This is a genomic window from Pseudomonas putida (assembly GCF_001941965.1).
Classification (GTDB): domain Bacteria; phylum Pseudomonadota; class Gammaproteobacteria; order Pseudomonadales; family Pseudomonadaceae; genus Aquipseudomonas; species Aquipseudomonas putida_L.
Genome location: NZ_MKZO01000079.1, coordinates 55,515 through 111,490 on the forward strand (window position 1 = coordinate 55,515; position 55,976 = coordinate 111,490).

The window sequence follows — 55,976 nt, forward strand, 5'->3', positions numbered from 1 at the left end:
TGATCTTCCTGATCGTGGTCGTGACCCTGCAGCCGTTCGCCCACTTTGCTGGTGGCGCGATCCCCACGGTGTTCCTCGTGGCGCTGCTGGTGACCCTGATCCCCACCACCATCGGCGGTCTGCTTTCGGCCATTGGCATCGCCGGCATGGACCGCCTGGTGCGCCTCAATGTGATCGCCCGTTCCGGCCGCGCCGTGGAAGCGGCCGGTGATGTGCACGTGCTGATGCTCGACAAGACCGGCACCATCACCTTCGGCAACCGCCGTTGCAGCGCAGTATTCGCCGCGCCAGGCGTGACCGCCAGGGAGCTGGGGGAGGGCGCCTTGCTGGCGTCGCTGGCCGACGACACGGCCGAAGGCAAGTCCATCGTCGAGTTCCTGCGCCAGTTGCATGACTTCGTCGAACCGGTTGCCGGGCAGTTCGAGCCGGTGGCCTTCAGCGCCGAGACCCGCCTTTCGGGTGTCGACTTCGGCCCCCGTCGCTACCGCAAGGGTGCGGTGGATTCGGTACTGGCCTTCGTCGGCATGCAGCGCCTCGACCTGCCGCCGGCCCTGGCCCGGGAAGTGGACAAGATCGCCCAGAGTGGCGGCACCCCGCTGCTGGTCTGCGTCGACAAGCGCCTGCTTGGCGTGATCCACCTCAAGGACGTGGTCAAGCCCGGGATCCGCGAGCGTTTCGCCGAGCTGCGCAAGCTGGGCATCCGCACCGTGATGGTCACCGGCGACAACCCGCTGACCGCCGCCGCCATCGCCGCCGAAGCGGGCGTGGATGACGTGCTCGCCGAAGCCACCCCGGAGAAGAAGCTGGCGCGCATCCGCCAGGAGCAGGACGAAGGCCGCCTGGTCGCCATGTGCGGCGACGGCGCCAACGACGCCCCGGCCCTGGCCCAGGCCGATGTCGGCATGGCCATGAACGACGGCACCCAGGCGGCCCGCGAGGCGGCCAACATGGTCGATCTCGACAGCGATCCGACCAAGCTGCTGGACGTGGTCCAGGTCGGCAAGGAACTGCTGGTGACCCGTGGCGCCCTGACCACCTTCTCCATTGCCAACGACGTGGCCAAGTACTTCGCCATCCTCCCGGCGCTGTTCGCGGCGATATATCCGCAGCTCGGCGTGCTCAACCTGATGCAACTGGCCAGCCCGCAGAGCGCCATCGTCTCGGCGATCGTGTTCAACGCACTGATCATCGTCGTGCTGATTCCACTGGCGCTGCGCGGGGTGCGGGTCAAGGCGGCCAGCGCTGCCCACCTGCTGCGGCGCAACCTGCTGATCTACGGCCTGGGCGGCCTGCTGGTGCCCTTCGCCGGGATCAAGCTGATCGACCTGCTGCTCAATGCCCTGCAACTGGTGTGAATTCGAGGACATGAACATGACCACCCATTTTCGTCCGGCCCTGAGCCTGCTGTTGCTGATGACCCTGGTGACCGGCGTGGTCTACCCGCTGGCGGTCACCGGCATCGCCCAGGTGGCCTTCCCCGATCAGGCCAATGGCAGCCTGTTGCGCGATGACCAGGGCCAGGTGCGCGGTTCGCGCCTGCTGGCCCAGCCGTTCAGCGGCGAGGCCTGGTTCCAGGCGCGGCCCTCGGCAGCGGACTACGCCACCGTGTCCAGCGGCGCAAGCAATCTGGCACCGAGCAACCCGGCCCTGGCCAAGCGTATCGGCGACAGCGCCGGTACGCTGTTCAGCCCAGCCCAGGGCCCGGTGCCCCAGGCGCTGCTGACCACCTCCGGCAGCGGGCTCGACCCCCATCTGCCGCCAGCGGCCGTGGCCTATCAACTGCCCCGGGTAGCTGCTGCCCGACAAATCCCGCAACAGACATTGCAAGGACTGGTGGAGCAAGCCACCCTGCAACCTCTGGTCGGCCCGCCGGTGGTGAATATCCTCGCCCTCAACGCCGCCCTCGACCGCCTTGCGCCACTGCCGAAATAAGGACCTGACCCGACCATGAGTGATTCCCAGCGCGCCGATGCGTTGTTGGCCGAGCTGCCGCGCCAGGGGCGCGGCCGGCTCAAGGTGTTTCTCGGCGCGGCGCCGGGAGTGGGCAAGACCTACGCCATGCTCCAGGCCGCCCACACCCGCCTGCGCCATGGCGTGCGGGTGCTGGCCGGGGTGGTGGAGACCCACGGCCGCAGCGAGACCGAGGCCTTGCTCGGCGGTATCCCGCAGCAGCCGTTGCTGCGCTCGGGGTACCGTGGGGTGATGCTGGAGGAGATGGACCTCGACGGCCTGCTCAAGGCCGCGCCGGAACTGGTGCTGGTGGACGAGCTGGCCCACAGCAACGCCCCCGGCAGTCGTCACGCCAAGCGCTGGCAGGATGTCCAGGAACTGCTGGCGGCGGGCATCGACGTCTACACCACGGTCAACGTCCAGCACCTGGAAAGCCTCAACGATCATGTGCGTGGCATCACCGGCGTGCAGGTACGCGAGACCCTGCCGGACTGGGTGTTGCAGGAAGCCTTCGAGCTGGTGCTGATCGACCTGCCGCCGCGGGAGCTGCTGGAGCGTCTGCGTGACGGCAAGGTCTATGTGCCGGAGCAGGCGCGGGCGGCCATCGATGCCTTCTTCACCCAGACCAATCTCACTGCCTTGCGCGAGCTGGCGATGCAGACGGCGGCGGCCCAGGTGGATGCCGATCTGGCCCACGGTTACCGCCGTCTCGGCCAGGACGCCCCGGCCTTGCGCGGGCGCTTGCTGGTCGGGGTGGATGGCGATGCCCAGGCCGAACGGCTGGTGCGGCATGCCAGCCGGGTCGCGCAGCGTCGTCATCTGCCGTGGAGCCTGGTGCATGTGGACAACGGCAAGCTGCGCGACGAAACCGCCCGCCAGCGCCTGCAGGCAGCCCAGCAACTGGCCGAGCGGCTCGGTGGCGAAGTGGTGGTGCTGCGGGCCGGGGAAGTGGCGCGCACGCTGATCCAGCATGCTGCCGAGCGCCGGGCGAGCCTGGTGCTGGTCGGGCAGTCGCGGGATCGCTGGCGCCGGCGTGTGTTCGGCGCGGGGGTGGCGACGCGCTTGCTGCGTGAAGCCCACGGGCTGGAAATCAACGTCCTCGACCGCGACGGGCAGCCGGAGCCGGCCCGTGCCGTGCGCAGCGGCGAGTGGGTCTGGCGGCATTACGCCCTGGCCCTGGCCGCCACCTTGCTGGCCACCGGGCTGGCCTCGGCGGTGGCGAAGGTCATGGACCTGCCGAATATCTCCCTGGTGTTCCTCGCCGCCGTGTTGCTGGTGGCGGTACGCAGCAGCATCGGGCCGGCGCTGGCCTGCGCGGTGCTGTCGTTCCTGGCCTATGACTTTTTGTTCATCCCGCCGAACTTCTCCCTCGCCATCCAGCGCGAGGAAGACGTACTGACCTCGCTGTTCTTCCTGCTGATGGCGGTGCTCACCGGCAATCTCGCCGCGCGCCAGCGTCGGCAACTCAAGGCCCTGCGCGAAACCCAGGAACAGACCGGGCAACTGCTCGAACTGACCCGCCGGCTCACTGCCGCCACCGACCGCCAGGCGGTGTTCAGCGCTGCCGGCCAGCATCTGGAAAACTGGCCGGACGTGCAGGCGTGCCTGCTGGAACGTGATAGCGAAGGGCGCCTGCAGGTGGCCTTCGGCGGCGAGCTGCAATTCAGTGACAACGAACGCGCCGCCGCCGAGTGGGCCTGGCAGCACGAGCAGGAAGCGGGGCAGGGCAGCGATACCCTGCCGAACGGACGCTGGTGGTGGTGGCCGTTGTCGGTGGATGAGGGGCCGCTGGCGCTACTGGGGGTACGTGCCCGCGACGATGAGCGACTGCCTGCCCAGCGCCGACGTTTGCTCAAGTCCCTAAGCCAGCCGCTGGCCCAGGCCCTGGCCCGGGCGAAGCTGGCCGAGCAACTGGAAGCGGCGCGCCTGCATGGCGAGACCGAACAACTGCGCAGTGCCTTGCTCGCCTCGGTCTCCCATGACCTGCGCACACCGCTGACCGCCATGCGCGGCAGCATCGACAGCCTGCTGGCCCTGGGCGATGCGATCCCCGCCGAGGACCGTCGCGAACTGCTCGAAGGCACCCGCGACGAAGCCGAGCGCCTCGACCGCTATATCCAGAACCTGCTGGACATGACCCGTCTCGGCCACGGCGGCCTCAAGCTGGCGCGGGACTGGGTGGCGCCGGCGGATATCGTCGGCAGCGCCCTGAACCGCCTGCGGGTGGTGCTGGCGCCCCTGCAACTGCACACCGAAGTACCGGCCGAACTGCCGCTGTTGTACGTGCATGCGGCGCTGATCGAGCAGGCGCTGATCAATGTGCTGGAGAACGCGGCGCGTTTCTCGCCGGTCCAGGGGCATCTGGAACTGCGCGTGACGGTCGAGGACGAGTTGCTGTGCTTCGCCGTGGCGGACGAGGGGCCGGGCATCGCCGAGGCGGACCGCGAGCGGATCTTCGACATGTTCTACACCGCTGCCCGGGGTGACCGGGGCGGGCAGGGCACCGGGCTCGGCCTGGCGATCTGTCGCGGCATGATCGGCGCCCATGGCGGGCATATCCGCGTCGAGGACGGCCTGGCTGGCCGCGGTACCTGCATCACACTATGCTTGCCGCTTCCGGCCCAACCCCCACTGGACAGCGAGACCCCATGAGCCAGACCGCGACCCTGCTGGTCATCGACGACGAACCGCAGATCCGCAAGTTCCTGCGTATCAGCCTGGTGTCCCAGGGCTACAAGGTGCTGGAGGCGGGGACCGGCGCCGAGGGCTTGCGCCATGCCGCCTTGTCGCGGCCGGACCTCGTTGTACTCGACCTCGGCCTGCCGGATATGGACGGGCAGCAGGTGTTGCGCGAAATGCGTGAATGGAGTGCGGTGCCGGTGATGGTGTTGTCGGTACGCGCCAGCGAGGCGCAGAAGGTCCAGGCGCTGGATGGCGGGGCCAATGACTATGTGACCAAGCCGTTCGGCATCCAGGAGTTTCTCGCCCGGGTGCGTGCGTTGCTGCGCCAGGTGCCGCAGGCCAGTGCGCCGGAAGCGGCCTTGAGCTTCGGGCCGTTGACCGTGGACCTGGCGTACCGGCGGGTGACCCTGGACGGCGAAGAGGTGGCGCTGACCCGCAAGGAGTATGCGCTGCTGGCACAGTTGGCCCGGCATCCGGGGCGGGTGATCACCCAGCAGCAGTTGCTCAAGGACATCTGGGGGCCGACCCATGTGGAGGACAGCCACTACCTGCGGATCGTGGTGGCGCATGTGCGGCAGAAGCTGGGGGATGATCCGACGGCGCCGCGGTTTATCGTGACCGAGCCGGGAGTGGGGTATCGGTTGATCGGGCAGGATTCGATGTGACCTTCAGGGCCCTATCGCTGGCAAGCCAGCTCCCACAGGGTCCGCGGTGTACGCGATACCTGTGGGAGCTGGCTTGCCAGCGATAGGGCCAGTACTGACAGCGGAAAATCCGGATCAGTCAGCGCTTTTCCGCCTCATAGTTATCCAGCGTATCCCGCGCAATCTCCCGCCCCAGCGCGATCAGCTCCGGCGCCTTGTAGAACTCGAAGAACCGGCACACCCGCTTCGGCACGTTGACCAGCACATCCGGCGGATAGCCGGCGATCTTGTACTGCGCCAACGACGTCTGCATCACCTCGAAACTCTGGTTGATCAAATCCAGCAACGACGCCGGCCCAACGTTATCGACGATGAACGACCCGGTCGCCGACTTCGGTGCCCCATCACTTTCCGGCGCCGCCGACGGCTGCTGAGCCTTGGGGCTGGCCGCGTCGGCCAGCCACGGGTTGGGCATCTGCGCCGCCTCCGCCGCCATTTCCTGCTCCAGCTCCTTTTCCAGCCCCAGCAACGCCTCCGCCTGCTTGCGCCGGAACGGCAGATGCGAGCCCAGCGAACTGATCAAACTGTCGAAACGCAACTTGAACGCCGCCGGCCGTTCGATCACCGGCAACACATACTGCTTCTGGTTGGTGGAGTTGAGGTTGACCGCGATGATCAGGTCGCAGTGGCTGGACACCACCGGGATGATCGGCAGCGGATTGAGAATCCCGCCGTCCACCAGCGTGCGATTGCCCTGGACCACCGGGGTGAACAGGCTGGGAATCGCCGCCGACGCGCGCATGGCCTGGTGCAGGCAGCCTTCCTGGAACCAGATTTCCTGCTGGTTGGTCAGGTCGGTAGCCACCGCTGTGTAGGGAATGCGCAACTGCTCGATATTCATCTCGCCAACGATCTTGCGGATCTGCCCGAAGACCTTGTCGCCGCGAATGGCACCCAGGCGAAAACTCACGTCGACCAGACGCAGCACATCCAGGTAGTCGAGGCTTTCGATCCAGTTACGATATTCCTCCAGCTTGCCGGCGGCATAGATCCCCCCGACCACCGCGCCCATGGAGCAGCCGGCGATACAGGCAATCTCGTAGCCGCGGCGCTCGATTTCCTCGATCACGCCGATATGCGCATACCCCCGGGCACCACCCGAGCCCAACACCAGTGCCACGCGCTTTTTCATGGTCCGATCCCCTGTCATATGACGTAACAATGCGCCTGTTCAGCGCTGCGCTTCAATCACCGGCAACGCTGGGCTACGCTGGTGATGGCACTTTTTGCCGGCGCTGCCGTCGAACAGGCCAACCTGATTGATTATTTCCCTCGAGGTAACACCCCATGAAAGCCTGGATAACCCTGCCCCTGATCGTTCTGGCCCTGGCTGGCTGCGCGGGCAAGACGGCCTATCGTGACAGTTGCGGCTCCCAGCTCGACGCCGCCTGGAAAGAGCTCGACCTGGCCAAGGCCGAAGGTTTCGCCGGCACCGTCAGCTATTCCAAGGCCCTGTCGCTGCTGACCGGCGCCAAGACCCAGCAGCAATTCGAAGCCTTCGAGGGGTGCTCGAAAAAAGCCGAGAAAGCCCGTTTCTACATTCGCGAGTCCCGCGCCGGACGCTAACCAGTCGTGAGGTTTTGGCATGTCGAAGATGTTCGATCACGTTGTCGCAGAGATCCTGGGACTGCAGGTGCGTCTGATGGCTTGCCAGGCGCGCCTGGCCGAGAACACCGACAGCGAGGCGCTGCATGACCTGCGCACCACGGTGCGCCGGTTGCGCAGCCTGTTGCGGCCCCTGCGCGGCTTGCCCGGGGTGGATCACCTGGAAGCCGCGGCCAAGGCCATCGGTGACCTGACCACGCCGCTGCGTGACCGCGAGGTGCTGGCCGAACAGCTCTTCGAACGTGACATGGGCGCGGCGGCGCAACGCCGCCTCGCCGGGGAGGGCGTGATCTTCGCCTCGGTGGCGTCCAGCACGCAGATGCACCGGCTGCTGACGGTGATCGACGCCTTCCCCAACTTCCTCCGCGCCATCGAACAGCAGGAACTGGTCCCGGACCTGGGCAAGCGCATCGAAAAGCGCCTGGACAAACAGTGGAAGAAGATCGTCGAGGCCATGCATGACCCGGCCCACGATCGACACCGCCTGCGCTTGTTGATCAAGCGCTCGCGCTACGGCGCCGAGGCCTATCCGAAGCTCAGCCGCATCGGCAAGTCGATGCGCGCCGAATTGAAGAACGCCCAGGATGATCTCGGCCATTGGCACGACCTTCTGCAATGGCTGACCCAGGCCGAAAAACAGGCCGACCTGGCGACCCTGGTCCCGCAATGGCGCGAGGAGCTGGTGGCGGCCGAGCGCAAGGCGGACAAGACCCTGGCCCGTCTGCTCAAGCATATCGACGAGCGATAGGCCGCTTATTTGGCAGTTATGCGGCCTGCCTGCTGTCCGGTTCTGCTCTTAAGATCGTAGGACTTTTCCGCAGGACGAGGTCCGCATGAATTTTTCCCAACTGCTCACCGCCGTTCGCCAGCGCCCGCAAGAAGTGGTGATCCCCGCTGAATGGGCCCAGGGCCGTGCCTGTTTTGGCGGCCTGATGGCGGCGCTGGTGTACGAGGCTATGCATGCCCGGGTCTCGCCGGAGCGTCCGGTGCGCTCGCTGGCGATCACCTTTGTCGGGCCCGCCGAACCCAATGTGCCGATCAGCTTCGAGGTCGAGGTGCTGCGCGAGGGCAAGGCGGTCAGTTCGCTGCTGGGTAGGGCGATCCAGAACGGCCAGACCGTGACCCTGGTGCAGGGCAGCTTCGGCGCCGGGCGCAGTTCGGTGATCGATATCCCGGCAGTGCCGGCGGTGGAGATGAAGAGCCTGGCCGATTCCAGTCCGGAGATGCCTTACATCCCCGGCGTGACCCCGGAATACATCCGCTTCCTGGCCATGCGCTGGGGCATCGGCAATCTGCCGTTCAGCAACAAGCCGTGTCGCCAGATGGGCGGCTGGGTGCGTTTGCGCGATGCGGTGGAAGAGCCGGTGACCGAGGCCCATCTGCTGGCCCTGTGCGATGCCTGGCCGCCGGCGACCTTGCCGTACCTGAGCAAGCCGGCGGCGGGCAGCACCCTGACCTGGACCATCGAATTCGTCCAGCCGGTGGCCAGCCTGAGTACCCTGGACTGGTGCCAGTACTGCGCTGATATCGAGCATTCCCGGGATGGCTACGGGCACACCTCGGCGGCGATGTGGAATGCGGCGGGGGAGTTGCTGGCGATCAGCCGGCAGACGGTGACGGTGTTCGCCTGATGTTCAGTGATGGCGGTGGCTGAACGGTTTCGACTGTCCGGCCTCCAGGCGATGGCCCTGGCGATACAGGGCCAGGCCTGCCAGCAACATGATCACACCGACGGCGATCTGGCCCAGATCCAGACTGAACACCCCGGACAACACCAGCAGCGCGCCGATGATGAACAGCGGCGCGGCGATGAGGTAATGCGGCAGGTGGGTGTTCATGGGGGACTCCTCTGACTTTTCGGTGGGGCTTGTCAGAAGAGTAGTTGTGGGTGGTGGGTGAGGCCAATTGAGGGGATTGATCGGAGGGATAGCTGTGCTCTTGAGGGCCTCATCGCTGGCAAGCCAGCTCCCACAGGTCCAGCGGTGCACGCGATCCCTGTGGGAGCTGGCTTGCCAGCGATGGGGCCCTTGAATTCCCTACAACTTCAACTGCCCGATCACCTTGTTCAGCTCCCCGGCCAAGGTCGCCAACTCACTGCTGGTCGTCGCCGAAGACACCGTCTGCTGCACCGTATCCTCGGTCACATCACGAATGCTCACCACCGCCCGGTTCATCTCTTCCGCCACCTGGCTCTGCTGCTCCGCGGCCACGGCGATCTGCGTGTTGCTCTCGCGCATCTGCGCCACCGCAGCAGTGATTTCCGCCAGCGCTTCGCCCGCTTCCTGAGCCTGTTTCACGCAGTCGTCGGCCTTGAACGAACTCTCGGTCATGAACTCCACCGCATCCTTGGTCCCGGCCTGCAAAGCAGAGACCATCTCGGTGATTTCGTCGGTGGAGGTCTGCACCCGCTTGGCCAGGTTGCGCACTTCATCGGCAACCACGGCGAAACCACGTCCCAGGTCACCGGCCCGGGCCGCTTCGATGGCGGCGTTCAGGGCGAGGAGGTTGGTCTGCTCGGCAATGCTGTGGATCACATTGACCACGCCGTTGATCTTCTGGCTGTCCTCGGCCAGTTGGCGAATCATCTCGGCAGTCTGCTGCACGCCGCTGGACAGCCCGGCGATGGAAGTCTGTACCCGGTTGACCACGTCCTTGCCGCTGCCGGCGAGGGTGTCGGCGGTCTGCGACAGGTCGCGGGTGGCGCCGGCGTGCTGGGCGATGTGGTAGACGGTGGCGGTCATTTCGTTGATCGCCGTCGCCGCCTGATCGGTCTCGCTCTGCTGGCCGAGCATGCCGTGGCGCACGTCGCTCATGCTCGAGGCCAGGCGCGCGGCGCCGGAGTCCAGTTGCGCGGCCGTCACGGCCACGGTGTTGACCACCCGGTGATAGGTGGTCTGCATGGCGTTGAAGGCACTGGCCATCTGCCCGACCTCGTCACCGCAGGACAGCGGTACCCGGGCCGACAGGTCGCCGGTCTTCTCGACATGCAGGATCACGTCCTTGAGGGTGTTGAGCTGGGCCAGCAGGAAGCGGATCAGCAACTGCGAGGCACAGAGCATCGCCAGCATCAGGATCAGCACGCACACCGCGTAATTGCCGAAGCGATCGCTGTAGACCTGCATCAGGCTCGGCGACGGCGCCAGCACGGCGACCCGCTGGCCGTCACGGCTGATCACCTGGGCGCCGGCCAGCGGCGCTTCGCCGAACAGCGCGTAAGGCTCGAGGCTGACCCAGCCGCTGGCATTGGCCAGGGCGGCGACGGGCTGGCCCTGGTAGCTGGGCGTCTGCCCGGGGGCGAAGGCGAGGATATGCGGCGCCTGGGGCAGGGCCTGCCCGGCCGGCCAGGCGGCGAGCAACCGGGCTTCGGCCACGGCGCGCTCATGGGCTTCGTCGACCCGGGCCTGCTGTTCGAGGAACACCGCGTACAGCACCAGGAACAGGGTGGTGACGAAGGCGACCGCGTTGACAGCCCAGAACTTGTACTTCAGGGAGATGTTGCTAAGCCAGGCACCCATGGTAGGTCTTCTCTGAGTTAAGCGTTTGAGCGGAAAGTTTTTTGGCAAGGTGCCAGCATTCTGGTCGAGTAATCAGCAATAAATCTTGATATGTGTCAAGCCAGCTCCGGGAGGCTGAAGAAGCGTCGGGCACACAGGGTTGTATGTGCCGCCAGATGGGCCTCGGACTCGCCGCGATGCCGGGCCACTTCGCGCAATACCTCCGGCAAGTATGCCGGCTCATTGCGACCGTTCTTCGGTTTTGGCCGCAGGCTGCGTGGCAGCAGGTAGGGGGCGTCGCTTTCCAGCATCAGCCGGCCTTCGGGAATGTTGCCGACCAGGCCGTGCAGGTGGGTGCCGCGGCGCTCGTCGCAGATCCAGCCGGTGATGCCGATATGCAGGTCCAGGTCGAGGTAGGCGAACAGCGCCTCGCGCTCGCCGGTGAAGCAGTGCACCACGGCGGCGCTGAGGTGGTCGCGGTAGTCCTTGAGGATATGCAGCAGGCGCTCGCTGGCGTCGCGCTCGTGGAGGAACACCGGCATCTGCAGTTCCACGGCCAGGGCCAGTTGGTCTTCCAGGGCCTTTTCCTGCTGCGGGCGCGGGGAGAAGTCGCGGTTGAAGTCCAGGCCGCATTCGCCGACCGCCTGCACCCGTGGCTGCTCCAGCAGGTGGCGCAACTGGCGCGGGCTTTCGGCGGTCCAGTGGCTGGCGTCATGCGGGTGTACACCCGCAGTAGAGAACAGGCGCTGGCCGCGTTCGTCGAGGCGCTGGCACAGCTCCAGGGCCTCTTCGCTGCCCGCCAGGCTGGTGCCGGTCAGGAGCATCTGCCGCACCCCGGCGGCCTCGGCGCGGTCCAGTACTTCCTGATGGATGCCGGCAAAACTGGCGTTGGTCAGATTGACGCCGATGTCGATGAGTTGCATGGTGCTACCTCGAATTTCGCGGCTGATACCCGCGCAAAAGCTCGAAAAATAACAATAAACACAAGAACTTCAATGAGTTGTCGTGGTCTTTTGCGGTCAATTGTCATAAGGCCGCTGCATAGTATGCCGCCACGCACGCCATCACGGCCTGTTCCTGGAGTCCGGATGTCCCGAGCTTTGCTGATGATCCTGCTGTTCGCCGGGCTGCTGTTGGCAGGGCCGGCGCACGCGCGGGTGGCCGGTCCGCCCCAGGTGGCCAGCAGCGGCAACAAGGACCGCGACCTGGCGCAGATCCGCGCCAGCCGCGAGCTGCGGGTATTGGTCAACCAGAGCCGCAACAGTTCCGGGGAAGTGAAGGGCCAGCCGTACGGCGTCGAGTATTACCGCTTGCGCGCCTTCGAGCACTACCTCAATGCCCGCGCCCGGGACGGCCAGGAAATCCGCTTGAAGCTGATCCCCAAGGCCAAGGAGCAGCTGGTCCCGGCCCTGCAGCGCGGCGAGGGCGACCTGGTGGCGCCCGGCGAGCTGCTCGACCCGGTCTCCACCCGCGGCGTCAGCGCCAGCGATCCGGTGCTGGCCCATGTGCCGCTGGTGCTGGTGGGGCGCCGGGGCGAGCGCAGCTACAGCCGCATCGAGCAGTTGTCCGGGCGCACCCTGGTACTGCCGGCCGGCAGCGCGGCCGGCGATACCCTCCACGAAATCAACCAGCGCCTGGCCCTGCGCAAGCATGCGCCGATCAGGATCGAGTGGGTCGACCCGAGCCTGGCGACCGAAGACGTGCTGGAGATGGTCCAGGGCGGGATCCTGCCGCTGACCGTGGTCGAGCAGCCGATCGCCGAGCGCTGGAGCAAGGTCATGCCCAAGCTGAATATCCAGCGCAAGGTCAGCCTGACCGCGCCGGAGTCGACCCACTGGTTCATGCGCCGCGACGCGGTGATGCTGCATGCCAGTGTCGATCGCTTCCTCAAGGACTATCGCCCGCCCGCCGACCAGGATGCGAACTTCGAGCGCATCTACCGGCGCCTGTACAAGGTGCATTACCCGCTGGCCAAGGCCAATCGCCAGCGCCTGAACAACTTGCGCCCGGTCCTGCAGAAGCACGCCGAGGCGCAGAACCTCGACTGGCTCAACCTGGCCGCCGTGGCTTTCAAGGAGTCTTCGCTCAACCCCGGGGCCCGCGGTGCCGGCGGTGCCCACGGGTTGATGCAGATCACCCCGAGCGCGGCGCAGCGGGTCGGCGTCAGCGATATCAGCAGCGTCGAGGGCAATGTCCAGGCCAGTGCCCGCTACATGTCGCTGATCCGCCGCAAGTTCTTCTCCAGCAACCAGCTCAACGAGCGCGAGCGCATGGCCTTCGTCCTGGCGGCCTACAACCTCGGGCCGGAGCGGGTCCAGGCGATGCGCGCCGAGGCCCGGCGCCGCGGGCTGAACCAGAACCAATGGTTCTTCCAGGTCGAGCGCGTGGCCCTGGAGCAGGTGGGAATGGGGCCGGTCAGCTATGTTAATAGCGTCAACAAGTATTTCCTGGCCTTCGACCGGGAGCGGGAGACCCTGGAGTCCTCCCGGAATGACAAGGTGAAGGGTCGCAAATAATCTATTTGTTCGATCTTTATCATGGATTAATTGCGATTTTCATATTGAAGAATATGATTATTATGGCGGCATCCAAACACAAACACCTTGCTAAGGAACACCGCAATGAACGCCATCCACTCCGTAATGACTACCCGCGCTGGCTGGGGCATGACCGTCCTGCGCATCATCGTCGGCATCATCTTCATGGCCCACGGTTCGCAGAAGCTCTTCGGCCTGTTCGGCGGCGGCGGCCTGGCGGGGACTGCGCAATTCATGGAAAGTCTTGGCCTGACCCCAGCCATGCCGATGGCGCTGCTCTCCGGCGGTGCGGAATTCTTCGGCGGCCTGGCCCTGGTCATCGGCCTGCTGGCGCGGCCGGCGGCGGTGGCGTTGATCGGCCTGCTGGTGGTGGCGATCCTCTCGGTGCACATCAACAACGGCCTGTTCATGTCCAACAACGGCTATGAGTTCGCCCTGGCCCTGCTGGGCGGTGCAGTGGCGGTGTTGTTCGAGGGCGCTGGCCGGGCCTCGCTGGACGCGGCGATTTCGAAAAGTTGAAGACGGCAAAAGGGCCTGCGATGCAGGCCCTTTGTCATTGCTCGTGTTGACAGTCCGTTGGCAGCCCCTCTAGGATGCCCACCTGCGCCGATTTAAACAGCTACTTGCGGGGCGCGGGAGAGCCCTTCAGGTGATCCGAATACCGCTAAAGCGCTGGTTCGGTGATGCCTCCCACCGCAGCCCAGCGGGATCTGCGAGGCGGAGAATATGACTCCATGAGTTGCCCACGTTCCAGTGTCTGTCTGACCCCCCTTTCTTCCAGCCAGTCGGCGCGTACCCCGCGGGTATTGCTGAGTGGTCCGCACCAACCGACCCTGGTTCGCTTCCTCGATGGCTGGCCGCGCCGCAAGGGCCGCGCTACAGCCCTGTTGATTCAATTCGTCGATCTTGAAATGTCGCTGGCCGAGTTTGCCGATGACCGCTTTGACCTGGCTGTCGTACAGGCGCCGAGCAAGGAGCGGGCGGCTGAGGTGATCGGGCAACTGACCCGGATTGCGCGGCAGGGTTTGATCACTCGGGGCTGAAATCTTCTTTGCTCTTCAGGGCCTCATCGCTGGCAAGCCAGCTCCCACAGGTATCGAGTGCACCGCCACACCTGTGGGAGCTGGCTTGCCAGCGATAGGGCCCGAAAGATCACCGCGGATAACTGATGCTGTTCACATACCAGACCGCCTCACCCCCAGGCGTCTGCACTGTCACCTCGTCATCCTTCTCCTTCTTCAGCAGCGCCCGGGCCATGGGCGAGTCCACCGAGATGTAGTCGTTGCGCCCGTAGATCTCGTCATAGCCGACGATGCGAAACTTCATGATCTCGCCATCCTCGTTCTCGATCTCCACCCAGGCGCCGAAGAACACCCGGCCTTCCTGCTCGGCACCGTAGTCCACCACCTTCACGTCTTCCAGACGCTTGCGCAGGTAGCGCACGCGGCGGTCGATCTCGCGCAGGAGCTTCTTGTTGTACTGGTAGTCGGCGTTTTCGCTGCGGTCGCCGAGGGAGGCGGCCCAGGCGACTTTCTGGGTGATTTCCGGGCGGTACACGCGCCACAGGTGATCCAGCTCGGCCTTGAGGGCTTCGTGACCTTCGCGGGTGATGATGTTGGTAGCCAATGCCGTCTCCTGGGCGGGCGTTACGTCAGGGGCGAAGAGTAACCGGCGAGCCGGCGACGGTACAGGTCGCCGGCTCGCGGTTGTTCAGCCTTCGCGCAGCACGGTCAGCGGGCTGGCATTCAGCGCGCGTCGGGTGCCGACCACGCCGGCGCCCCCCACCAGCACCGCGCCCACCAGCGGCAACAGCAGCAGCGACGGATGCGGGCTCCAGTGCAGGTCGAAGGCGTAGCGGTAGAGCACCCAGGTGATCATCTCGCAGCCGATGGCGGCGAGCAGCCCGCTGGCGGCGCCAAGCAGGCCGAACTCGATGCGCCGCGCCTTGACCAGCAGCGCCCGTCCGGCGCCGAGGGCACGGAGCAGGGCGCCCTGGCGGATGCGTTCGTCGAGGGTCGCCTGCAGCCCGGCGAACAGCACCGCCAGGCCCGCCGCGAGGACGAACAGCAACACGTACTGCACCGCCAGGGTGACCTGGGCGAGGATGCTGCGCAGCTGTTCCAGCAGGGCATCGACCTGCAGGATGGTCGCCGCCGGGAAGGCCCGGGACAGGGCGACGATCTGCTGGTCGTTGCCCGGCGCCAGGTAGAAGCTGGTCAGGTAGGTGGCCGGCAGGCCCTGCAGGGTGCCGGGCTGGAAGATCATGTAGAAGTTCGGCTGGAAGGTGTCCCAGTTGACTTCACGCAGGCTGCTGACCACGGCTTCGCGGGTTTCCCCGCCAATGACGAAGGTCAGGTGGTCGCCCAGCTTGAGCTTGAGGCTTTCCGCCAGCTTGGCTTCCACCGAGACGCCGGGAACGGCATCCGCTTGCGGTTGACCCTGCCACCACTGGCCGGCGCTCAGGGTGTTGTCGTCCGGCAGCTCGGCGGCCCAGGTCAGGCTCAGGTCGCGCTGCACGGCACGGTCGCCGGCGGAGTCCTTGCTGACGATCTGCTGCACCGCCTCGCCATTGATCTGGGTAAGACGCCCCGGGACCACCGGATACAACGGCGCGGCATGGCTGGAGAACCCGGCCAGTTCCTTGCTGAAGGCCGCCTTGTCGTCTTCGAGGATGTTCAGCGCGAAATAGTTGGGCGCATCGGCCGGCAACTGGTTATGCCAGGTATCCAGCAATTCCACGCGCAGCAGGGTGATCAGCCCCATGGCCAGGAGGATCAGGCCGAAGGCCAGGGATTGTCCGGCGGCGGCCAGCGGATGACGCAACAGCTGACCCAGGCCCAGACGCCACGGCAGTGGCGCACCGGCCAGCATCCGGCGCAGGCTGCGCAGCCCGAGCAGCAGCAGGCCGCCGAGCAGCAAGGCGGCGATCAGGCCGCCGCCGAGCAGGGCGAAGGTCAGCAGCAGGTCGAGGCTCAGGCGCCACATGATCAGGCCGAGGGCAAGGATCGCCGCGCCGTACACCAGCCAGCTGCTCGGTGGCACCGGCAGCAGGTCGCGGCGCAGTACCCGCAATGGCGGTACCCGGCCCAGCGCGGCCAGTGGCGGCAGGGCGAAGCCGGCCAGGGCCACCAGCCCGGTGGCGATCCCGGCCAGCGCCGGGGCCACGCCGCCATCGGGAATTTCCGCCGGCAGCAGGCCGTCAAGCAGGGCGAACAGGCCGAGCTGCGCCAGCCAGCCGAGCAGGGCGCCGGCCAGGGCGGCGAGGCTGCCAAGAATCGCCAGTTGCAGGCAGAACAGGCTCAGCGCCTGGCGCCGTGACAGCCCCAGGCAACGCAGCAGGGCGCTGGCATCGAAGCGGCGCACGGCAAAGCGGCTGGCCGAGAGTGCCACCGCCACGCCGGCCAGCAGCACCGCCACCAGGCTGGCCATGTTCAGGTAGCGCTCGGCCTTGCCCAGGGCGCCGCCGATCTGCTGGTTGCCGTCGCGGGCATCGCGGATACGCTGGTTCGGTGCGAGGCTGGCGTCGAGGAACTGGCGGTAGTCGGCGAGGACCAGGGTGTCGCCGCGCCATAGTTCGCGGTAGGTCACCCGGCTGCCGGGCTGGACCACGCCGGTGGCGTCGAGGTCGGCGAGGTTGATCATGACCCGCGGGGTGAGGCTGTAGAAGTTGCCGGCGCGGTCTGGCTCGTAGGTCAGTACCCGGCTCAGGCGCAGGGTCTTCATGCCGACGTCGACGCTGTCGCCGATCTTCAGGTTGAGCGCGGCCAGCAGGCGCGGTTCGACCCAGGCTTCACCAGGCGCCGGGCCGCCGCCGCTGGCTTCCGCACCATAGGGCTCCGGCGCGCTGCGCAGTTCGCCGCGCAGCGGATAGGCCTCGTTGGCGGCCTTGACGCTGGAGAGCTGGATGCCATTGTCGGTGGCGATCACGCTGGAGAACTCGACCACCCTGGCGTGGGCCAGGCCAAGGCCGGTACCGCGCTCGATCTGCTCGGCACTGGCCGGCGAACTGCCCTGCAGGACCAGGTCGGCACCGAGGAACTCAGTGGCGCGCAAAAGCATGGCGCCGTTAAGGCGGGCACCGAAATAGCCGATGGCGGTACTCGCCGCCACGGCGATCAGCAGGCCGAAGAACAGCACCCGCAACTCACCGGCACGGGCATCGCGAAGCAACTGGCGCACGGCCAGGGCGAACAGGCGAAACAGGGACAGGTGTGCCATCTAGGGCTCCATCGGGCTGACCATATGGCCGGCATCCAGGCGGATCTGCCGGTGGCAGCGGCGAGCCAGGCGTTCGTCGTGGGTGACCAGGACCAGGGTGGTGCCGCGCTCGTTGTTCAGCTCGAACAGCAGGTCGCTGATGCGCTCGCCGGTGTGGCTGTCGAGGTTGCCGGTGGGTTCGTCGGCGAACAGCACATCCGGCTCGGCGGCAAAGGCGCGGGCGATGGCGACGCGTTGCTGCTCGCCACCGGACAACTGGCGTGGCGAATGGCTCAGGCGCTGGCCCAGGCCGACCCGCTCGAGCAGGGTGCGTGCGTGCTCACGGGCGTCGCGGCGGCCATCCAGCTCCAGCGGCAGCATGACGTTCTCAAGGGCGTTGAGGCTGTCGAGCAACTGGAACGACTGGAACACGAAACCGACATGCTCGGCGCGCACCTTGGCGCGCTGGTCTTCATCCAGCGGGCCGAGGTCGTGGCCGGCCAGGGTCACCGAGCCGGCGCTGGGCTGGTCGAGCCCGGCGAGCAGGCCGAGGAGGGTGGATTTGCCGGAACCCGAGGCGCCGATAATGGCCAAACTATCGCCTTCCGTCAGTTCCAGGGACAGTTCGTGGAGGATGGTGAGGTTGCCTTCCGCGCTGGGAACCACTTTGCTAAGGTTCCGCGCAATGAGAATGCTGGGGCCCATGGAGAATCCGATGCGAGTGTGGTTATTGAGTGCTGGTCTGGCCTTGCTGTGCATGGCGCAGAACGCAGCGGCAGGTACGGTGTTGATCGTTGGCGATAGTATCAGCGCCGCTTTTGGCCTGGATACCCGTCAGGGCTGGGTCGCCTTGCTGGAACAGCGGCTCAAGACCGAGGGTTTCGACGACAAGGTGGTCAACGCCTCGGTCAGTGGCGACACCAGTGCAGGCGGCCAGGCGCGGCTGCCGGCGCTGCTTTCCGAGCACAAGCCGAGCCTGGTGGTGCTGGAGCTGGGCGGCAATGACGGGCTGCGTGGGCAGCTTCCTACGCAATTGCAACAAAATCTTGCCTCGATGATCGACAAGTCGCGGGCGGCCGGGGCCAAGGTGCTGTTGCTCGGCATGCAACTGCCGCCGAACTACGGCGCGCGCTATACCAAAGCCTTCGCTCAGGTCTATTCCGATCTCGCCACGCAGAAGAACGTTCCCCTGGTGCCGTTCTTTCTCGAAGGCATCGGTGGTCATCCGGAGCTGATGCAGGCCGATGGCATCCATCCGGCCCAGGGCGCCCAGGGCCAGTTGCTGGAAAATGCCTGGCCGGCAATAAAACCGCTGCTTTGACGCTTTTATAGTGACCGGCTTTCGGCTAATGTTGCGCCCCCGATTTGGAGCCCCCGATGCCGCGTCCCGCCTGGTCCCTGTATGCCTATCAATTGATCGAGCCTGACGAACAGCTTGACCTGTTCGCCTGCCAGGAGATCCGCGTGCACCTGGTGGCCCGTCAACTGGAGCTGGGCGGCTCGGCCGACCGCACGCTGTGCGGCAACTTGCTGCCGGCGCAGCCGCGCTGGTCCGGGGTGCCCAGCACGGTGTACCGCGACCGCCGCCTGTGCCCGTTGTGCCGGGCCATCCTCGACGCCCAGCGTAAAGGCACAAGGCCAGTCTGGCCGGAGCTCTGACGGCGCTTTTCCATCCAGCGGGCCTGGATGCCGAAAATTCCTACAGCGGTGTACAATCGCTTCCTTGACTCCCGAATTTTTCGAAGGATTTCCCGGATGTTGCCGCGCTTTCCCGCCGTCACCCGTTGCCTGTCCCTGGCCGCCTTGCTGGCGGCCGGTCCCGTTTCCGCGCTGGAGTTTCCCCTGCCACCGCCAGGCGAAGACATCATCGGTCAGGTCCAGGTGATCAAGGCCAAGTACGAAGACACCTTCGCCGACATCGGCACCGCCGGTGACCTCGGCTATCTGGAAATGGTCGCGGCCAATCCGGGCGTCGACCCCTGGCTGCCGGGCGCCGGCACCGAGATTATCCTGCCGACCCGCTTCATCCTGCCGCCGGGGCCGCGCGAGGGCATCGTCATCAACCTCGCCGAGTACCGCATGTACTACTTCCCGAAAGGCGAGAACGTGGTGCACACCTACCCGCTGGGTATTGGTCGTGAAGGTTGGGGTTCGCCGATTGCCCAGACCAAGGTTACCGCCAAGACGCCGAACCCGACCTGGACCCCGCCGGCCTCGATCAAGGCCGAGCACGCCGCCGATGGCGATCCGCTGCCGAACGTGGTGCCGGCCGGTCCCGACAACCCGCTGGGCCCGTTCAAGTTCACCCTGGGCGTGCCGGGCTACCTGATCCACGGCTCCAACAAGAAGTTCGGGATCGGCATGCGCACCAGCCATGGCTGCTTCCGCATGTTCAACAACAACGTGCTGGAGCTGGCGAAGATGGCGCCGGTCGGCACGCCGGTACGGATCATCAACGAGCCGTACAAGTTCGGCATGAGTGGCGGCAAGGTCTACCTCGAGGCGCACACCCCGCTGGACGACAAGGGCGATCCGTCGGTAGTGGACAAGCACACCGCAGTGATCAACGCGCTGCTCAAGCGTGAAGACCTGGCGAAGAACGTGCAGATGAACTGGGACATGGTCCGCGATGTGGTCGCGGCCGAAGATGGCATGCCGGTGGAGATCGCCGTACCGACCGCGCCGGATGGCAATGTGCCAATCATCTCGAGCAATCCGTATCAGCAGCAATAAGCTTCAAGCTTTAAGCTTCAAGCTGTAAGAAAGAGCAGTCCGGGTAGGGCTGCTCTTTTTGTTTGAGTTGGCGAAAAAGCGTCCGGGGCGACCGGGCCGCTTTTTCTTATGGCTTGCAGCTTGCGGCTTGTAGCTGAGAAAGCGGGCAATAAAAAAGCCGACCCACAAGTGGGTCGGCTTCGAATAACAATCCCGAGGGATTATTACTTGCGGCTGGCTTTTTCCAGCATACGCAGAGCGCGCTCGTTAGCTTCGTCAGCGGTTTGCTGAGCTTTCTGAGCGGCTGCCAGAGCGTCGTCGGCTTTGCGATACGCTTCGTCAGCACGAGCTTGTGCACGAGCTGCTGCGTCTTCGGTAGCAGTCAGACGAGCTTCGGTTTCTTTGGATACGCTGCTGCAACCGGTAGCCAGAACTGCGGCCAGAGCCAGAGCAGAGAATTTCAGAACGTTGTTCATCGTGTTCCCCTTCAAGGACTTTCTATTAAATAGCCATCTCTCAACAAAGAGAAACTGGCCGGCGTACATAGTACCCATTACTTGTAGTAAGTAAACTGACTGAGCGCAAGAATTGGAAAAAAATTGTCTCGCCAGGGGGCTTGACGCCGGGAGTGTACGAAAACCGTGCATTTCCCGGCTCTGCTAGTGTAAGGCGTTCTTGTAAAAGTACTTTTTCTTGAACTAATGGTGACTTTTAGTGTCATCTTGCGTCATAACATGCGGATCATCCGGTTTGCAGTTGAGGACGTTACCGGGCGCGGGATTCCCGCGTTGCGCGACGTGGAATTTTTTCCGACCAGTACCTTGAGCATCCGGTCAGGGGCCGCCTACTATTCAAAGGGTGCCCGTGGCCTGGAGAACGAGCAGGCCGCTCCCGCTGTCGAACGGGCACGGGGTGGCGTAGAGGTTCCTTCGCCGGACAAACATCGGTTAAGGTTGGGTTTTATTACAAGACCCGCGAGGAGTAGTGATGAGCGAGGCGTTGACCATCCACCATGACCAGGCCGGTCATCAATTCGAGACCAATGTGGACGGTCATCGTGCCTACCTGACCTACATGGACCTGGGCAAGCAGACGCTGGACATCTACCGCACCTTCGTGCCCAACGCCCTGCGCGGTCGCGGCATTGCTGCGGCACTGACCGAACGGGCCCTGGCCTTCGCCGAAGAGCGTGGCTACACGGTGATCCCGTCCTGCTCCTATGTCGAGCGCTACATGGAGCGGCACCAGAAGCATTCGTCCAAGGTCTGACGGCTTCTTCTTCATATTCCACACACGAAAACGCCGGGCATTGCCCGGCGTTTTCGTTCATGCCGTTCAGGCGCGGCGTTTCGGCAGCACGTCCTTGAGCTTGGTGCGCATATTGCGCAGGGTAGTGGCGGTGGCGTCCCAGTCGATGCAGGCATCGGTGATCGACACGCCGTACTGCAGCTGGTCGAGGTCCTTGGGAATCGCCTGGGCGCCCCAGTTCAGATGGCTTTCGACCATCAGGCCGATGATCGACTGGTTGCCTTCGAGGATCTGGTTGGCGACGTTCTCCATGACCAGCGGCTGCAGGGCCGGGTCCTTGTTGGAGTTGGCGTGGCTGCAGTCGACCATGATGTTCGGCTTGATCTTGGCCTTGTTCAGGGCCTGCTCGCACAGGGCAACGCTGACCGAGTCATAGTTCGGCTTGCCGTTGCCGCCGCGCAGGACCACGTGACCGTAGGCGTTGCCCTTGGTGGTGACGATGGACACGCCACCTTCCTGGTTGATGCCGAGGAAGCGGTGCGGGCTGGAGACCGATTGCAGGGCGTTGATCGCCACGGTCAGGCCGCCGTCGGTGCCGTTCTTGAAGCCGACCGCCGAGGACAGGCCGGACGCCATTTCGCGGTGGGTCTGGGATTCGGTGGTACGGGCGCCGATGGCCGACCAGCTGATCAGGTCCTGCAGGTATTGCGGGGAGATCGGGTCGAGGGCTTCGGTGGCGGTGGGCAGGCCCATTTCCGCGAGGTCCAGCAGCAGCTTGCGGCCGATGTGCAGGCCGTCCTGGATCTTGAACGAGTCATCCAGGTACGGGTCGTTGATCAGGCCTTTCCAGCCGACGGTGGTACGCGGTTTCTCGAAGTAGACGCGCATCACCAGATAAAGGGTGTCGGAGACTTCCGCAGCCAGCACCTTCAGGCGCTCGGCGTATTCATGGGCGGCCTTGACGTCATGGATGGAGCAGGGGCCGACCACGACGAACAGGCGGTGATCCTTGCCGTCGAGGATATTGCGCACCACTTCACGGCCGGCGGTGACGGTCTGAAGCGCGGAGGCGCTGAGTGGGAGCTCCTTCTTGAGCTGATCGGGGGTGATCAGGGTCTCGTTGGAGGCAACGTTAAGGTCGTCGATCGGTAAATCAGCCATCGTGTTACTCGTCAGGTCACGGATGCCGGCCGCCAGCCCCGTGCGGCGGAGCAGCATGATTGAGCTCAGCGGGGAGCGGAACCTTAGCGCGTAATCCCTTGCCACGACAATGGGCAAGTGCCTGATAACGGTGCGGTTCGGGGCCCGGATACCGGGTTTTTGCAACTAAAGTAGCTGGGGGGACCTGGCCGGGATAGATTTGATGCTTTTGAGGGCCTCATCGCTGGCAAGCCAGCTCCCACAATGTCCGAGGCGACACAGGGCCCTGTGGGAGCTGGCTTGCCAGCGATGGGAGCGACATGGAAATGGAGTGAACAATGAGCAAAGGCCTGAACGACAAACTGGTAGTGGCGATCTCTTCCCGGGCCCTGTTCGACCTGGGCGAGAGCCACCGGCTGTTCCTCGCCGAAGGCGTCGAGGCCTATCGCCAGTACCAGATCGAGCATGAAGATGAACCCCTGCAACCCGGCGACGCCTTCCTTCTGGTGCAGAAACTGCTGGGCCTCAACAGCCTGCTCGGCCAGCAGCGGGTCGAGGTGGTGCTGGTCTCGCGCAACAGTGCCGACACTGGCCTGCGCGCGTTCAATTCCATCGAGCACTATGGCTTGAACATCTCCCGCGCCGCCTTCGTCGGTGGCCGCAGCCCCTATCCTTATCTGGCCGCGTTTGGCTGCCACCTGTTCCTTTCCACCGACGCCGATGACGTGCGCAGCGCCCTGGATGCCGGTTTCGCTGCCGCGACCATTCTCTCCGGCGGCATCCACCGCGAGGCCACCGAGGAGCTGCGCATCGCCTTCGACGGTGACGCCGTGCTGTTTTCCGACGAGTCCGAACGGGTCTACCAGATGGGCGGGCTGGAAGCCTTCCAGGCCAACGAGCGCCAGTCCGCCCGCCAGGCCCTGCGCGGCGGTCCGTTCAAACCCTTCCTCGCCGCGCTCAACCAGTTGCAGGGCGAATTCCCCAGTACCGCCTGCCCGATCCGCACGGCGCTGGTCACCGCCCGTTCGGCACCGGCCCATGAGCGGGTAATCCGTACCCTGCGCGAGTGGGATATCCGCCTCGACGAATCGCTGTTCCTCGGCGGCCTGGACAAGTCGGCGTTCCTCGAAGCCTTCGCCGCCGACGTGTTTTTCGACGACCAGACCGGCCACTGCGAACGGGCGGGCAGGGTGGTCGCCACCGGCCATGTGCCGCATGGCATCAGCAACCAGTCGGACCCGGTCTGAGCCCCGCCGGACGGGGCCTGCGCATCGGTTTGGCGCTGCTAAGCTGAACCTTGCCCTGCCGCTTTGGCAGTCGAGGAGGTCAAATGATCCGTTCGATGTTGTACGCCACGGACCTCGGTGTTTACTCGCCTTATGTCATGCAACACGCGCTGGCCCTGGCGCGCAATTTCAACGCGGAGCTCTACGTGATCCACGCCGTCGAGCCCATGGGGCAATTCGCTGAATCGCTGCTGCAGAGTTACCTGGATGCACAGACCCTGGACCAGTTGCACAGCCAGGGCGTGAACACCGTGTTGTCGAATATCGAACAGCGGGTGCTGGAGAGCTTTCGCGATGAGCTGGGGGACCAGGAGGACCTGGCGCTGATTCGTGCGGTACGGGTGCGCCAGGGGGATCCGGCGGAGGTGATTCTCGAGCAGGCCCAGCGCCTGAATGTCGATCTGCTGATCGTCGGCAGCCACAGCCAGGGCGCCGGGGCGGAGATTCCGATCGGTCGCACTGCCGTGCGCATCCTGCAACTGGCAGCGGTGCCGGTGTACATGGTGCCCCTCGCGCAACAACTGGGGCGGCGGAAAACCTGAAGGACTTTTCCGTGCCCCGCGTAAGAAAACTGGTGAAATTGTTCTAGATTTATTCTCCTGACCGCTAATATAGTTATAACTCGTCGCTGTTGCCGGTGACGCCCAGCCTCTGAGGGATACCTATGAAGCTTCAACAATTGCGCTACATCTGGGAAGTGGCGCACCACGACCTCAACGTTTCCGCGACAGCGCAGAGCCTGTACACGTCCCAGCCCGGGATCAGCAAGCAGATCCGCCTGTTGGAAGACGAGCTGGGCGTGGAAGTGTTTGCCCGCAGCGGCAAGCACCTGACCCGCGTCACCCCGGCGGGTGAGCGGATCATCAACACCGCAGGCGAGATCCTGCGCAAGGTCGAGAGCATCAAGCAGATTGCCCAGGAATTCTCCAACGAGAAGAAGGGCACCCTGTCCATCGCCACCACCCACACCCAGGCGCGCTATGCGCTGCCGCCGGTGATCAGCTCGTTCATCAAGCAGTACCCGGAAGTGGCCTTGCACATGCACCAGGGCTCGCCGATGCAGATCGCCGAGATGGCCGCCGACGGCACCGTCGACTTCGCCATCGCCACCGAGGCCCTGGAGCTGTTCGGTGACCTGGTGATGATGCCGTGCTACCGCTGGAACCGTTGCGTGGTCGTGCCCCAGGGCCACCCGCTGACCAAGCTGCCGAAGCTGACCCTGGAAGTGCTGGCCGAATACCCGATCGTCACCTACGTGTTCGGTTTCACCGGCCGTTCCAAGCTGGACGAAGCCTTCAGCCATCGCGGCCTGACCCCGAAAGTGGTGTTCACCGCGGCCGACGCCGACGTGATCAAGACTTACGTACGCCTCGGCCTGGGCGTCGGCATCGTCGCCAAGATGGCGGTGGACCCGAAGCTCGACAGCGACCTGGTGGTCCTCGATGCCAGCGAGCTGTTCGAGTCGAGCATCACCAAGATTGGCTTCCGTCGCGGTACCTTCCTACGTGGCTTCATGTGCGACTTCATCGAAAAATTCGCCCCGCACCTGACCCGCGAAGTGATGGCCAAGGCGATCCAGTGCCACAACAAGCAGGAACTGGAAGAGCTGTTCGAAGGTGTCGAACTGCCGGTGCACTGAGTTTCAGGCACCCATGAAAAAAAACCGGCCTTGGCCGGTTTTTTCGTTTCTGCGGGTCAGGCTTTGCTGATCAGGTTGCCGGCATGCAGCCCGCATTCCTTCTGGGTCGACTCCTCCCACCACCAGCGGCCTTCGCGTTCGTGCTGGTTCGGCAGTACCGGACGGGTGCACGGCTCGCAGCCGATGCTGATGAAGCCGCGTTCGTGCAGGCTGTTGTACGGCAGCTCGAGCATGCGGATATAGCCCCAGACTTCCTCGCTGCTCATCTGCGCCAGCGGGTTGAACTTGTACAGGGTGCGCTCCGGGGTGGAGAAGGCGCTGTCGATTTCCAGCGCGGCCACCTGGCTGCGGGTGCCCGGGCTCTGGTCGCGGCGCTGGCCGGTGGCCCAGGCGCTGACGGTGCTCAGTTTGCGGCGCAGCGGTTCGATCTTGCGCACGCCGCAGCATTCGCCGTGGCCGTCCTTGTAGAAGCTGAACAGGCCCTTTTCCTTGACGAAGGGGTCGAGCTTGTCGCGGTCCGGCGAAAGGATCTCGATCGGCAGCTTGTACTGCTCGCGCACCTGATCGATGAACCGGTAGGTCTCCGGATGCAGGCGACCGGTGTCGAGGCTGAACACCTTGACCTGCTTGTTCAGCTTCCAGGCCATGTCCACCAGCACCACGTCTTCGGCGCCGCTGAAGGAAATCCACAGGTCGTCGCCGAAATGCTCGAAGGCAAGCTTGAGGATGTCCTGCGGGGATTTGTTGGCGTAGGTCGCGGCGAGGGCGGCGACGTCGAAGGGTTGGCTCATCAGGCGGCTTCCGGTCATTGAATGGCGCTGGGCGCTCGTAGTCGGCAGATGTTACCAAAAAATGCCGGGTAGACGGGTCGCATTGCTGGCCGTAGAGTGCGGCTTCCCAATTTTGGCGTTGTTCGAGGAGTGAGCTGTGGAAATTGCCTGTCTCGATCTGGAAGGCGTACTGGTCCCGGAAATCTGGATCGCCTTCGCGGAAAAAACCGGAATCGAATCGCTGCGGGCCACCACCCGTGACATTCCGGACTACGACGTACTGATGAAGCAGCGCCTGCGCATCCTCGACGAGCATGGCCTGAAGCTGGCCGATATCCAGGAGGTCATCGCCACCCTCAAGCCGCTGGATGGCGCCATCGATTTCGTCAACTGGCTGCGCGAGCGCTTCCAGGTGGTGATTCTCTCCGACACCTTCTATGAATTCTCCCAGCCGCTGATGCGCCAACTGGGTTTCCCGACCCTGCTGTGCCATCGCCTGATCACCGACGAGAATGATCGGGTGGTGAGCTATCAGTTGCGCCAGAAGGATCCGAAGCGTCAGTCGGTGCTGGCCTTCAAGAGCCTGTACTACCGGGTGATCGCGGCGGGGGATTCGTACAACGACACCACCATGCTCGGTGAGGCGGATGCGGGGATCCTGTTCCATGCGCCGGAGAATGTGATCCGCGAATTCCCGCAGTTCCCGGCGGTGCATGATTTCGAGGCGTTGAAGGAGGAATTCATCAAGGCTTCGAACCGGGTGTTGAGCCTGTAAGTCATGCAGGGCCTGTGAGGGCCCTATCGCTGGCAAGCCAGCTCCCACAGTGACCGCGTGCGCCGCCGAACCTGTGGGAGCTGGCTTGCCGGCGATGAGGCCCTCAAAGACCCTGAAGAGTCTCCAGAAGCACCCGCACCTTGGTAATCGACTCCTGATACTCGGCCTCCCACTCCGAGTCCGCCACTACGGCGCCGCCGCCCCAGCAGCACACCTGCCCATCCTTCACCAGCAGGCTGCGGATGGCGATGGAACTGTCCATCTCCCCGCGCACGTCCAGGTACAGCAACGATCCGCAATACAGCGCCCGCCGACTCGGCTCCAGCTCGTCGATGATCGCCATCGCGCGGATCTTCGGTGCGCCAGTGATCGACCCGCCCGGGAAACTTCCGGCAATCAGGTCCAGCGCATCCTTGTCGGCCGCCAGGCGCCCGGTCACGCTGCTGACCATATGGTGGACGTTGGGATAACTCTCCAGGCTGAACAGCTCCGGCACCCGCACCGAACCGATCTCGCAGGTACGACCCAGGTCGTTGCGCAGCAGGTCGACGATCATCAGGTTCTCGGAGCGGTCCTTGCTGCTGGCCAGCAGTTCTTCGCTATTGGCGCGGTCCTGCTCGGGATCGGCACTGCGCGGCCGGGTGCCCTTGATCGGACGGGTTTCCACCTGACCCTTGCTGACCTGGATAAAGCGCTCTGGCGACAGGCTGAGCAGCGCGCTGCCGTCCTCCAGCACCTGGAACCCGGAAAACGGCGTCGGGCAGGCCGCGCGCAGCGCCTGGTAGGCGCTCCACGGATCGCCCTGGCACGGCGCCCGGAAGCGCTGGGTCAGGTTGATCTGGTAGCAGTCGCCGGCCTGGATGTACTGCTGCACGCGGTCGAACGCCTGGCGATAGTCCTCGGCGCTGAGGTCGCCGCGCATCGGTGCTTCGAGGCGGAAACCGCTGCCCGGGTCCGCTTCTGCTGGCTGACTGAACAGCTCGACCAGGCGCTGGCATTCCTCGGCAGGCAGGGCAGGGTGGAACAGCAACTGACTGGTCATCAGTCGGTGATCGCTGATCACCGCCCAGCCATACAGCCCGAGGGTGGCATCGGGCAGGCCGAGATCGTCCCGGGCCAGCTCCGGCAATAGTTCCAGACGCCGGCCAAAGTCGTAGCTCAGGTAACCGATCAGGCCGCCGGCAAACGGCAGTTCCACGCCATCAGGCAACTGCGCCTCGCCCAGCTCGGCAAGGCTGTCCCGCAGCCGCTGCAGGTACGCCGTGCCGCGTTCACCATCCTCCGCCACCAGGCTGCGCAGCGGCCAGGCGCTGAGCAGGTCGAAGCGGCCGCGCTCGGCACCAGGGCGGGCGCTGTCCAGCAGCACGGCGCCGGGCGCATGGCGCACACGGGCGAAATAAAGGGCCGGGTCGGGCTGATAGGGCAGGGGAACCAGGGTGCAGGTCGGCATTCGTCTGAACGGTTGGCGAGGCGGGGGAGGCATTGTAGACCCCCAAAGGAATTGCTCCTAGGGGTTTGAGCGACCGCCCCGTGTCCGGGGCGGACGTCTTTTACTGCTGCGAAGGAACGTGCCCGAACAGTTGCTGGGCGAAGCGCACGCGCTCCTCGGCGGTTTCCTGCCTGCCGTCCTTCGCCAGTTCTTCGAGATGGGCCTCGATGGCGTGGGTGCGCTGGGTCAGGCCGCAGTCGTTGGCGATCTGGATATTCAGGCCGGGGCGGGCGTTGAGTTCGAGGATCAACGGACCCTTTTCCTGGTCCAGCACCATGTCCACACCGATGTAGCCCAGGCCACACAGCTCGTAGCAGCCGGCGGCAAGCTTCATGAAGCCGTCCCAGTTCGGCAGTTGCACGCCGTCCACCGCGTTGGTGGTGTCCGGGTGCTTGCTGATGATGTTGTTCAGCCAGGTGCCGCGCAGGGTCACGCCGGTGGCGAGGTCTACACCGACGCCGATGGCGCCCTGGTGCAGGTTGGCCTTGCCCCCGGACTGGCGGGTCGGCAGGCGCAGCATGGCCATCACCGGGTAGCCCATCAGCACGATGATGCGGATGTCCGGCACGCCTTCGTAGCTGATGCTCTTGAAGATCTGGTCCGGGGTCACCCGGTACTCGATCAGCGCGCGGTCGCGGTGCCCGCCGAGGGAGTAGAGGCCGGTGAGGATGCTGGAAATCTGGTGCTCGATTTCCTCGTGGCTGATGATCTTGCCCGAGACCGTGCGGTAGCGGTCCTCGAAGCGGTCGGCGATGACCAGGATACCGTCACCGCCGGCACCCTGGGCCGGCTTGATGACGAAGTCGCTGCGCCCGCCGATGATCTCGTCGAGCTTCTCGATCTCTTTCTCGGTGGAGATGATCCCGTACATCTCCGGCACATGGATGCCGGCCTGGATCGCCCGTTCCTTGGTGATGATCTTGTCGTCGACGATGGGGTACAGATGGCGCTTGTTGTACTTCAGGACATAGTCCGCGTTGCGCCGGTTGATCCCCATGATGCCCCGGGCTTCCAGGGCCTTCCAGGTTTTCCAGAGTCCGAACATCAAGCGTCAGCCTTTACGAAAGCCTTGAAGCGAACCAGCTCCGTCAGGCGGTAGCCGCGGTAGCGACCCATCGCCAGCATGAAGCCCACCAGGATCAACAGTACCGCCGGGAAGGTGAAGACGAAGTACACCAGCTCCGGCACGCTCATCAGCAGGTGCGCGATGGACGCAGCGAACAGGGTGCCGATGGCGACTTTCATGGCGTGGCCGCCGCCGCGCTCTTCCCAGGTGATGGACAGGCGTTCGATGGTCATGGTCAGGATCACCATCGGGAACAGCGCCACCGACAGGCCGCGTTCCAGGCCCAGCTTGTGGCTGAACAGGCTGATCGCGGCGATCAGCACCACGACGAAGGTCAGCACCACCGACAGGCGCGGCAGCATCTGCAGCTTCAGGTGTTCCAGGTACGAGCGCAGCGACAGGCCGAGGGCGGTGATCACCGTGAACAGCACGATGCCGAAGCCCAGCTGGGTCTCGCGGAAGGCCAGGGCGATCAGCACCGGGGTGAAGGTACCCAGGGTCTGCAGGCCGATCAGGTTGCGCAGGATCAGGATCACCAGCACGCCGATCGGGATCATCACCATGATCATGAAGGTCTGCTGGGTCTGCAGCGGCAGGCCGTAGAGCGAGTATTCGAGGAAGTCGGCGTCGGTGTTCTCGTCGGTCAGCTTGGCCAGGCGGATGGCGTTCATCTCGCTGTTGTTCAGGCTGAAGCTGACGTTGACCTTCTTGCCGCCGTCGACGGTGACCAGGTTGTCGTCGCCGGTCCACCACAGCAGGCGGTCGCTGGGCAGGCCCTGCTCACCGTTGTCCGGGTTGAAGTACAGCCAGTCGTTGCCGTTGAAGCTGCGCAGCCACAGTTCAGGGGTTTGCGGCTGGTCGGCCACCAGGCGGATGGTCTGCACGCGCTCCAGCGGCACATGGGCGATGGACAGCAGCAGGTCGATGACCTTGGCCTTCTTCTGTACCGAGGTGTCGCCGGCCAGCAGCAGCTTGACGTTGTCGTCGTTGAGATTGTTGACACGCTTGATGGTCTCGCTGACGAAGGTCTCGACGTCGGCGGAGTGCTGGCGGATCGGCGCCAGCAGGGCTTCGGCGGCGATCTTCTCGGGGCCGTCCACCGGCAGGCTGTCGCGGAAGGTCGGGCCCTTGATCTTGGGCTTCTCGCTGCTGTAGCGCTTGGTCAGCACCAGGCGGTAATACAGGGTCTGGTTGCCGCTGGCGCGGCGCGCCGACCAGGTCACCTTGCGGTTGCCGTCGACGCGGTTGACGCTGACCCCGTAGTTATTGGAGATGAAACTCTCGTTGAGGCTGACGTAGTCCTGGTTCAGCGGTGGCACGAACATCTGCACCTTGACCGGGTCCTTCGGGGTGGCGACGAACTCGACCTTGGCGTCGATGTTCCACAGGTCGTCGGTCTCGTCCTCGGTCACCGGGATGCCGAGGAAGAAGATCTGATAGGCCGTGATCAGCACGCCCAGCAGCACCAGGACGGTGATCAGGACTTTCAGATGAAGGGTAAGAGAGCGCATCGGAATTACTCTGCGGTGTGAGCTTCAGTGGCGCAGGCAGGTTTGCCGGCCGCGTATTTTAGGCTGGGGTCGACCAGCGCGTCGAAGTGCTTGAGCGCCTCGGAACCGATCAGCAGCGGGAACTGGAAGGCGCTGCGGTCGGTCAGGTTCACTTCGATTTCGCGCAGGGCCGTGCCCATGCAAATGTTCAGGGCGATCACCGGGCGGGCGGTGTAGGCCTTGCCTTCCTCGGGGTCGTAGTCGCCGGCGCGGCGCTTGATCTTGCTGACCCGCGCCAGCGGGCGTTCGATGGGATGGCTGTGGGCGGCGTCGATGGCCAGGTAGAAGCGCACCCAGGACTCGCCGTTGCGCTTGAAGCGCTTGATATCGCGGGCACTGAGGGAGGCGGTCTTGGCGCCGGTGTCGAGCTTGGCCGCGACTTCCAGGTCGATGTCGCCGAGCCGGGCGTATTCGTTGAGGCCGTACACGGTCTTGCCGGTTGCCTGGGCGATGAGCGGCAACCAACAAAGGCCGAGCAACAATAGAAGTGGCGAAAGTCTCATAGATCCTGGCGCAATGCTGTGGGGTATTCGGGTCAAGGCCACTGGCAATTCTGCGCAAGCTCCTCGTTCGTCTGACACAAGAAGATGACAGACACACTATCCATGCCACAAAAAACGGGGCGGCGGCATTCTATCACGGGGATGGTGGCACGCCAGCAGCGCGAATGAGACAACGCTGGCGGCGCCTTAGTTCGTTCTTAGACGATTGTCGACAATATTGATTTTGTCTTTGACTGCGATGGCTGAATTGGCTAGTTTTGGCGCATTGATCTTTCAAGGTGTCGACAATCATGCTGGACGCAGCCCAAGCACCCGGAATCGTCCAGGACGAGTCGGAAACCCTTTCCGAGAACGTCTTCCGGCGTATCCAGGCCGCCATCGTCAAGGGCGAGATCGCCCCGGGCAGCAAGATCTCCGAGCCTGAGCTGGCGCGCACCTACGGCATCAGCCGCGGTCCGCTGCGCGAGGCCATCCACCGCCTGGAAGGCCAGCGCCTGCTGGTGCGGGTGCCGCATGTCGGGGCACGGGTGGTGTCGTTGTCCCATGCCGAGCTGATCGAACTCTACGAAATCCGCGAATCCCTCGAAGGCATGGCCTGCCGCCTGGCTGCCGAGCGTATGAGCGTAGCCGAGATCGACGAGCTGCGCCGGGTGCTGGACACCCATGAGCGGGATGCCGCGTTCCAGGCCGGCCTCGGCTACTACCAGCAGGAAGGCGACTACGACTTCCACTACCGGATCCTCCAGGGCAGCGGCAACAAGACCCTGGTCAAGATGCTCTGCGACGATCTCTATCAACTGGTGCGCATGTACCGCATCCAGTTCTCGGCCACGCCCAACCGGCCGCGCCAGGCCTTTGCCGAACACCACCGGATTCTCGATGCCATCGCCGACCGTGACGGCGAACTGGCGGAACTCCTGATGCGCCGTCACATCGGCGCATCCAAACGCAACATCGAGCGTCACTACCTGGACGCCACTAGCCCACGAGGTGAGTCATGAGTCAGAAAAGCAGTCCCGGCCAGCGCTTCCGCGATGCGGTCGCTGCCGAGCACCCGCTGCAGGTCGTCGGTACCATCAATGCCAACCACGCCCTGCTGGCCAAGCGCGCCGGGTTCAAGGCCATCTACCTCTCCGGTGGCGGTGTCGCCGCCGGCTCCCTCGGCCTGCCGGACCTGGGCATCACCGGCCTGGACGACGTGCTCACCGACGTGCGCCGCATCACCGACGTCTGCGACCTGCCGCTGCTGGTGGATGTCGACACCGGTTTCGGTTCCTCTGCGTTCAACGTGGCGCGTACCGTCAAGTCGATGATCAAGTTCGGCGCTGCGGCCATCCATATCGAGGACCAGGTCGGCGCCAAGCGCTGCGGCCACCGTCCGAACAAGGAAATCGTCTCCCAGCAGGAGATGGTCGACCGCATCAAGGCCGCCGTCGATGCCCGTACCGATGACAGCTTCGTGATCATGGCGCGCACCGACGCCCTGGCCGTCGAAGGCCTGGAAGCCGCGCTGGACCGCGCTGCCGCCTGCATCGAAGCCGGCGCCGACATGATCTTCCCGGAAGCCATCACCGAACTGTCGATGTACAAGACCTTCGCCGAGCGCGTGCGCGCGCCGATCCTGGCCAACATCACCGAATTCGGCGCCACGCCGCTGTACACCACCGAGGAACTGGCCTCGGCCGACGTGTCCCTGGCCCTGTACCCGCTGTCGGCCTTCCGTGCCATGAACAAGGCCGCGGAAAACGTCTACACCGCCCTGCGCCGCGACGGCACCCAGAAGAACGTGATCGACACCATGCAGACCCGCATGGAGCTGTACGACGCCATCAACTACCACGCGTTCGAGCAGAGCCTCGACGCCCTGTTCGCGCAGAAAAAGGCCTGAGCCAAAGGCCCCTGATTAGCCAAATAGCTTCCATAACAAGTTCAAGAAAGGAGAGATCCCATGGCCGAAGCAAAAGTACTCAGCGGAGCCGGCCTGCGTGGCCAGGTGGCCGGGCAGACCGCACTGTCGACAGTCGGTCAGGCCGGTGCCGGGCTGACCTACCGCGGCTATGACGTGCGCGACCTGGCGGCCAACGCCCTGTTCGAGGAAGTCGCCTACCTGCTGCTCTACGGAGAACTGCCGAACCAGGCGCAACTGGACGAATACCAGGCCCGCCTGAAAACCATGCGCGACCTGCCGCAGGCCCTGAAGGAAGTGCTCGAACGCATCCCGGCCAACGCCCACCCGATGGATGTCATGCGCACCGGCTGCTCGGTGCTCGGCGCCCTGGAGCAGGAGCTGAACTTCGACCAGCAGCGCGACCGGACCGATCGCCTGCTCGCCCTGTTCCCGGCGGTGATGTGCTACTGGTACCGCTTCAGCCACCACGGCGTGCGCATCGAGTGCACCAGCGACGAAGACACCATTGGTGGCCATTTCCTCTATCTGCTGCACGGCAAGAAGCCGAGCGAGCTGCACGTCAAGGTGATGAACGTCTCGCTGATCCTCTACGCGGAACACGAATTCAACGCCTCGACCTTCACCGCCCGGGTCTGCGCCTCGACCCTGTCCGACCTGTACTCCTGCGTCACCGCAGCCATCGGCTCGCTGCGCGGCCCGCTGCACGGCGGCGCCAACGAAGCGGCGATGGAGCTGATCGAGCGCTTCCAGAGCCCGCAGGAAGCGGTGACCGAACTGCTGAAGATGCTGGAGCGCAAGGACAAGATCATGGGCTTCGGCCATGCCATCTACAAAGAGTCCGACCCGCGCAACGAAGTGATCAAGGGCTGGGCCAAGCAGCTGGCTGACGAGGTGGGCGACAAGGTCCTGTACCCGGTGTCGGAAGCCATCGACAAGACCATGTGGGAACAGAAGAAGCTGTTCCCCAACGCCGACTTCTACCATGCCTCGGCGTACCACTTCATGGGCATCCCGACCAAGCTGTTCACCCCGATCTTCGTCTGCTCGCGCCTGACCGGCTGGGCGGCGCACGTCTTCGAGCAGCGCGCCAACAACCGCATCATCCGCCCGAGCGCCGAGTACACCGGCGTCGAGCAGCGTGCGTACGTGCCGATCGAGAAACGCTGAAGCAGACTTTGAGTCCACCGCTGAAACCTGTGGGAGCTGGCTTGCCAGCGATGAGGCCGGCAGGAACACCCTTGTTGCCAGGCCTGGCCCTATCGCTGGCAAGCCAGCTCCCACAGGGGGCAGTGGGGCTCTTGAGAATAATGATCGACACAAAACCGAACCCGTGACCGAGCCGACCTGAAATGAACACCGAATTCCGCAAGTCCCTGCCAGGCACCGGCCTGGACTATTTCGATGCCCGCGCGGCGGTCGATGCGATCGCCCCGGGCGCCTACGACCGCCTGCCGTACACTTCCCGCGTCCTCGCCGAGAACCTGGTGCGGCGCTGTGATCCGGCGACCTTGAACGCCTCCCTGGGCCAGCTGATCGAGCGCAAGCGCGACCTCGACTTCCCCTGGTTCCCGGCCCGCGTGGTCTGCCACGACATCCTCGGCCAGACCGCCCTGGTCGACCTCGCCGGCCTGCGTGATGCCATCGCCGACAAGGGCGGTGACCCGGCCCAGGTCAACCCGGTGGTGCCGGTCCAGCTGATCGTCGACCACTCCCTGGCCGTGGAATGCGGCGGCTACGACCCGCAGGCGTTCGAGAAGAACCGCGCCATCGAGGACCGCCGCAATGAAGACCGTTTCCACTTCATCAACTGGACCAAGAAAGCCTTCAAGAACGTTGATGTGATCCAGCCCGGCAACGGCATCATGCACCAGATCAACCTGGAGAAGATGTCGCCGGTGATCCATGCCGAGCGCGGCGTGGCCTATCCCGATACCTGCGTCGGCACCGACAGCCACACCCCGCACGTCGATGCCCTGGGCGTGATCGCCATCGGTGTCGGCGGCCTGGAAGCCGAGAACGTGATGCTTGGCCGCGCCTCCTGGATGCGCCTGCCGGAAATCGTCGGTGTCGAGTTGTCCGGCAAGCCGCAGCCGGGCATCACCGCCACCGACGTGGTGCTGGCCCTGACCGAATTCCTGCGCAAGCAGAAAGTGGTCGGCGCCTACCTGGAATTCCACGGTGAAGGTGCCCGCGCCCTGACCCTCGGCGACCGCGCGACCATCTCCAACATGGCCCCGGAATACGGTGCCACCGCCGCGATGTTCGCCATCGACGGCCAGACCATCGACTACCTGCGCCTGACCGGTCGCGACGAGCAGCAGGTCAAGCTGGTGGAAACCTACGCCAGGGAAGCCGGCCTGTGGGCCGACAGCCTGGTCAATGCCGAATACGAGCGCGTGCTGCGCTTCGATCTGTCCAGCGTCGTGCGCAACATGGCCGGCCCGTCCAACCCGCACGCCCGTGTCGCCACCAGCGACCTGGCTGCCAAGGGTATCGCCGGTGCCTGGGAAGAAGTCCCGGGGCAGATGCCGGATGGCGCGGTGATCATCGCCGCCATCACCAGCTGCACCAACACCAGCAACCCGCGCAACGTGATCGCCGCCGGCCTGCTGGCGCGCAATGCCAACAAGGCCGGCCTGGTGCGCAAGCCGTGGGTCAAGTCGTCCCTGGCGCCGGGTTCGAAAACCGTGGCCCTGTACCTCGATGAAGCCGGCCTGACCGACGAACTGGAGCAACTGGGCTTCGGTATCGTCGCGTTCGCCTGTACTACCTGCAACGGCATGTCCGGTGCGCTGGATCCGCAGATCCAGCAGGAAATCATCGACCGTGACCTTTACGCCACCGCCGTGCTCTCGGGCAACCGCAACTTCGACGGGCGTATCCACCCGTACGCCAAGCAGGCGTTCCTCGCCTCGCCGCCGCTGGTGGTGGCCTATGCCATCGCCGGGACCATCCGCTTCGATATCGAGAAGGATGTGCTGGGCGTGGTCGATGGCAAGGAAATCCGCCTCAAGGACATCTGGCCGAGCGACGAGGAAATCGACGCGGTGGTGCGGGCTTCGGTCAAGCCGGAGCAGTTCCGCCAGGTCTATATCCCGATGTTCGCCATCGAGGAGGACAAGGGGCCGAAAGTCGCGCCGCTGTACGAATGGCGCCCGATGAGCACCTATATCCGCCGTCCGCCGTACTGGGAAGGCGCCCTGGCCGGCGAGCGCACGCTCAAGGGCATGCGTCCGCTGGCGGTGCTGCCGGACAACATCACCACCGACCACCTGTCGCCGTCCAACGCCATCATGCTCGACAGTGCCGCCGGTGAGTACCTGGCGAAAATGGGCCTGCCGGAAGAGGACTTCAACTCCTACGCGACCCACCGCGGCGACCACCTCACCGCCCAGCGTGCCACCTTCGCCAACCCGAAACTGTTCAACGAAATGGTCCAGGAAAACGGCAAGGTCAAGCAGGGTTCGCTGGCGCGGATCGAGCCGGAAGGCAAGGTCACCCGCATGTGGGAAGCCATCGAGACCTACATGGAGCGCAAGCAGCCGCTGATCATCGTCGCCGGCGCCGACTACGGCCAGGGCTCGTCGCGGGACTGGGCGGCCAAGGGCGTGCGTCTGGCGGGCGTTGAAGCGATCGTGGCCGAGGGCTTCGAGCGTATCCACCGCACCAACCTGGTGGGCATGGGCGTGTTGCCGCTGGAGTTCAAGGCGGGCGTGAATCGCAACACCCTGGGGCTGGATGGCAGCGAGCTGTACGACGTGGTCGGCCAGCGCACGCCGCGGGCGACCTTGACCCTGGTGGTCACCCGGCGTAATGGCGAGCGTGTCGAAGTGCCGGTGACCTGCCGCCTGGATACTGCGGAAGAGGTGTCGATCTACGAGGCGGGCGGTGTGTTGCAGCGCTTTGCCCAGGACTTCCTGGAAGGCACTGCCTGATATCGGCGAGGCCCATCAGGGCCTCATCGCTGGCAAGCCAGCTCCCACAGGTCACGCGATCCCTGTGGGAGCTGGCTTGCCAGCGATTGGGGTTTCACCAATTGAACTGACAGGACCTATTCATGCCGCACATACCGCAAATCAAGATCCCCGCCACCTACATCCGCGGCGGCACCAGCAAGGGTGTGTTCTTCAACCTCAAGGACCTGCCCGAAGCCGCGCAACTCCCTGGCGCCGCCCGCGATGCCCTGCTGCTGCGGGTGATCGGCAGCCCCGATCCCTACGGCAAGCAGATCGACGGCATGGGCGGAGCCACGTCCAGCACCAGCAAGACGGTGATCCTGTCGCGCAGCATCAAGCCGGAACACGACGTCGACTACCTGTTCGGCCAGGTCTCCATCGACAAGGCCTTCGTCGACTGGAGCGGCAACTGCGGCAACCTCTCGGCGGCGGTGGGTTCCTTCGCCATCAGCGCCGGGCTGGTCGATGCCGGCCGTATCCCGCAGAACGGTATCGCCACTGTGCGTATCTGGCAGGCCAATATCGGCAAGACCATCATCGCCCATGTACCGATCACCAACGGCGAGGTCCAGGAAACCGGCGACTTCGAGCTGGACGGGGTGACCTTCCCGGCGGCCGAGGTGCAACTGGAATTCCTCGATCCGGCCGCCGATGAAGACGGCGCTGGTGGCTCGATGTTCCCCACCGGCAACCTGGTGGATCAGCTCGAAGTACCGGGCGTAGGCACCCTCGAAGTGACCATGATCAACGCCGGGATCCCGACCATCTTCGTCAAGGCCGAGGCCATTGGCTACGCCGGGACCGAGCTGCAGGACGCGATCAATGGCGATGTCGAGGCACTGGCGCGTTTTGAAACCATCCGCGCCCATGGTGCGGTACGCATGGGGCTGATCAAGCACCTCGACGAAGCGGCGGGGCGCCAGCATACGCCGAAGGTGGCCTTCGTTGCGGCGCCGGCGGATTACCTGTCGTCCAGCGGCAAGGCGGTCAAGGCGGGTGAGATCGACCTGCTGGTGCGCGCGCTGTCCATGGGCAAGCTGCACCACGCGATGATGGGCACGGCGGCGGTGGCGATCGGCACGGCGGCGGCGATTCCGGGGACCCTGGTGAACCTGGCGGCTGGTGGTGGCGAGCGCGAGGCCGTGCGTTTCGGGCATCCGTCCGGGACCCTGCGGGTCGGGGCGCAGGCGCAGCAGGTGAACGGTGAATGGACCGTGACCAAGGCGATCATGAGCCGTAGTGCGCGGGTGTTGATGGAAGGGTGGGTGAGGGTGCCGGGGGATTCGTTCTAGCGCGCTTTCTTCTGCTGGAGAGGCGGTGGTCGTCATGAGGCGGGCACCGCTTTTTTGTTTCTGATCTTTTGGTGTTCTCCCGGGCCTCATCGCTGGCAAGCCAGCTCCCACAGGGTCCGCGGTGCATGCGATCCCTGTGGGAGCTGGCTTGCCAGCGATGAGGCCCTCAGAAACGAAAAAGCCCCGTCAGACTGACGGGGCTTTTTCATTCACACGGGTCTAGCTTCAGACCTGAACAGCCGGGATCTTGGCGTTCGCAGCCGCCTCACGGAACTCGGCGATCTGGTCGAAGCTCAGGTAGCGGTAAACGTCGGCCGCCATGGCGTCGATGTTCTTCGCGTACTCCATGTACTCCTCGACGGTCGGCAGCTTGCCGATGATCGAGGCGACCGCAGCCAGTTCGGCCGAAGCCAGGTACACGTTGGTAGCGTCGCCCAGACGGTTCGGGAAGTTACGGGTCGAAGTGGAGACCACGGTCGAACCGGTCTGCACACGTGCCTGGTTACCCATGCACAGCGAGCAGCCTGGCATTTCCATGCGCGCGCCAGCCTTGCCGTAGATGCCGTAGTAGCCTTCTTCGGTCAGTTGGTGAGCATCCATCTTGGTCGGCGGAGCCAGCCACAGACGGGTCGGAATGCCACCCTTGACCTTGTCCAGCAGCTTGCCGGCAGCACGGAAGTGACCGATGTTGGTCATGCACGAACCGATGAACACTTCGTCGATCTTCTCGCCCTGTACCGAAGACAGCAGGCGGGCATCGTCCGGGTCGTTCGGCGCGCAGAGCACAGGCTCCTTGACGTCGGCCAGGTCGATTTCGATGATCTCGGCGTATTCGGCGTCGGCGTCGGCAGACAGCAGCTCAGGGTTGGCCAGCCAGGCTTCCATCGCTTGTGCACGGCGCTCCAGGGTGCGCGGATCACCGTAGCCTTCGCCGATCATCCAGCGCAGCAGGGTGATGTTGGACTGCAGGTACTCGGCGATCGCCTTCTCTGGCAGCTTGATGGTGCAACCGGCAGCGGAACGCTCGGCCGAGGCGTCGGACAGTTCGAACGCTTGCTCGACGGTCAGGTCGTTCAGGCCTTCGATCTCCAGGATGCGGCCGGAGAAGGCGTTTTTCTTGCCTTTCTTCTCGACGGTCAGCAGGCCTTTCTGGATCGCGTAGTAAGGGATGGCATGCACCAGGTCACGCAGGGTGATGCCAGGTTGCAGCTTGCCCTTGAAGCGAACCAGGATCGACTCTGGCATGTCCAGCGGCATGACGCCGGTGGCGGCGGCGAAGGCCACCAGGCCGGAACCGGCCGGGAACGAGATGCCGATCGGGAAGCGGGTGTGCGAGTCGCCGCCGGTGCCGACGGTGTCAGGCATCAGCATGCGGTTCAGCCAGCTGTGGATGATGCCGTCGCCAGGACGCAGGGACACGCCGCCGCGGGTGCGGATGAAGTCCGGCAGGGTGTGGTGGGTGGTGACGTCGATCGGCTTCGGATAGGCCGCGGTGTGGCAGAACGACTGCATGACCAGGTCGGCGGAGAAGCCCAGGCACGCCAGGTCCTTCAGCTCGTCGCGGGTCATCGGGCCAGTGGTGTCCTGGGAGCCGACGGTGGTCATCTTCGGCTCGCAGTAGGTGCCTGGGCGAACGCCGGTCACGCCGCAGGCCTTGCCGACCATCTTCTGTGCCAGGGTGTAGCCCTTGCCGGTGTCGGCAGGCTGCTCTGGCTTCTTGAACAGGTCGGAGGCGCCCAGGCCCAGTTCGGCACGGGCTTTCTCGGTCAGGCCACGGCCGACGATCAGCGGGATACGGCCGCCAGCGCGGACTTCGTCCAGCAGCACTTCGGTCTTCAGCTCGAAGCTGGTGACCAGCTCGTCGCTGCCGTGACGACGGACTTCACCCTTGAACGGGTAGACGTCGATGACGTCGCCCATGGCCAGGTTGGTGCAGTCGAATTCGATCGGCAGGGCGCCGGCGTCTTCCATGGTGTTGTAGAAGATCGGGGCGATCTTGGTACCGAAGCAGAAACCACCGGCGCGCTTGTTCGGCACGTACGGGATGTCGTCGCCGAAGAACCACAGGACCGAGTTGGTTGCCGATTTACGGGAAGAACCGGTACCGACCACGTCACCGACGTAGGCGACCGGGAAGCCCTTGGCTTTCACGGCTTCGATCTGGGCCAGCGGGCCGACCGAACCTGGCTGCGAAGGCTCGATGCCGTCGCGGGCCATTTTCAGCATGGCCAGCGCGTGCAGCGGGATGTCAGGGCGCGACCAGGCGTCCGGGGCAGGGGACAGGTCGTCGGTGTTGGTTTCGCCAGGCACCTTGAACACGGTCAGGGTGTACTTCTCGGCGATGGCCGGACGCGAGGTGAACCACTCGCCGGCAGCCCAGGATTCCAGCACGGCCTTGGCGTGGACGTTGCCCGCCTTGGCTTTTTCGGCCACGTCGTGGAAGGCATCGAACATCAGCAGGGTGCCTTTCAGCTGTTCGGCAGCGACGGCGCCCAGCTCGGCGTCGTCCAGCAGCTCGACCAGGGTGGCGATGTTGTAGCCGCCCTGCATGGTGCCCAGCAGTTCTGCGGCACGCTTGCGGTCGATCAAGGGGGATTTGGCTTCGCCTTTGGCGATGGCGGAGAGGAAAGCGGCCTTGACGTAGGCGGCTTCGTCGACTCCTGGCGGGACGCGATTGGTGATCAGGTCAACGAGGAAGGCTTCTTCGCCGGCCGGCGGGTTTTTCAGCAGCTCGACCAGGCCTGCGGTTTGTTCGGCGTTAAGCGGCTGGGGAACGATACCCAGAGCTGCGCGCTCTTCGATATGTTTGCGGTAGGCTTCAAGCACAGTTATTACCCTCATCAGTGGTCCCAAATGGGTGTCCGGGACGCTCATCCAGAAAATCCGCACTCATGCGCACATACGGCTTTTTGAGCCGCGTAGCCAGAGTTGCAGGAAATCCTTACAGAAGCTGCTTTCAAAGTTTTACGCCTGTAGAACGGAAGGCTGATGAGGGCTGGCCCGGAACATTCACTGGTGAATCTTCCGAACCAACGCCGTTCTACCGGATGACTGTGCTCGTGACGCTTTGAAAACAGCTTCTAACGGACATTGGTGCCTAAAAAGGCGGTGTGATTCTACGGCAATTTCCGGATAAAGGTAAGGCGACGACGAAGACTTTAACGAGTGACCCCCGTTAGACAAAGGGCTAACATGGCCGCCTGTTTCACTGCCATGCCGTCGATCCGCCCATGTCCAATCAGTCCATCAAGACGCCTTGCGTCGGCCTCTGCTCCACGGTTTACGGGGATACGGTGTGCCGCGGCTGCAAGCGTTTCCACCACGAAGTGATCCACTGGAACGGCTACAACGACGACGAGAAACGCGCCGTCTGGCTGCGCCTGGAGCAACTGCTGGTGCAGGTGATGACCGCCAAGCTGGAAGTGTTCGACGTCGATCGCCTGCGCCAGCAGCTGGAGCAGCGCAAGATCCGCTACGTGGCCCACCAGTCGGAATATTGCTGGGCCTACCAGCTGATCGCCCGCGGGGCGCGGGTGATTCGTGAGCTGGAGGCCTACGGGCTGGCGCTGTTGCCGGAGTTCCGCGAGTGGGAGCTGCCGGAACTGCGCGATGCCATCGATACCGAGTTCTTCCTGCTCTCCGAGGCCCATTACCAGCGTTATATCGCGCCGGGGTTTCTCAAGGATGCCCTGGGTTAATGTGCTGTTCCTGAGGGCCTCATCGCCGGCAACGCCGGCTCCCACAGGTACTGCGCGCGGCGCGGAGCCTTGTGGGAGCCGGCGTTGCCGGCGATGAGGCCCTCGAGTGCTCTGGAAAAGTCAGCCCTGCGCCAGCTCGTTCAAATGCGCCACCACCTCGGCCGTCTTCAGCACCAGCACGTCGCTCTCCAGCGAGTCCAGCACCACCTCCGCCGTATTGCCGATCAGTGCCCCGGTGATCCCGGTCCGGGCCACGGTGCCAATCACCGTCACCACCGCATCCAGTTTGTGCGCGGTATGGGGGATGAGCACATCCGCCGGCCCTTCGGCGACATGCAGGCGCTCGTCGGCAATGTCGAATTCAGCCTGGAACGCCGCGCACTCCTCGCGATAGCGCTGCTCGATGGTTTCCTTCAACTGGTACACCGGGTCCGCCGCCGAGAGCATCGGCGACGGATGGGCGGCGATCACGTGCAGTTCGCCCTTGGCCAGTCCGGCGATGGCGTAGCCGTGGTCGATGATGTCGCCGTGCAGGACGCGGTGGTCCTGGTCATGGTTGCCGACATCCACTGCCGCCAGGATCACCCCGCCGGTCCACGGCCGCTCGGTCTTGACCATCAGCACCGCCGCCGGGCACAGGCGCAGCAGTTTCCAGTCCGACGGGGTGAGCAGGGCCTTCTTCAGCGGGTTGTCCGGGCGATGTTCCTTGATCACCAGTTCGCAGCCCTCGGCCTGCTGCACATCGATGATCGACTCGTGCAGGGTGTCGTGCCAGGCCTGCTCGAAGGTGACGTTGTCATAACCATCGTCATGCAACTGGCTGCACAGCAGGCTGAGCAGGGCGCTGTGATCGTGCTTGCGGTCGCACATCAGCAGGTGCAGGCGGGCGCCGGTGGCCGTGGCGATGAGTTTGGCCCGGGTCAGGGCGCGGCTATGGGCGTGCTCGGGGTCGAGGACTACCAGAATGCTGCGAACGGCTTGCATGAGCGGGAACTCCCAGGGAAATGACAACCAATGCCTGACTATAGTCGGCGTTCGCCGCGGCGCAGCTTGACGCATATCAACCCCGGGTCACTGGTGATCGGTGGCGGCGCCGGTATAATCGCCGGCCCTGTCGTCCACCTGCCGTTCGTGAATCATGGAACCTATCCCCGAAATCGAAGCCTTCCTCGGTTGCCGCACCCCTGATGCCTGGGTTCAAGCGGCGCTGGCCGACCAGGAGACGATGCTGATCGACCACAAGAACTGCGAGTTCAAGGCCGCCAGCACCGCCCTGAGCCTGATTGCCAAGTACAACGCGCATATCGACCTGATCAACATGATGTCGCGTCTGGCCCGGGAGGAACTGGTCCACCACGAGCAGGTGCTGCGCCTGATGAAGCGCCGCAAGATTGCCCTGCGCCCGGTGTCCGCCGGGCGCTACGCCTCGGGACTGCGCCGCGTGGCCCGGGCGCATGAGCCGGCCAAGCTGGTGGACACGCTGGTGATCGGTGCCTTTATCGAAGCGCGCAGTTGCGAGCGCTTCGCCGCGCTGGTGCCGCACCTGGACGAGGAACTGGGCAAGTTCTATCACGGCCTGCTCAAGAGCGAGGCGCGGCATTATCAAGGGTATTTGAAGCTGGCCTTGCAATACGGCGATGCCGAGGATATCCAGCGCACCGTGGACAAGGTGCGCGAGGTGGAAATGGAGCTGATTCTCTCGCCGGACGAGGAATTCCGTTTCCATAGCGGCGTGCCCGCTTGATTTGAACTGACGCGGACCCTGTGGGAGCTGGCTTGCCAGCGATGAGGCCAGCCGGGGCAATGAAGTTGTCAGCTCGGGTCCAATCGCTGGCAAGCCAGCTCCCACAGGGTCCGTGTTGCTTTCCTGATCTCTACTCTCCTGCCCAATCCCGATTTTTTCAGTCAACCTTTTATCGGCAAAATACCAAGCAAGCTAATAAATGCCTGGACAATTATTGCCTAAGCAGACATATTTGCTTACATCACTGCCTAAGCAGGGTTCTCCCCACATGCAGCATTTCACCCCGGAAAATTTCCAGACCTGCACCATCGGCTTGCTCCTCGGCCGCGCCGCGCTGGTCAAGGACCGCATTCTCGACACCCATCTGCAGGACCACGACGTTACCGCCGCGCAGTTCAAGGTGCTGATCATCATTGCCCAGTTCGCCGTGGATACCCCGGCCGACCTGTGCCGTTACCTCGGCCTCGACAGTGGTGCCATGACCCGCATGCTCGACCGCCTCGAACAGAAGGCCCTGATCGCCCGTAGCCGTTGCCCGGAAGATCGCCGCCAGGTCCGCGTCGGCCTGACCGACGAGGGCCGCAAGCTGGCCGACCGCCTGCCGCACATCGGCGCCGCAGCGATGAACGAGCTGGTCGGCACCCTCGACCCGGACGAACTGGCGACCCTGACTGCGATCCTGACCAAGGTCCTGGTCAATGCCGGCGATGCCCTGACCTTGCTGCGGGTGGGCCATAAATGAAGACCTCCACCTTGCGTACCGGCCTGAGCCTGCTGGTGCTTGCCCTGAGCCTGGCCGGTTGCGCCAGTTATGAAGGCCTGTCGACCTCCGGCAAGCGCCTGTCCGCTGCCGAGCTGAAAGCCGGCAAGACCCTCGAAGGCGTGACCCTGTCGCCGGCCGCCTGGCCGAAAAGCGACTGGTGGCGCGACCTCGGCGATCCACAACTGGACGGTCTGATCGGCGAAGCCCTGCGCGACAGCCCGGACATGCAGATCGCCAGCGCCCGCGCCCACCAGGCCAGCGCCGCGGCCCTGGCTGCCGATGCCGAACGCATGCCGACCCTGGATGCCAATGCCAGCGTCAGCCGCTCGCGGCTGGCCCGTGACCAGGACCCGGCCGGGCAGGGCGGGCGCTATTCGACCCTGCGCAGCCTCAGCCTCGATTTCAACTACAGCTTCGACCTCTGGGGCGGGCAGCGTGACGCCTGGGAAGCCGCCCTCGGCCAGGCCCGTGCCGCCGAAGTGGACCGCCAGGCCGCCAGCCTGACCCTGGCCGCCGACGTGGCCCGGGCCTACAGCCAGCTGGGCCAGGCCTATATCGTCAACGACCTGACCCAGGAAGACCTCAAGCGCACCCGGCAGATGCTCGACCTGGGCAAGCGCCGCCTGAGCGCCGGGATCGACAGCGACTACCAGTTGCAGCAGACCGAAAGCCTTGCCGCCAGTTCGGAAGAGCAGGCGATCAACGCCGCCAAGCAACTGCGCAGCGCGCAGGTCGCCCTGGCCGTGTTGCTCGGCAAGGGCCCGGACCGCGCCCGCGACATCGCCCGCCCGGCGGTGCTCAAGCCCGGTGCCGTGGCGCTGCCATCGGTGCTCCCGGCCGAACTGCTGGGCCGCCGCCCTGACCTGGTGGCCGCGCGCTGGCGGGTGGAGGCGGCGAGCAAGTCCATCGATGCCGGCAAGACCCGCTTCTACCCCAACCTCAACCTGAGCGCCGCCGCCGGTACCCAGGCCCTGCTGGGGGACGCGATCTTCGGCGCGCCGAGCCGCTTCTTCAATATCGCCCCGACGATCTCGCTGCCGATCTTCGACGGCGGCCGCCTGCGCGCCGACCTCGATGCCCGCGACGCCGATTACGACCTCGCGGTGGCGCAGTACAACAAAAGCCTGGTCAACGCCCTCGGCGAAGTCAGCGACAGCATCGACCAGTTGCACGCCCTCGGCGAACAGGTCGCGGCCAAGCAGCGTGCCGCCGATATCGCCCGGCAGTCCTACGACACGGTGATGCAGCGCTACGGCTCGGGCATCGGCAACTTCCTCGATGTGCTGAGCATCGAACAGCAACTGCTCCAGGCCCAGCGCCAACTGGCCGAACTCAACGCCGAGCGCATCGACCGCTCGATCCTGCTGATGCAGGCCCTCGGCGGTGGCTTCCAGAACCCACCGCAGCAACAGGCGGCGAGCACATCGCCGGCTCATCCATAAGGTATTCGTCATGGCTAATCAAACGGACACTGCCGTCAACGAGCAGGACGTCAACAACCAGCGCAAGCGCAAGACCTGGCTGATCGGCCTGGCGCTTGTCGTCGTCGCCCTCGGCGTCGGCACCTGGGCCTGGCACGAGCTGTACGGGCGCTGGAGCGAAAGCACCGACGACGCCTACGTCAACGGCAACGTGGTGGAAATCACCCCGCTGGTCTCCGGCACCGTGGTCAGCATCGGCGCCGACGATGGCGACCTGGTGCATGCTGGCCAGGAACTGATCCGCTTCGACCCGAGCGATGCCGAGGTTGGCCTGCAGGCTGCCGAGGCCAAGCTGGCTCGGGCGGTGCGCCAGGTGCGCGGGCTGTACAGCAATGTCGACGGGCAGAAGGCCCAGGTTGCGGCGCGCAAGGCCGAATTGCAGAAAGCCCAGGAAAACTACAACCGACGCAAGACCCTTGCCGCCGGCGGGGCGATCTCCCAGGAAGAGCTGTCCCACGCCCGTGACGACCTGGCCTCGGCGCAGAGCGCCCTGAGCAATGCCCAGCAGCAACTCAACACCACCACCGCCCTGGTGGATGACACCGTGATTTCCTCCCATCCGGAAGTCCAGGCTGCCGCCGCCGAGCTGCGCCAGGCCTACCTGAGCAATGCCCGCACCACCCTGGTGGCACCGGTCACCGGCTATGTGGCCAAGCGCACCGTGCAACTGGGCCAGCGCCTCGAACCGGGCACCGCGACCATGGCGGTGATCCCCCTCGACCAGCTGTGGATCGACGCCAACTTCAAGGAAACCCAGCTGCGCAACATGCGCATCGGCCAGCCGGTGGATATCACCACCGACCTGTACGGCAGCGAGGTGAAATACAGCGGCACCATCGACAGCCTCGGCGCCGGTACCGGCAGCGCCTTCGCCCTGCTGCCGGCGCAGAACGCCACCGGCAACTGGATCAAGATCGTCCAGCGCGTGCCGGTGCGGGTGCATATCAACCCCGAGCAACTGGCCCAGCATCCGCTGCGCATCGGTTTGTCGACCATGGTCGATGTCGACCTGCACGATCAGAGCGGCCCGGTCCTGGCCCAGCAGCCGCCACAGAAGGCCAGCTTCGCCACCCAGGTCTATGACCGTCAGCTGGCCGAGGCCGACACCCTGATCGCCCGGCTGATCCACGACAACAGCGCCAGCGACAAGACGGCCCAGCGATGAGCAACCAGGCCTCGTTCACCCCGCCGAGCCTGCTGCTGACCACCATCGGCCTGTCCCTGGCGACCTTCATGCAGGTGCTCGACACCACCATCGCCAACGTGGCGCTGCCGACCATCTCCGGCAACCTCGGGGTGAGTTCGGAGCAGGGCACCTGGGTGATCACCTCGTTTGCTGTGAGCAACGCCATCGCCTTGCCGCTGACCGGCTGGCTGAGCCGGCGCTTCGGTGAGGTCAAGCTGTTCATCTGGGCGACCCTGCTGTTCGTGCTGGCTTCGTTCCTCTGCGGGATTTCCCAGTCGATGCCGGAGCTGGTGGGCTTCCGGGTCTTGCAGGGCGTTGTCGCCGGGCCGCTGTACCCGATGACCCAGACCCTGCTGATCGCGGTCTATCCGCCAGCGAAACGGGGGATGGCCCTGGCGCTATTGGCCATGGTCACGGTAGTGGCGCCGATTGCCGGGCCGATCCTCGGTGGCTGGATCACCGACAGCTACAGCTGGCCGTGGATCTTCTTCATCAATATCCCCATCGGCCTGTTCGCTGCCGCCGTGGTCCGCCAGCAGATGCGCGCGCGGCCGGTGCAGACCAGCCGCCAGCCGATGGACTATATCGGCCTGCTGAGCCTGATCATCGGCGTCGGCGCCTTGCAGATCGTCCTCGACAAGGGCAACGACCTGGACTGGTTCGAATCGAACTTCATCGTGGTCGGCAGCCTGATCTCGGTGGTGTTCATCGCCGTGTTCATCATCTGGGAGCTGACCGACAAGCACCCGGTGGTCAACTTGCGGCTGTTCGTCCACCGCAACTTCCGCATCGGCACCATCGTGCTGGTGGGCGGGTATGCCGGGTTCTTTGGCATCAACCTGATCCTGCCGCAATGGTTGCAGACGCAGATGGGCTATACCGCGACCTGGGCGGGGCTGGCGGTGGCGCCGATCGGCTTGCTGCCGGTCTTGATGTCGCCGTTCGTGGGCAAGTACGCGCACCGCTTCGACCTGCGCCTGCTGGCCGGGCTGGCGTTCCTGGCGATCGGCCTGAGCTGCTTCATGCGCGCTGAATTCACCCACGAGGTGGACTTCCAGCATGTCGCCCTGGTGCAGTTGTTCATGGGTATCGGCGTGGCGCTGTTCTTCATGCCGACCCTGAGCATCCTGCTCTCGGACCTGCCGCCGCACCAGATCGCCGACGGCTCGGGCCTGGCGACCTTCCTGCGCACCCTGGGCGGCAGCTTCGCGGCGTCGCTGACCACCTGGATCTGGATTCGCCGGGCGGACCAGCACCATGCCTATCTCAGCGAAAGCATCAGCACCTACGACCCGGCGACCCGGGATGCCTTGCACCAAATGGGCGGGGCAGGGGGCACGGCGTATCGCCAGCTGGAGCAGATGCTCAGCAGTCAGGCGTACATGATGTCGACGGTGGATTACTTCACGTTGATGGGCTGGGTGTTCGCGGGGTTGATTCTGCTGGTGTGGCTGGCGAAACCGCCGTTTGCGGCGAAGGCGGGGCCGGCGTCGGGCGGGCATTGAGGGGCGTCATGAAACCCTCGGGCACGCGATCCATGCGCCCGAGGGTTCTCTCACTTAGCCCAGCAGCGGCTTGATCGCAGTGATGGTCGGTTCGCCACCGATCGGCACATAGATTTCCACAGCCACATGGCGATGGCCGTTTTGGCCAGGAATGGTCTGGTCGGCTGCGTACTGATAGTTGACGCCGTTGACTTGCTGGGAACGGACTTGCAGCGGTTGGTATTCCGCGCCAATCAGTCGCGAGGTGGCTTCGGCGAAGATTTCCTTCTCCTGGGCAGTCGGCGTGTGAAGAGGGGTCCAGCCACCAACGATGCTTTGCTCGGTCATGCGTTTTATCTCCATATAAAGTTCCTACTCGTCTGGCTTTTCGGACTACGCCCCGTCTATTTCAATGGTTTCCGGCATCCATGTTCGCGGTGTCAAAGATGTGAACTGGTTCACATAGTGGCTATACGATATCACTCGCAAAAGCCGCGTCTGTCGGTAAGAAACCATTTGATCTGTAAGTGATTGGCTATTCACGGAAGTGTCATGAGAATGCCGATCGGGGGCATACGAGGAACCCTGTGGGAGCTGGCAAGCCAGCTCCCACAGGGGGCAGGTCGATCCTTGGAGAGGGGCGGAGGATCAGGCGAAGTCGAACGGGCTCAGCTGGAAACCCTGTTCATCCACCTGCAGCGCCCAGCCTTGCCTGTCCCAGTCGCCCAGCACGATGCGCCGTCCGGCACTGCCATCGTCGAGGGTGAGCTTGTGGATGGCCGGCCGGTGGGTGTGGCCGTGGATCAGGGTGTGCACGCCATGGCGTTGCATCAGGCGTGGTATGTCCTCGGCGGTGACATCGACGATGTCGTTGGCCTTCATCCGCGTCTGCGCCTTGCTTTCGCTGCGCAGCTTGCGCGCCAGCTTGTGCCGGGTCGACAGCGGAAGATGACGGAGGATCCACAGGCTCAGCGGGTTGCGCAGGTAGCGGCGCAGCTTCATGTAGGCTTCGTCGCGGGTGCACAGGCTGTCGCCATGCATCAGCAGCACCGGCTCGCCGCCCATCTCGACCACGCTGGGGTCCTTGAGCAGGGTGCAGCCAGCCGCCTTGCAGAAGGCCTGGCCGATCAGGAAATCACGGTTGCCGTGCATCAGGAACACCCGGGTGCCGGCATCGCTCAGTTCACGCAGGGCCTGGCAGATCGACTGCTGGAACGGCGTCATGCCGTCGTCGCCGATCCAGGCCTCGAAAAAGTCGCCAAGGATGTACAGGGCCTGTGCATCCCGGGCGCGGGTCGCCAGCAGATCAAGAAACGCCCGGGTAATGTCCGGGCGTTCTTCTTGCAGATGCAGATCGGAGATCAGCAGTATCACTCAATGATCTCGGCTTTCTCGATGATCACGTCTTCCTTCGGGACGTCCTGGTGGCCAGCCTTGGAACCGGTGGCGACCTTCTCGATGGCGTCGACGATTTCCTGGCCTTCGGTCACTGCACCGAATACCGCGTAGCCCCAGCCCTGCACGTTCTTGCCGCTGTGGTTGAGGAAGTCGTTGTTGCTGGCGTTGATGAAGAACTGCGCCGAAGCCGAATGCGGCTCCATGGTACGGGCCATGGCGATGGTGTACTTGTCGTTCTTCAGGCCGTTGTCAGCTTCGTTCTGGATGCTGGCGCGGGTTTTCTTTTGGCCCATGCTCGCATCGAAACCGCCACCCTGGATCATGAAGCCCTTGATCACGCGGTGGAAGATGGTGCCGTCGTAGTGGCCGTCTTGCACGTACTGGACGAAGTTTTCCACGGTTTTCGGGGCTTTTTCGCTGTCCAGTTGCAGGACGATGACGCCGTGGTTGGTGCTCAGTTTGACTTTGGCCATATGTGGATTCGCTCTTTCGAAGGCATTTTGAGGGGGCGTAGCTTCAAGCTTCAAGCCGTAAGCTGCAAGAAAAAGCGCATCGGTTTTCGCTTGTGGCTTGCCGCTTGAAGCTTATGGCTGCGATGAAATCGATTTTTTTACCATGCGCCGTGATTATCCAGCCGGTTTGTCGGCGTGGTGCTGTCGGCGGCGCGACGGCTTCGGCTATGATACGGGCTTTGTTTCACGCGGCCTACCCGCGCCGCAGACCGGACTTCGAAGGATCCTATGAGCAAGCCCACCGACACCGCTCCCAATGCCGCCAAAGGCGCGCCCGCCGTTCCCGTGAATTTCCTGCGCCCGATCGTGCAGGCCGACCTGGATTCGGGCAAGCACAGCAGCATCGTCACCCGTTTCCCCCCAGAGCCCAACGGTTACCTGCATATCGGCCATGCCAAGTCGATCTGCGTGAACTTCGGCCTGGCCAAGGAATTCGGCGGTGCCTGCCACCTGCGCTTCGATGACACCAACCCGGCCAAGGAAGACCAGGAGTACATCGACGCCATCCAGGAAGACGTCAAGTGGCTGGGCTTCGAGTGGACCGGTCCGGTGCGCTACGCCTCGGAATACTTCGACCAGTTGCACGACTGGGCCGTGGACCTGATCAAGTCGGGCAACGCCTATGTCTGCGACCTGACCCCCGAGCAGGCCAAGGAATACCGTGGCAACCTGACCGAGCCGGGCAAGAACAGCCCGTTCCGCGAGCGCAGCGTCGAAGAGAACCTCGACCTGTTCGCGCGCATGAAGGCCGGCGAGTTCAAGGACGGCGAGCGCGTGCTGCGGGCGAAGATCGACATGGCTTCGCCGAACATGAACCTGCGCGACCCGATCCTCTACCGGATCCGCCATGCCCACCATCACCAGACCGGTGACAAGTGGTGCATCTACCCGAACTATGACTTCACCCATGGTCAGTCGGACGCCATCGAAGGCATCACCCACTCCATCTGCACCCTGGAGTTCGAAGGCCATCGTCCGCTGTACGAGTGGTTCCTCGACAACCTGCCTGTGCCGGCCAAGCCGCGCCAGTACGAGTTCAGCCGCCTCAACCTGAACTACACCATCACCAGCAAGCGCAAGCTCAAGCAGCTCGTCGACGAGAAACACGTCAACGGCTGGGACGACCCGCGCATGTCGACCCTGTCCGGCTTCCGTCGCCGTGGCTACACCCCGGCGTCGATCCGCAACTTCTGCGAGATGATCGGCACCAACCGCTCCGACGGCGTGGTCGACATGTCGATGCTCGAGTTCAGCATCCGTGACGACCTCGACCGCAACGCACCGCGCGCCATGTGCGTGCTGCGTCCGCTGAAGGTGGTGATCACCAACTACCCGGAAGGCCAGGTCGAGCAACTGGAACTGCCGCGCCATCCGAAGGAAGACATGGGCGTGCGCGTCCTGCCGTTCGCCCGCGAGCTGTACATCGACCGCGACGACTTCATGGAAGAGCCGCCGAAGGGCTACAAGCGCCTGGAGCCGGCCGGTGAAGTGCGCCTGCGCGGCAGCTACGTGATCCGCGCCGACGAGGCGATCAAGGATGCCGACGGCACTATCGTCGAGCTGCGCTGCTCCTACGACCCGGACACCCTGGGCAAGAACCCCGAGGGCCGCAAGGTCAAGGGCGTGATCCACTGGGTCCCGGCCGAGGCCAGCGTCGAGTGCGAAGTGCGTCTGTACGATCGCCTGTTCCGCGCGGCGAACCCGGAGAAGGCCGAAGAGGGCGGCACCTTCCTCGACAACATCAACCCGGATTCGCTGCAGGTGCTGCGTGGTTGTCGTGCCGAGCCATCGCTGGGTAACGCCCAGCCAGAGGACCGCTTCCAGTTCGAGCGCGAAGGCTACTTCTGCGCCGACCTGAAAGACTCCCGTCCAGGCCAACCGGTATTCAACCGCACCGTGTCCCTGCGTGACTCCTGGGGCAGCTGAGGAAATTTCGTGCTTACCATCTACAACACCCTGAGCAAGACCAAGGAAGTATTCAAACCGCTGGAAGGCAACAAGGTGCGGATGTACGTCTGCGGCATGACCGTGTACGACTTCTGCCACCTGGGCCACGGCCGCAGCATGGTTGCCTTCGACCTGGTCACCCGCTGGTTGCGCTACAGTGGCTACGACCTGACCTACGTGCGCAACATCACCGACATCGATGACAAGATCATCAACCGCGCCAACGAGAACGGCGAGTCGTTCGACGCCCTGACCGCGCGCATGATCGATGCGATGCACGAGGACGAGCGCCGCCTGAACATCCTCAAGCCGGACCTGGAGCCGCGTGCCACCGACCATATCCCCGGCATGCACGCGATGATCCAGACCCTGATCGACAAGGGCTACGCCTACGCCCCGGGCAACGGCGACGTGTACTACCGGGTCGGCAAGTTCGTCGGCTACGGCAAGCTGTCGCGCAAGAAGATCGAAGACCTGCGCATCGGTGCGCGGATCGAGGTGGACGAGGCCAAGCAGGACCCGCTGGACTTCGTCCTGTGGAAAGGCGTCAAGCCGGGCGAGCCGAGCTGGGAGTCGCCATGGGGCCCGGGTCGTCCGGGCTGGCACATCGAATGCTCGGTGATGTCCACCTGCTGCCTGGGCGAGAGCTTCGACATCCACGGTGGCGGCAGCGACCTGGAGTTCCCGCACCACGAGAACGAGATCGCCCAGAGCGAAGCGGCCACCGGCAAGCCGTACGCTGCGTCGTGGATGCACTGCGGGATGATCCGGATCAACGGCGAGAAGATGTCGAAGTCGCTGAACAACTTCTTCACTATCCGCGACGTGCTCGACAAGTATCACCCGGAGGTGGTGCGCTACCTGCTGGTGTCCAGTCACTACCGCAGCGCGATCAACTACTCCGAGGACAGCCTGCGCGACTCGAAGGGCGCCCTGGAGCGCTTCTACCACGCGCTGCGCGGTCTGCCGCTGGTGGCGCCGCAGGGTGGCGAGGCGTTCGTCGAGCGCTTTGCCGCGGCGATGAACGACGACTTCGGGACTCCGGAAGCGTGCGCCGTGTTGTTCGACCTGGTGCGCGAGATCAACCGTCTGCGTGAGAGCGATGCGCAGGCGGCGGCCGGTCTGGCGGCGCGTCTGCGTGAGCTGGGTGGGTTGCTGGGCGTGCTGCAGCTGGATGCCGACGAGTTCCTGCGTGCGGGGGCGGAAGGCAAGGTCGATGCGGCTGAAGTGGAGGCGCTGATCCAGGCCCGTCTGCAGGCCCGTGCCGACAAGAACTGGGCAGAGTCCGACCGGATCCGCGACCAGATCACCGCCATGGGTGTGGTGCTGGAAGATGGCAAGGGTGGGACTACCTGGCGTCTGGCTGACTGAAGCCTTGTGTTGCCAGTGATGGCCTCATCGCTGGCAAGCCAGCTCCCACAGGTACTGCACAGACCTCAAGAACTGTGCTGACCCTGTGGGAGCTGGCTTGCCAGCGATAGGGCCATCAGCCTTTCACACCTGCCCCCTGCAATGCATCACCAGCCGGGCCCCGCCGAGGTCGCTTTCCCCCACCTCCAGCCCGAACCCATGCAGGTCGACGATCGCCGCGACGATCGACAATCCCAGCCCGAACCCCGTGTGCTTGTGGCCTTCTTCACTGCGATAGAAGCGTTTCAACACCGTCTCGCGCTCCTCCGCCGGAATCCCCGGCCCACTGTCTTCCACCGCGATATGCACGCCATCCTCGTCACCCAGGGCGCTGATCCGCACCTGGCCGCCGGCCGGGGTGAACTTGATCGCATTGCCCATCAGGTTGGCCAGGGCCTCGAACAGCAGCTCATGATCACCGAACAACGCGGGCAAGGGCTCACGCATCTCCAGGCTCAGGCTGATCTCGCCATCCTCGGCCAGCGGCAGGTAGAAATCGTGCAACTCAACCAGCAGTGCCTCGGGCTTCAGCTCGACGAAGCCGGCACGCCGCTGTCGGTCCTCCAGCTCGCTGATCCGCAACAGCCCGCGAAAGCGCGCCATCAAGGTGTCGGTCTCGGCAATCGCCTGCTCCATCGCCTCGGCCTGGGGCGCATCGTCCCCGGCCTGCTGGCGAATCCGGTAAAGCTGGGCGCGCAGGCGGGTCAGCGGGGTGCGCAGGTCATGGGCGATGTTGTCGCAGACGCCCTTGACCTCGTGCATCAGCCGTTCGATACGGTCGAGCATGGCATTGACGATGGCTGCCAGCATGTCCAGCTCGTCACGCCGTTGCGACAGCGGCAGGCGCCGGGTCAGGTCGCCGGCGACGATCTGCTCGGCGGTGGCCTGGATCGCCCGGATGCGCTTCAGCGGCCGCCGGCGCAGCCAGTACCAGCCGGCGATTCCGGGAATGATGGTCAGCGACAGGCCCCAGAGCAGGGCATGCAGGATGATCCGGGTGACCACGAACAGCGAACCGTTGTCGCGCACCAGCACCAGCCAGCGCCCGTCCGGCACCTTCAGCGCCACGCCATCGCAACTGTCCGCCGGCAGGCGCGGATCGTCGGCGTCCAGGCAGCGCTTGAGTTCGTGGATGCGTCCGTCCAGGCCAAGCCCGGCGGGCATCTGGCGGATCTGGCCGCCGAGGGCATTGAACTGCGGGTCGAACAGGCCGTAGGCGTCGAAGCTGCGCTCCTCGAAGGCCTGGCTGGCGATCAGCGCATCGTCCAGCTGCTTGCCGCTCATATGGGCGAACAGGTGCTGGCGCTGGGTCAGGGAGTGCCGGGTCAGCTTGTTCAGGTAGCTGGACACCTCAAGGTACAGCACCCCCATGAGGATGCTGCTCCAGGCCACGAACAGGAAACTGTACAGCGCCAGCAAACGGCTGGTGGACGAGCTCCAGCCCTTATGCGGGTTCGGCAATGGCATAGCCGGAGCCCCGCACGGTGCGAATCAGCGGGGTCTGGCCGGGCGCGTCGATCTTCTTGCGCAGGCGACCGATATGCACATCGATCAGGTTGGTGCCTGGGTCGAAGTGATACCCCCAGACCTCCTCGAAGATCATCATCCGGGTGATCACCTGGCCGGAATGGCGCATCAGGAATTCCAGCAGCTTGTACTCGGTGGGCAGCAGGTTCAGGGCCTGCTCGCCGCGCCGGGCTTCGTGGCTGATCAGGTCCAGTTCCAGGTCGGCGACCTGCAGGCGGGTCTGGGTCATGGGCACGCTGTTGCGCCGCAGCAGAACCTCGACCCGGGCCGCCATCTCGTCGGAGGCGAAGGGTTTGGTCAGGTAGTCGTCACCGCCGGCGCG

General features: G+C 64.5%; 51 protein-coding genes and 1 pseudogene (2 of these 52 cut by a window edge). 31 read left to right on the plus strand and 21 right to left on the minus strand.

Annotation, left to right across the window (positions count from 1 at the left end):
- The 4 genes in view from kdpB to PSEMO_RS31545 are tightly spaced (at most 16 nt apart) and all read left to right on the plus strand, a layout consistent with a single transcriptional unit that may run on beyond the window.
- Window positions 1-1,355, plus strand: the 3' portion of a protein-coding gene (gene kdpB, locus PSEMO_RS31530) for a potassium-transporting ATPase subunit KdpB (RefSeq protein WP_075806773.1). The gene continues 700 nt to the left of window position 1, outside the view; the window shows 1,355 of its 2,055 coding nt (coding positions 701-2,055); its start codon lies off the left edge, out of view; it ends in the stop codon at window positions 1,353-1,355.
- Window positions 1,356-1,371: 16 nt separating this feature from the next.
- Window positions 1,372-1,932: a potassium-transporting ATPase subunit KdpC gene (kdpC, locus tag PSEMO_RS31535; RefSeq protein WP_075806774.1), complete on the plus strand. Its 561-nt coding sequence runs from the start codon at window positions 1,372-1,374 to the stop codon at window positions 1,930-1,932.
- Window positions 1,933-1,947: 15 nt separating this feature from the next.
- On the plus strand, window positions 1,948-4,602 hold the full coding sequence (locus tag PSEMO_RS31540) for a sensor histidine kinase (RefSeq protein ID WP_075806775.1): 2,655 nt from the start codon (window positions 1,948-1,950) through the stop codon (window positions 4,600-4,602).
- Window positions 4,599-5,297, plus strand: a complete 699-nt coding sequence (locus tag PSEMO_RS31545; protein WP_075806776.1) for a response regulator — start codon at window positions 4,599-4,601, stop codon at window positions 5,295-5,297. The genes PSEMO_RS31540 and PSEMO_RS31545 overlap by 4 nt, the downstream gene beginning before the upstream one ends.
- 118 nt (window positions 5,298-5,415) lie before the next feature.
- Here PSEMO_RS31545 and PSEMO_RS31550 read toward each other — a convergent pair whose 3' ends face one another.
- Complete coding sequence (locus PSEMO_RS31550) at window positions 5,416-6,468, minus strand: patatin-like phospholipase family protein (RefSeq protein ID WP_075806777.1); 1,053 nt, start codon at window positions 6,466-6,468, stop codon at window positions 5,416-5,418.
- Between the two features lie 155 nt (window positions 6,469-6,623).
- Here PSEMO_RS31550 and PSEMO_RS31555 point away from each other — a divergent pair, with 155 nt between their 5' ends.
- The 3 genes from PSEMO_RS31555 to PSEMO_RS31565 all read left to right on the plus strand — a co-directional run bounded on the left by PSEMO_RS31555 (window position 6,624) and on the right by PSEMO_RS31565 (window position 8,572).
- Window positions 6,624-6,902: a hypothetical protein gene (locus tag PSEMO_RS31555; RefSeq protein ID WP_075806778.1), complete on the plus strand. Its 279-nt coding sequence runs from the start codon at window positions 6,624-6,626 to the stop codon at window positions 6,900-6,902.
- A 19-nt stretch (window positions 6,903-6,921) separates the two neighbouring features.
- The gene (locus PSEMO_RS31560; protein WP_075806779.1) at window positions 6,922-7,689 is read left to right on the plus strand and encodes a CHAD domain-containing protein; all 768 of its coding nucleotides are present in this window, start codon (window positions 6,922-6,924) and stop codon (window positions 7,687-7,689) included.
- 85 nt (window positions 7,690-7,774) lie between these two features.
- Window positions 7,775-8,572 (plus strand): acyl-CoA thioesterase, encoded by a 798-nt coding sequence (locus tag PSEMO_RS31565; protein ID WP_075806780.1) that lies wholly within the window; start codon window positions 7,775-7,777, stop codon window positions 8,570-8,572.
- A 12-nt stretch (window positions 8,573-8,584) separates the two neighbouring features.
- Here the strand turns inward: PSEMO_RS31565 and PSEMO_RS31570 are convergent.
- The 3 genes and pseudogenes from PSEMO_RS31570 to PSEMO_RS31580 form a co-directional block, all read right to left on the minus strand.
- A pseudogene (locus tag PSEMO_RS31570) lies at window positions 8,585-8,758 on the minus strand (terminase); the annotation flags it as partial.
- A gap of 219 nt (window positions 8,759-8,977) precedes the next feature.
- Window positions 8,978-10,456 (minus strand): methyl-accepting chemotaxis protein, encoded by a 1,479-nt coding sequence (locus PSEMO_RS31575; protein WP_075806781.1) that lies wholly within the window; start codon window positions 10,454-10,456, stop codon window positions 8,978-8,980.
- A 95-nt stretch (window positions 10,457-10,551) separates the two neighbouring features.
- Window positions 10,552-11,358 (minus strand): TatD family hydrolase, encoded by an 807-nt coding sequence (locus PSEMO_RS31580; RefSeq protein ID WP_075806782.1) that lies wholly within the window; start codon window positions 11,356-11,358, stop codon window positions 10,552-10,554.
- Window positions 11,359-11,523: 165 nt separating this feature from the next.
- On the opposite strand from PSEMO_RS31580, the gene PSEMO_RS31585 reads away from it, so the two are divergent.
- The 3 genes from PSEMO_RS31585 to PSEMO_RS31595 all read left to right on the plus strand — a co-directional run bounded on the left by PSEMO_RS31585 (window position 11,524) and on the right by PSEMO_RS31595 (window position 14,015).
- Window positions 11,524-12,951, plus strand: a complete 1,428-nt coding sequence (locus PSEMO_RS31585; RefSeq protein WP_075806783.1) for an MltF family protein — start codon at window positions 11,524-11,526, stop codon at window positions 12,949-12,951.
- Window positions 12,952-13,056: 105 nt separating this feature from the next.
- Entirely contained in the window at window positions 13,057-13,491 is a 435-nt protein-coding gene (locus tag PSEMO_RS31590; protein WP_075806784.1) for a DoxX family protein, read from the plus strand.
- Between the two features lie 215 nt (window positions 13,492-13,706).
- Window positions 13,707-14,015, plus strand: coding sequence for a hypothetical protein (locus PSEMO_RS31595; protein WP_009394472.1), 309 nt, complete (start codon window positions 13,707-13,709; stop codon window positions 14,013-14,015).
- 109 nt (window positions 14,016-14,124) lie between these two features.
- On the opposite strand, the gene greB is transcribed toward PSEMO_RS31595, so the two are convergent.
- The 3 genes from greB to PSEMO_RS31610 all read right to left on the minus strand — a co-directional run bounded on the left by greB (window position 14,125) and on the right by PSEMO_RS31610 (window position 17,874).
- Entirely contained in the window at window positions 14,125-14,598 is a 474-nt protein-coding gene (gene greB / locus PSEMO_RS31600) for a transcription elongation factor GreB (RefSeq protein WP_075806785.1), read from the minus strand.
- An 84-nt stretch (window positions 14,599-14,682) separates the two neighbouring features.
- Complete coding sequence (locus PSEMO_RS31605; RefSeq protein WP_075806786.1) at window positions 14,683-17,190, minus strand: ABC transporter permease; 2,508 nt, start codon at window positions 17,188-17,190, stop codon at window positions 14,683-14,685.
- Window positions 17,191-17,874 (minus strand): ABC transporter ATP-binding protein, encoded by a 684-nt coding sequence (locus PSEMO_RS31610; RefSeq protein ID WP_075806787.1) that lies wholly within the window; start codon window positions 17,872-17,874, stop codon window positions 17,191-17,193. It abuts the gene before it with no gap.
- A gap of 10 nt (window positions 17,875-17,884) precedes the next feature.
- Between PSEMO_RS31610 and PSEMO_RS31615 the strand changes: the two genes are divergently transcribed.
- The 3 genes from PSEMO_RS31615 (at window position 17,885) to PSEMO_RS31625 (ending at window position 19,902) form a co-directional block, all read left to right on the plus strand.
- Window positions 17,885-18,490: an arylesterase gene (locus PSEMO_RS31615; protein WP_075806788.1), complete on the plus strand. Its 606-nt coding sequence runs from the start codon at window positions 17,885-17,887 to the stop codon at window positions 18,488-18,490.
- A gap of 56 nt (window positions 18,491-18,546) precedes the next feature.
- Entirely contained in the window at window positions 18,547-18,828 is a 282-nt protein-coding gene (locus PSEMO_RS31620; protein WP_075806789.1) for a hypothetical protein, read from the plus strand.
- A 96-nt stretch (window positions 18,829-18,924) separates the two neighbouring features.
- Window positions 18,925-19,902, plus strand: coding sequence for a L,D-transpeptidase family protein (locus PSEMO_RS31625; protein WP_075806790.1), 978 nt, complete (start codon window positions 18,925-18,927; stop codon window positions 19,900-19,902).
- Window positions 19,903-20,105: 203 nt separating this feature from the next.
- On the opposite strand, the gene oprI is transcribed toward PSEMO_RS31625, so the two are convergent.
- Window positions 20,106-20,357, minus strand: a complete 252-nt coding sequence (oprI, locus tag PSEMO_RS31630; protein ID WP_037058464.1) for an outer membrane lipoprotei OprI — start codon at window positions 20,355-20,357, stop codon at window positions 20,106-20,108.
- A 511-nt stretch (window positions 20,358-20,868) separates the two neighbouring features.
- On the opposite strand from oprI, the gene PSEMO_RS31635 reads away from it, so the two are divergent.
- A complete protein-coding gene (locus PSEMO_RS31635; protein ID WP_075806791.1) occupies window positions 20,869-21,150 on the plus strand; it encodes a GNAT family N-acetyltransferase in 282 nt (93 codons plus the stop codon).
- 66 nt (window positions 21,151-21,216) lie between these two features.
- Here the strand turns inward: PSEMO_RS31635 and PSEMO_RS31640 are convergent, their stop codons facing one another.
- Window positions 21,217-22,290, minus strand: a complete 1,074-nt coding sequence (locus PSEMO_RS31640; protein WP_075806899.1) for a 3-deoxy-7-phosphoheptulonate synthase — start codon at window positions 22,288-22,290, stop codon at window positions 21,217-21,219.
- A 317-nt stretch (window positions 22,291-22,607) separates the two neighbouring features.
- Here PSEMO_RS31640 and PSEMO_RS31645 point away from each other — a divergent pair, with 317 nt between their 5' ends.
- The 3 genes from PSEMO_RS31645 to cysB all read left to right on the plus strand — a co-directional run bounded on the left by PSEMO_RS31645 (window position 22,608) and on the right by cysB (window position 25,194).
- Entirely contained in the window at window positions 22,608-23,516 is a 909-nt protein-coding gene (locus PSEMO_RS31645) for a 5'-nucleotidase (protein ID WP_075806792.1), read from the plus strand.
- Window positions 23,517-23,599: 83 nt separating this feature from the next.
- On the plus strand, window positions 23,600-24,097 hold the full coding sequence (locus PSEMO_RS31650) for a universal stress protein (protein ID WP_075806793.1): 498 nt from the start codon (window positions 23,600-23,602) through the stop codon (window positions 24,095-24,097).
- 122 nt (window positions 24,098-24,219) lie between these two features.
- Window positions 24,220-25,194: an HTH-type transcriptional regulator CysB gene (cysB, locus tag PSEMO_RS31655; protein ID WP_009394496.1), complete on the plus strand. Its 975-nt coding sequence runs from the start codon at window positions 24,220-24,222 to the stop codon at window positions 25,192-25,194.
- A 56-nt stretch (window positions 25,195-25,250) separates the two neighbouring features.
- Here cysB and PSEMO_RS31660 read toward each other — a convergent pair whose 3' ends face one another.
- Complete coding sequence (locus PSEMO_RS31660) at window positions 25,251-25,985, minus strand: phosphoadenylyl-sulfate reductase (RefSeq protein WP_075806794.1); 735 nt, start codon at window positions 25,983-25,985, stop codon at window positions 25,251-25,253.
- Window positions 25,986-26,121: 136 nt separating this feature from the next.
- On the opposite strand from PSEMO_RS31660, the gene thrH reads away from it, so the two are divergent.
- Window positions 26,122-26,739 carry a bifunctional phosphoserine phosphatase/homoserine phosphotransferase ThrH gene (thrH, locus tag PSEMO_RS31665; protein WP_075806795.1) on the plus strand — a complete coding sequence of 206 codons (618 nt, stop codon included), beginning with the start codon at window positions 26,122-26,124 and terminating at the stop codon, window positions 26,737-26,739.
- Between the two features lie 103 nt (window positions 26,740-26,842).
- Here the strand turns inward: thrH and pabB are convergent, their stop codons facing one another.
- The 4 genes from pabB to rloA form a co-directional block, all read right to left on the minus strand.
- Complete coding sequence (pabB, locus tag PSEMO_RS31670) at window positions 26,843-28,189, minus strand: aminodeoxychorismate synthase component I (RefSeq protein ID WP_075806796.1); 1,347 nt, start codon at window positions 28,187-28,189, stop codon at window positions 26,843-26,845.
- A 100-nt stretch (window positions 28,190-28,289) separates the two neighbouring features.
- Entirely contained in the window at window positions 28,290-29,273 is a 984-nt protein-coding gene (locus PSEMO_RS31675) for an alpha-L-glutamate ligase-like protein (RefSeq protein ID WP_075806797.1), read from the minus strand.
- Window positions 29,273-30,805, minus strand: coding sequence for an osmotic stress tolerance membrane protein RloB (gene rloB, locus PSEMO_RS31680; protein WP_075806798.1), 1,533 nt, complete (start codon window positions 30,803-30,805; stop codon window positions 29,273-29,275). The genes PSEMO_RS31675 and rloB overlap by 1 nt, the downstream gene beginning before the upstream one ends.
- A gap of 5 nt (window positions 30,806-30,810) precedes the next feature.
- Window positions 30,811-31,347: a retropepsin-like aspartic peptidase RloA gene (gene rloA, locus PSEMO_RS31685; protein WP_075806799.1), complete on the minus strand. Its 537-nt coding sequence runs from the start codon at window positions 31,345-31,347 to the stop codon at window positions 30,811-30,813.
- A gap of 290 nt (window positions 31,348-31,637) precedes the next feature.
- Here rloA and PSEMO_RS31690 point away from each other — a divergent pair, with 290 nt between their 5' ends.
- The 5 genes from PSEMO_RS31690 (at window position 31,638) to prpF (ending at window position 38,504) form a co-directional block, all read left to right on the plus strand.
- Window positions 31,638-32,348, plus strand: coding sequence for a GntR family transcriptional regulator (locus PSEMO_RS31690; protein WP_075806800.1), 711 nt, complete (start codon window positions 31,638-31,640; stop codon window positions 32,346-32,348).
- Window positions 32,345-33,235 carry a methylisocitrate lyase gene (prpB, locus tag PSEMO_RS31695; protein WP_075806801.1) on the plus strand — a complete coding sequence of 297 codons (891 nt, stop codon included), beginning with the start codon at window positions 32,345-32,347 and terminating at the stop codon, window positions 33,233-33,235. Before PSEMO_RS31690 ends, prpB begins: the two co-directional genes overlap by 4 nt.
- A 60-nt stretch (window positions 33,236-33,295) precedes the next feature.
- Complete coding sequence (gene prpC, locus PSEMO_RS31700) at window positions 33,296-34,423, plus strand: bifunctional 2-methylcitrate synthase/citrate synthase (RefSeq protein WP_075806802.1); 1,128 nt, start codon at window positions 33,296-33,298, stop codon at window positions 34,421-34,423.
- A 182-nt stretch (window positions 34,424-34,605) separates the two neighbouring features.
- Window positions 34,606-37,191, plus strand: a complete 2,586-nt coding sequence (acnD, locus tag PSEMO_RS31705; protein WP_075806803.1) for a Fe/S-dependent 2-methylisocitrate dehydratase AcnD — start codon at window positions 34,606-34,608, stop codon at window positions 37,189-37,191.
- A gap of 122 nt (window positions 37,192-37,313) precedes the next feature.
- The gene (gene prpF / locus PSEMO_RS31710) at window positions 37,314-38,504 is read left to right on the plus strand and encodes a 2-methylaconitate cis-trans isomerase PrpF (protein WP_075806804.1); all 1,191 of its coding nucleotides are present in this window, start codon (window positions 37,314-37,316) and stop codon (window positions 38,502-38,504) included.
- Between the two features lie 225 nt (window positions 38,505-38,729).
- Here the strand turns inward: prpF and acnB are convergent, their stop codons facing one another.
- Entirely contained in the window at window positions 38,730-41,330 is a 2,601-nt protein-coding gene (acnB, locus tag PSEMO_RS31715) for a bifunctional aconitate hydratase 2/2-methylisocitrate dehydratase (protein ID WP_075806805.1), read from the minus strand.
- 404 nt (window positions 41,331-41,734) lie between these two features.
- Between acnB and PSEMO_RS31720 the strand changes: the two genes are divergently transcribed.
- Window positions 41,735-42,202 (plus strand): DUF1289 domain-containing protein, encoded by a 468-nt coding sequence (locus PSEMO_RS31720; protein ID WP_075806806.1) that lies wholly within the window; start codon window positions 41,735-41,737, stop codon window positions 42,200-42,202.
- A gap of 120 nt (window positions 42,203-42,322) precedes the next feature.
- Here PSEMO_RS31720 and PSEMO_RS31725 read toward each other — a convergent pair whose 3' ends face one another.
- The gene (locus PSEMO_RS31725) at window positions 42,323-43,186 is read right to left on the minus strand and encodes a universal stress protein (RefSeq protein WP_075806807.1); all 864 of its coding nucleotides are present in this window, start codon (window positions 43,184-43,186) and stop codon (window positions 42,323-42,325) included.
- A gap of 154 nt (window positions 43,187-43,340) precedes the next feature.
- Between PSEMO_RS31725 and PSEMO_RS31730 the strand changes: the two genes are divergently transcribed.
- The 5 genes from PSEMO_RS31730 to PSEMO_RS31750 all read left to right on the plus strand — a co-directional run bounded on the left by PSEMO_RS31730 (window position 43,341) and on the right by PSEMO_RS31750 (window position 48,881).
- Window positions 43,341-43,946, plus strand: coding sequence for a tRNA-(ms[2]io[6]A)-hydroxylase (locus PSEMO_RS31730; protein WP_075806808.1), 606 nt, complete (start codon window positions 43,341-43,343; stop codon window positions 43,944-43,946).
- A gap of 268 nt (window positions 43,947-44,214) precedes the next feature.
- On the plus strand, window positions 44,215-44,688 hold the full coding sequence (locus tag PSEMO_RS31735) for a MarR family winged helix-turn-helix transcriptional regulator (RefSeq protein WP_075806809.1): 474 nt from the start codon (window positions 44,215-44,217) through the stop codon (window positions 44,686-44,688).
- Window positions 44,685-46,151 carry an efflux transporter outer membrane subunit gene (locus PSEMO_RS31740; RefSeq protein ID WP_075806810.1) on the plus strand — a complete coding sequence of 489 codons (1,467 nt, stop codon included), beginning with the start codon at window positions 44,685-44,687 and terminating at the stop codon, window positions 46,149-46,151. Before PSEMO_RS31735 ends, PSEMO_RS31740 begins: the two co-directional genes overlap by 4 nt.
- Before the next feature lie 10 nt (window positions 46,152-46,161).
- Entirely contained in the window at window positions 46,162-47,355 is a 1,194-nt protein-coding gene (locus PSEMO_RS31745) for an HlyD family secretion protein (protein WP_075806811.1), read from the plus strand.
- A complete protein-coding gene (locus PSEMO_RS31750) occupies window positions 47,352-48,881 on the plus strand; it encodes a DHA2 family efflux MFS transporter permease subunit (RefSeq protein WP_075806812.1) in 1,530 nt (509 codons plus the stop codon). Before PSEMO_RS31745 ends, PSEMO_RS31750 begins: the two co-directional genes overlap by 4 nt.
- Before the next feature lie 54 nt (window positions 48,882-48,935).
- On the opposite strand, the gene PSEMO_RS31755 is transcribed toward PSEMO_RS31750, so the two are convergent.
- From PSEMO_RS31755 to PSEMO_RS31765, 3 genes are all read right to left on the minus strand, one after another.
- Complete coding sequence (locus PSEMO_RS31755; RefSeq protein ID WP_075806813.1) at window positions 48,936-49,208, minus strand: hypothetical protein; 273 nt, start codon at window positions 49,206-49,208, stop codon at window positions 48,936-48,938.
- Window positions 49,209-49,508: 300 nt separating this feature from the next.
- Window positions 49,509-50,234: a UDP-2,3-diacylglucosamine diphosphatase gene (locus tag PSEMO_RS31760; RefSeq protein ID WP_075806814.1), complete on the minus strand. Its 726-nt coding sequence runs from the start codon at window positions 50,232-50,234 to the stop codon at window positions 49,509-49,511.
- Window positions 50,231-50,731 carry a peptidylprolyl isomerase gene (locus PSEMO_RS31765; RefSeq protein ID WP_075806815.1) on the minus strand — a complete coding sequence of 167 codons (501 nt, stop codon included), beginning with the start codon at window positions 50,729-50,731 and terminating at the stop codon, window positions 50,231-50,233. Before PSEMO_RS31765 ends, PSEMO_RS31760 begins: the two co-directional genes overlap by 4 nt.
- A 267-nt stretch (window positions 50,732-50,998) precedes the next feature.
- On the opposite strand from PSEMO_RS31765, the gene PSEMO_RS31770 reads away from it, so the two are divergent.
- The gene (locus PSEMO_RS31770) at window positions 50,999-52,696 is read left to right on the plus strand and encodes a glutamine--tRNA ligase/YqeY domain fusion protein (protein WP_075806816.1); all 1,698 of its coding nucleotides are present in this window, start codon (window positions 50,999-51,001) and stop codon (window positions 52,694-52,696) included.
- Between the two features lie 9 nt (window positions 52,697-52,705).
- Window positions 52,706-54,088 (plus strand): cysteine--tRNA ligase, encoded by a 1,383-nt coding sequence (cysS, locus tag PSEMO_RS31775; protein WP_075806817.1) that lies wholly within the window; start codon window positions 52,706-52,708, stop codon window positions 54,086-54,088.
- Between the two features lie 123 nt (window positions 54,089-54,211).
- Here the strand turns inward: cysS and PSEMO_RS31780 are convergent, their stop codons facing one another.
- A complete protein-coding gene (locus PSEMO_RS31780; protein WP_075806818.1) occupies window positions 54,212-55,594 on the minus strand; it encodes a sensor histidine kinase in 1,383 nt (460 codons plus the stop codon).
- On the minus strand, window positions 55,572-55,976 hold the 3' portion of the coding sequence (locus PSEMO_RS31785; protein WP_075806819.1) for a response regulator transcription factor. The gene runs 276 nt beyond the window's last position; the window shows 405 of its 681 coding nt (coding positions 277-681); its start codon lies beyond the right edge, outside the window — the gene reads right to left on this strand; it ends in the stop codon at window positions 55,572-55,574. The genes PSEMO_RS31780 and PSEMO_RS31785 overlap by 23 nt, the downstream gene beginning before the upstream one ends.

Excerpts from the sequence above, each read along its gene's own strand:
- rloA (WP_075806799.1), bottom strand. The coding sequence starts at position 31,347 with ATGAGACTTTCGCCACTTCTATTGTTGCTCGGCCTTTGTTGGTTGCCG.
- PSEMO_RS31765 (WP_075806815.1), bottom strand. The coding sequence starts at position 50,731 with ATGGCCAAAGTCAAACTGAGCACCAACCACGGCGTCATCGTCCTGCAA.
- PSEMO_RS31615 (WP_075806788.1), top strand. The coding sequence starts at position 17,885 with ATGCGAGTGTGGTTATTGAGTGCTGGTCTGGCCTTGCTGTGCATGGCG.
- PSEMO_RS31595 (WP_009394472.1), top strand. The coding sequence starts at position 13,707 with ATGAGTTGCCCACGTTCCAGTGTCTGTCTGACCCCCCTTTCTTCCAGC.
- PSEMO_RS31540 (WP_075806775.1), top strand. The coding sequence starts at position 1,948 with ATGAGTGATTCCCAGCGCGCCGATGCGTTGTTGGCCGAGCTGCCGCGC.
- PSEMO_RS31690 (WP_075806800.1), top strand. The coding sequence starts at position 31,638 with ATGCTGGACGCAGCCCAAGCACCCGGAATCGTCCAGGACGAGTCGGAA.
- PSEMO_RS31750 (WP_075806812.1), top strand. The coding sequence starts at position 47,352 with ATGAGCAACCAGGCCTCGTTCACCCCGCCGAGCCTGCTGCTGACCACC.
- PSEMO_RS31555 (WP_075806778.1), top strand. The coding sequence starts at position 6,624 with ATGAAAGCCTGGATAACCCTGCCCCTGATCGTTCTGGCCCTGGCTGGC.
- PSEMO_RS31735 (WP_075806809.1), top strand. The coding sequence starts at position 44,215 with ATGCAGCATTTCACCCCGGAAAATTTCCAGACCTGCACCATCGGCTTG.
- rloB (WP_075806798.1), bottom strand. The coding sequence starts at position 30,805 with ATGCGCTCTCTTACCCTTCATCTGAAAGTCCTGATCACCGTCCTGGTG.
- PSEMO_RS31620 (WP_075806789.1), top strand. The coding sequence starts at position 18,547 with ATGCCGCGTCCCGCCTGGTCCCTGTATGCCTATCAATTGATCGAGCCT.
- PSEMO_RS31650 (WP_075806793.1), top strand. The coding sequence starts at position 23,600 with ATGATCCGTTCGATGTTGTACGCCACGGACCTCGGTGTTTACTCGCCT.
- pabB (WP_075806796.1), bottom strand. The coding sequence starts at position 28,189 with ATGCCGACCTGCACCCTGGTTCCCCTGCCCTATCAGCCCGACCCGGCC.
- PSEMO_RS31770 (WP_075806816.1), top strand. The coding sequence starts at position 50,999 with ATGAGCAAGCCCACCGACACCGCTCCCAATGCCGCCAAAGGCGCGCCC.
- PSEMO_RS31585 (WP_075806783.1), top strand. The coding sequence starts at position 11,524 with ATGTCCCGAGCTTTGCTGATGATCCTGCTGTTCGCCGGGCTGCTGTTG.
- prpC (WP_075806802.1), top strand. The coding sequence starts at position 33,296 with ATGGCCGAAGCAAAAGTACTCAGCGGAGCCGGCCTGCGTGGCCAGGTG.
- PSEMO_RS31565 (WP_075806780.1), top strand. The coding sequence starts at position 7,775 with ATGAATTTTTCCCAACTGCTCACCGCCGTTCGCCAGCGCCCGCAAGAA.
- PSEMO_RS31740 (WP_075806810.1), top strand. The coding sequence starts at position 44,685 with ATGAAGACCTCCACCTTGCGTACCGGCCTGAGCCTGCTGGTGCTTGCC.
- prpB (WP_075806801.1), top strand. The coding sequence starts at position 32,345 with ATGAGTCAGAAAAGCAGTCCCGGCCAGCGCTTCCGCGATGCGGTCGCT.
- PSEMO_RS31580 (WP_075806782.1), bottom strand. The coding sequence starts at position 11,358 with ATGCAACTCATCGACATCGGCGTCAATCTGACCAACGCCAGTTTTGCC.
- PSEMO_RS31625 (WP_075806790.1), top strand. The coding sequence starts at position 18,925 with ATGTTGCCGCGCTTTCCCGCCGTCACCCGTTGCCTGTCCCTGGCCGCC.
- oprI (WP_037058464.1), bottom strand. The coding sequence starts at position 20,357 with ATGAACAACGTTCTGAAATTCTCTGCTCTGGCTCTGGCCGCAGTTCTG.
- PSEMO_RS31590 (WP_075806784.1), top strand. The coding sequence starts at position 13,057 with ATGAACGCCATCCACTCCGTAATGACTACCCGCGCTGGCTGGGGCATG.
- kdpC (WP_075806774.1), top strand. The coding sequence starts at position 1,372 with ATGACCACCCATTTTCGTCCGGCCCTGAGCCTGCTGTTGCTGATGACC.
- PSEMO_RS31675 (WP_075806797.1), bottom strand. The coding sequence starts at position 29,273 with ATGTTCGGACTCTGGAAAACCTGGAAGGCCCTGGAAGCCCGGGGCATC.
- PSEMO_RS31575 (WP_075806781.1), bottom strand. The coding sequence starts at position 10,456 with ATGGGTGCCTGGCTTAGCAACATCTCCCTGAAGTACAAGTTCTGGGCT.
- PSEMO_RS31780 (WP_075806818.1), bottom strand. The coding sequence starts at position 55,594 with ATGCCATTGCCGAACCCGCATAAGGGCTGGAGCTCGTCCACCAGCCGT.
- cysB (WP_009394496.1), top strand. The coding sequence starts at position 24,220 with ATGAAGCTTCAACAATTGCGCTACATCTGGGAAGTGGCGCACCACGAC.
- PSEMO_RS31660 (WP_075806794.1), bottom strand. The coding sequence starts at position 25,985 with ATGAGCCAACCCTTCGACGTCGCCGCCCTCGCCGCGACCTACGCCAAC.
- PSEMO_RS31560 (WP_075806779.1), top strand. The coding sequence starts at position 6,922 with ATGTCGAAGATGTTCGATCACGTTGTCGCAGAGATCCTGGGACTGCAG.
- acnD (WP_075806803.1), top strand. The coding sequence starts at position 34,606 with ATGAACACCGAATTCCGCAAGTCCCTGCCAGGCACCGGCCTGGACTAT.
- PSEMO_RS31640 (WP_075806899.1), bottom strand. The coding sequence starts at position 22,290 with ATGGCTGATTTACCGATCGACGACCTTAACGTTGCCTCCAACGAGACC.
- PSEMO_RS31745 (WP_075806811.1), top strand. The coding sequence starts at position 46,162 with ATGGCTAATCAAACGGACACTGCCGTCAACGAGCAGGACGTCAACAAC.
- PSEMO_RS31635 (WP_075806791.1), top strand. The coding sequence starts at position 20,869 with ATGAGCGAGGCGTTGACCATCCACCATGACCAGGCCGGTCATCAATTC.
- PSEMO_RS31730 (WP_075806808.1), top strand. The coding sequence starts at position 43,341 with ATGGAACCTATCCCCGAAATCGAAGCCTTCCTCGGTTGCCGCACCCCT.
- PSEMO_RS31645 (WP_075806792.1), top strand. The coding sequence starts at position 22,608 with ATGAGCAAAGGCCTGAACGACAAACTGGTAGTGGCGATCTCTTCCCGG.
- PSEMO_RS31755 (WP_075806813.1), bottom strand. The coding sequence starts at position 49,208 with ATGACCGAGCAAAGCATCGTTGGTGGCTGGACCCCTCTTCACACGCCG.
- prpF (WP_075806804.1), top strand. The coding sequence starts at position 37,314 with ATGCCGCACATACCGCAAATCAAGATCCCCGCCACCTACATCCGCGGC.
- PSEMO_RS31545 (WP_075806776.1), top strand. The coding sequence starts at position 4,599 with ATGAGCCAGACCGCGACCCTGCTGGTCATCGACGACGAACCGCAGATC.
- PSEMO_RS31725 (WP_075806807.1), bottom strand. The coding sequence starts at position 43,186 with ATGCAAGCCGTTCGCAGCATTCTGGTAGTCCTCGACCCCGAGCACGCC.
- PSEMO_RS31550 (WP_075806777.1), bottom strand. The coding sequence starts at position 6,468 with ATGAAAAAGCGCGTGGCACTGGTGTTGGGCTCGGGTGGTGCCCGGGGG.
- PSEMO_RS31720 (WP_075806806.1), top strand. The coding sequence starts at position 41,735 with ATGTCCAATCAGTCCATCAAGACGCCTTGCGTCGGCCTCTGCTCCACG.
- PSEMO_RS31605 (WP_075806786.1), bottom strand. The coding sequence starts at position 17,190 with ATGGCACACCTGTCCCTGTTTCGCCTGTTCGCCCTGGCCGTGCGCCAG.
- PSEMO_RS31610 (WP_075806787.1), bottom strand. The coding sequence starts at position 17,874 with ATGGGCCCCAGCATTCTCATTGCGCGGAACCTTAGCAAAGTGGTTCCC.